At 69.3% G+C, this 57671-nt stretch carries 49 protein-coding genes (2 of these 49 only partly in view); 25 read left to right on the top strand and 24 right to left on the bottom strand.

Translation table 11 applies throughout. The annotated features are described in order from the left end of the window. The 4 genes from JYJ93_RS35000 to JYJ93_RS35015 all read right to left on the bottom strand — a co-directional run. Positions 1-423, bottom strand: the 5' end (the start) of a protein-coding gene (locus JYJ93_RS35000) for a zinc-dependent alcohol dehydrogenase (protein ID WP_206798852.1). The gene continues 729 nt to the left of window position 1, outside the view; the window shows 423 of its 1152 coding nt (coding positions 1-423); its start codon is at positions 421-423; its stop codon lies beyond the left edge, outside the window. A gap of 82 nt (positions 424-505) precedes the next feature. Beyond that, positions 506-1201 carry a DNA-3-methyladenine glycosylase gene (locus JYJ93_RS35005; protein ID WP_206798853.1) on the bottom strand — a complete coding sequence of 232 codons (696 nt, stop codon included), beginning with the start codon at positions 1199-1201 and terminating at the stop codon, positions 506-508. A 54-nt stretch (positions 1202-1255) separates the two neighbouring features. After that, positions 1256-1744: a hemerythrin domain-containing protein gene (locus JYJ93_RS35010; protein ID WP_206798854.1), complete on the bottom strand. Its 489-nt coding sequence runs from the start codon at positions 1742-1744 to the stop codon at positions 1256-1258. 83 nt (positions 1745-1827) lie between these two features. Beyond that, positions 1828-3342 (bottom strand): FAD-dependent oxidoreductase, encoded by a 1515-nt coding sequence (locus JYJ93_RS35015; RefSeq protein ID WP_206798855.1) that lies wholly within the window; start codon positions 3340-3342, stop codon positions 1828-1830. 451 nt (positions 3343-3793) lie between these two features. On the opposite strand from JYJ93_RS35015, the gene JYJ93_RS35020 reads away from it, so the two are divergent. Genes JYJ93_RS35020 through JYJ93_RS35030 form a run of 3 tightly spaced genes read left to right on the top strand, consistent with a single transcriptional unit; the run spans position 3794 to position 7102 of the window. Then, on the top strand, positions 3794-5908 hold the full coding sequence (locus JYJ93_RS35020) for an ATP-binding protein (protein ID WP_206798856.1): 2115 nt from the start codon (positions 3794-3796) through the stop codon (positions 5906-5908). Then, on the top strand, positions 5905-6315 hold the full coding sequence (locus JYJ93_RS35025) for a response regulator (RefSeq protein WP_206798857.1): 411 nt from the start codon (positions 5905-5907) through the stop codon (positions 6313-6315). The genes JYJ93_RS35020 and JYJ93_RS35025 overlap by 4 nt, the downstream gene beginning before the upstream one ends. Before the next feature lie 28 nt (positions 6316-6343). After that, complete coding sequence (locus JYJ93_RS35030) at positions 6344-7102, top strand: GvpL/GvpF family gas vesicle protein (RefSeq protein ID WP_206798858.1); 759 nt, start codon at positions 6344-6346, stop codon at positions 7100-7102. A 4-nt stretch (positions 7103-7106) separates the two neighbouring features. Here the strand turns inward: JYJ93_RS35030 and JYJ93_RS35035 are convergent, their stop codons facing one another. The 5 genes from JYJ93_RS35035 to JYJ93_RS35055 form a co-directional block, all read right to left on the bottom strand. Then, positions 7107-8165 carry a hypothetical protein gene (locus tag JYJ93_RS35035; RefSeq protein WP_206798859.1) on the bottom strand — a complete coding sequence of 353 codons (1059 nt, stop codon included), beginning with the start codon at positions 8163-8165 and terminating at the stop codon, positions 7107-7109. After that, entirely contained in the window at positions 8162-10033 is a 1872-nt protein-coding gene (locus tag JYJ93_RS35040; protein ID WP_206798860.1) for a Gldg family protein, read from the bottom strand. Before JYJ93_RS35040 ends, JYJ93_RS35035 begins: the two co-directional genes overlap by 4 nt. Then, positions 10030-10752 (bottom strand): ABC transporter permease, encoded by a 723-nt coding sequence (locus tag JYJ93_RS35045; protein ID WP_206798861.1) that lies wholly within the window; start codon positions 10750-10752, stop codon positions 10030-10032. The genes JYJ93_RS35040 and JYJ93_RS35045 overlap by 4 nt, the downstream gene beginning before the upstream one ends. Next, positions 10749-11675: an ABC transporter ATP-binding protein gene (locus JYJ93_RS35050; protein WP_171424444.1), complete on the bottom strand. Its 927-nt coding sequence runs from the start codon at positions 11673-11675 to the stop codon at positions 10749-10751. Before JYJ93_RS35050 ends, JYJ93_RS35045 begins: the two co-directional genes overlap by 4 nt. 70 nt (positions 11676-11745) lie before the next feature. Then, entirely contained in the window at positions 11746-13161 is a 1416-nt protein-coding gene (locus JYJ93_RS35055) for a TIGR01777 family oxidoreductase (protein WP_206798862.1), read from the bottom strand. Positions 13162-13193: 32 nt separating this feature from the next. On the opposite strand from JYJ93_RS35055, the gene JYJ93_RS35060 reads away from it, so the two are divergent. The 3 genes from JYJ93_RS35060 to JYJ93_RS35070 all read left to right on the top strand — a co-directional run bounded on the left by JYJ93_RS35060 (position 13194) and on the right by JYJ93_RS35070 (position 16153). Then, a complete protein-coding gene (locus JYJ93_RS35060) occupies positions 13194-14153 on the top strand; it encodes an L-threonylcarbamoyladenylate synthase (protein WP_206798863.1) in 960 nt (319 codons plus the stop codon). A 159-nt stretch (positions 14154-14312) separates the two neighbouring features. Beyond that, entirely contained in the window at positions 14313-15071 is a 759-nt protein-coding gene (locus tag JYJ93_RS35065) for an FRG domain-containing protein (protein ID WP_206798864.1), read from the top strand. A gap of 20 nt (positions 15072-15091) precedes the next feature. Next, entirely contained in the window at positions 15092-16153 is a 1062-nt protein-coding gene (locus JYJ93_RS35070) for a DUF262 domain-containing protein (RefSeq protein ID WP_206798865.1), read from the top strand. A gap of 756 nt (positions 16154-16909) precedes the next feature. Here the strand turns inward: JYJ93_RS35070 and JYJ93_RS35085 are convergent. Next, positions 16910-17617, bottom strand: a complete 708-nt coding sequence (locus JYJ93_RS35085) for a hypothetical protein (RefSeq protein ID WP_206798868.1) — start codon at positions 17615-17617, stop codon at positions 16910-16912. Positions 17618-17846: 229 nt separating this feature from the next. Here JYJ93_RS35085 and JYJ93_RS35090 point away from each other — a divergent pair, with 229 nt between their 5' ends. Beyond that, positions 17847-19880 (top strand): hypothetical protein, encoded by a 2034-nt coding sequence (locus JYJ93_RS35090; protein ID WP_206798869.1) that lies wholly within the window; start codon positions 17847-17849, stop codon positions 19878-19880. Between the two features lie 94 nt (positions 19881-19974). After that, positions 19975-21048: a hypothetical protein gene (locus JYJ93_RS35095; RefSeq protein WP_206798870.1), complete on the top strand. Its 1074-nt coding sequence runs from the start codon at positions 19975-19977 to the stop codon at positions 21046-21048. Here JYJ93_RS35095 and hemH read toward each other — a convergent pair. The 6 genes from hemH to JYJ93_RS35125 all read right to left on the bottom strand — a co-directional run bounded on the left by hemH (position 21023) and on the right by JYJ93_RS35125 (position 29321). Next, entirely contained in the window at positions 21023-22090 is a 1068-nt protein-coding gene (hemH, locus tag JYJ93_RS35100) for a ferrochelatase (RefSeq protein ID WP_206798871.1), read from the bottom strand. The two genes, JYJ93_RS35095 and hemH, sit on opposite strands and share 26 nt — an antisense overlap. A 10-nt stretch (positions 22091-22100) precedes the next feature. Then, a complete protein-coding gene (apaG, locus tag JYJ93_RS35105; protein WP_014394392.1) occupies positions 22101-22484 on the bottom strand; it encodes a Co2+/Mg2+ efflux protein ApaG in 384 nt (127 codons plus the stop codon). A 66-nt stretch (positions 22485-22550) separates the two neighbouring features. Further along, positions 22551-23516: a TerC family protein gene (locus JYJ93_RS35110; protein WP_206798872.1), complete on the bottom strand. Its 966-nt coding sequence runs from the start codon at positions 23514-23516 to the stop codon at positions 22551-22553. A gap of 36 nt (positions 23517-23552) precedes the next feature. After that, positions 23553-25697, bottom strand: a complete 2145-nt coding sequence (gene glgX, locus JYJ93_RS35115) for a glycogen debranching protein GlgX (protein WP_206798873.1) — start codon at positions 25695-25697, stop codon at positions 23553-23555. Continuing rightward, positions 25694-28801 carry a malto-oligosyltrehalose synthase gene (gene treY / locus JYJ93_RS35120; protein WP_206798874.1) on the bottom strand — a complete coding sequence of 1036 codons (3108 nt, stop codon included), beginning with the start codon at positions 28799-28801 and terminating at the stop codon, positions 25694-25696. Before treY ends, glgX begins: the two co-directional genes overlap by 4 nt. A 187-nt stretch (positions 28802-28988) precedes the next feature. After that, positions 28989-29321 (bottom strand): SWIB/MDM2 domain-containing protein, encoded by a 333-nt coding sequence (locus JYJ93_RS35125; RefSeq protein ID WP_014394388.1) that lies wholly within the window; start codon positions 29319-29321, stop codon positions 28989-28991. A 380-nt stretch (positions 29322-29701) separates the two neighbouring features. Here JYJ93_RS35125 and JYJ93_RS35130 point away from each other — a divergent pair, with 380 nt between their 5' ends. The 5 genes from JYJ93_RS35130 to JYJ93_RS35150 all read left to right on the top strand — a co-directional run bounded on the left by JYJ93_RS35130 (position 29702) and on the right by JYJ93_RS35150 (position 38557). Next, entirely contained in the window at positions 29702-30694 is a 993-nt protein-coding gene (locus tag JYJ93_RS35130) for an NAD-dependent epimerase/dehydratase family protein (protein ID WP_206798875.1), read from the top strand. Between the two features lie 103 nt (positions 30695-30797). Next, entirely contained in the window at positions 30798-31463 is a 666-nt protein-coding gene (locus JYJ93_RS35135) for an HAD family hydrolase (protein WP_120527701.1), read from the top strand. Positions 31464-31494: 31 nt separating this feature from the next. After that, the gene (locus JYJ93_RS35140) at positions 31495-33105 is read left to right on the top strand and encodes a lactate racemase domain-containing protein (protein ID WP_120527700.1); all 1611 of its coding nucleotides are present in this window, start codon (positions 31495-31497) and stop codon (positions 33103-33105) included. 17 nt (positions 33106-33122) lie between these two features. Next, positions 33123-37532 (top strand): AMP-binding protein, encoded by a 4410-nt coding sequence (locus tag JYJ93_RS35145; protein ID WP_206798876.1) that lies wholly within the window; start codon positions 33123-33125, stop codon positions 37530-37532. Beyond that, positions 37529-38557, top strand: a complete 1029-nt coding sequence (locus JYJ93_RS35150; protein WP_206798877.1) for an NAD-dependent epimerase/dehydratase family protein — start codon at positions 37529-37531, stop codon at positions 38555-38557. The genes JYJ93_RS35145 and JYJ93_RS35150 overlap by 4 nt, the downstream gene beginning before the upstream one ends. Before the next feature lie 25 nt (positions 38558-38582). Here the strand turns inward: JYJ93_RS35150 and JYJ93_RS35155 are convergent, their stop codons facing one another. Continuing rightward, a complete protein-coding gene (locus JYJ93_RS35155; protein ID WP_242544045.1) occupies positions 38583-38756 on the bottom strand; it encodes a hypothetical protein in 174 nt (57 codons plus the stop codon). 5 nt (positions 38757-38761) lie between these two features. Then, positions 38762-39643, bottom strand: a complete 882-nt coding sequence (locus JYJ93_RS35160; protein ID WP_206798878.1) for a GGDEF domain-containing protein — start codon at positions 39641-39643, stop codon at positions 38762-38764. Between the two features lie 207 nt (positions 39644-39850). On the opposite strand from JYJ93_RS35160, the gene glgC reads away from it, so the two are divergent. Then, a complete protein-coding gene (gene glgC / locus JYJ93_RS35165) occupies positions 39851-41080 on the top strand; it encodes a glucose-1-phosphate adenylyltransferase (protein WP_206798883.1) in 1230 nt (409 codons plus the stop codon). Positions 41081-41152: 72 nt separating this feature from the next. Here glgC and JYJ93_RS35170 read toward each other — a convergent pair whose 3' ends face one another. Further along, a complete protein-coding gene (locus tag JYJ93_RS35170) occupies positions 41153-41608 on the bottom strand; it encodes a hypothetical protein (RefSeq protein ID WP_206798885.1) in 456 nt (151 codons plus the stop codon). Between the two features lie 10 nt (positions 41609-41618). Next, the gene (gene add / locus JYJ93_RS35175) at positions 41619-42782 is read right to left on the bottom strand and encodes an adenosine deaminase (protein ID WP_206798887.1); all 1164 of its coding nucleotides are present in this window, start codon (positions 42780-42782) and stop codon (positions 41619-41621) included. An 86-nt stretch (positions 42783-42868) separates the two neighbouring features. On the opposite strand from add, the gene JYJ93_RS35180 reads away from it, so the two are divergent. Next, positions 42869-43930, top strand: coding sequence for a PQQ-binding-like beta-propeller repeat protein (locus tag JYJ93_RS35180; protein WP_242544046.1), 1062 nt, complete (start codon positions 42869-42871; stop codon positions 43928-43930). Between the two features lie 4 nt (positions 43931-43934). On the opposite strand, the gene JYJ93_RS35185 is transcribed toward JYJ93_RS35180, so the two are convergent. Both JYJ93_RS35185 and JYJ93_RS35190 read right to left on the bottom strand, forming a co-directional pair. Continuing rightward, positions 43935-45197, bottom strand: a complete 1263-nt coding sequence (locus JYJ93_RS35185) for an MFS transporter (protein WP_206798891.1) — start codon at positions 45195-45197, stop codon at positions 43935-43937. Positions 45198-45282: 85 nt separating this feature from the next. Then, positions 45283-45504: a ubiquitin-like protein gene (locus JYJ93_RS35190; RefSeq protein WP_206798893.1), complete on the bottom strand. Its 222-nt coding sequence runs from the start codon at positions 45502-45504 to the stop codon at positions 45283-45285. Positions 45505-45743: 239 nt separating this feature from the next. Between JYJ93_RS35190 and JYJ93_RS35195 the strand changes: the two genes are divergently transcribed. Genes JYJ93_RS35195 through JYJ93_RS35210 form a run of 4 tightly spaced genes read left to right on the top strand, consistent with a single transcriptional unit; the run spans position 45744 to position 49442 of the window. After that, the gene (locus JYJ93_RS35195; RefSeq protein WP_242544047.1) at positions 45744-46826 is read left to right on the top strand and encodes a hypothetical protein; all 1083 of its coding nucleotides are present in this window, start codon (positions 45744-45746) and stop codon (positions 46824-46826) included. Positions 46827-46870: 44 nt separating this feature from the next. Beyond that, on the top strand, positions 46871-47461 hold the full coding sequence (locus JYJ93_RS35200) for an RNA polymerase sigma factor (RefSeq protein WP_242544870.1): 591 nt from the start codon (positions 46871-46873) through the stop codon (positions 47459-47461). After that, positions 47458-48258, top strand: a complete 801-nt coding sequence (locus tag JYJ93_RS35205) for a tetratricopeptide repeat protein (protein WP_206798895.1) — start codon at positions 47458-47460, stop codon at positions 48256-48258. The genes JYJ93_RS35200 and JYJ93_RS35205 overlap by 4 nt, the downstream gene beginning before the upstream one ends. Next, positions 48255-49442 carry a hypothetical protein gene (locus JYJ93_RS35210; protein ID WP_206798897.1) on the top strand — a complete coding sequence of 396 codons (1188 nt, stop codon included), beginning with the start codon at positions 48255-48257 and terminating at the stop codon, positions 49440-49442. The genes JYJ93_RS35205 and JYJ93_RS35210 overlap by 4 nt, the downstream gene beginning before the upstream one ends. A gap of 9 nt (positions 49443-49451) precedes the next feature. Here JYJ93_RS35210 and JYJ93_RS35215 read toward each other — a convergent pair whose 3' ends face one another. Then, positions 49452-49997 (bottom strand): dihydrofolate reductase family protein, encoded by a 546-nt coding sequence (locus JYJ93_RS35215; RefSeq protein WP_206798898.1) that lies wholly within the window; start codon positions 49995-49997, stop codon positions 49452-49454. 47 nt (positions 49998-50044) lie between these two features. After that, complete coding sequence (purU, locus tag JYJ93_RS35220) at positions 50045-50908, bottom strand: formyltetrahydrofolate deformylase (RefSeq protein ID WP_206798902.1); 864 nt, start codon at positions 50906-50908, stop codon at positions 50045-50047. A gap of 92 nt (positions 50909-51000) precedes the next feature. Here purU and JYJ93_RS35225 point away from each other — a divergent pair, with 92 nt between their 5' ends. The 6 genes from JYJ93_RS35225 to JYJ93_RS35250 form a co-directional block, all read left to right on the top strand. Beyond that, positions 51001-52149: a lycopene cyclase family protein gene (locus tag JYJ93_RS35225; protein WP_206798904.1), complete on the top strand. Its 1149-nt coding sequence runs from the start codon at positions 51001-51003 to the stop codon at positions 52147-52149. After that, positions 52146-53057, top strand: a complete 912-nt coding sequence (locus tag JYJ93_RS35230) for a Brp/Blh family beta-carotene 15,15'-dioxygenase (RefSeq protein ID WP_206798905.1) — start codon at positions 52146-52148, stop codon at positions 53055-53057. Before JYJ93_RS35225 ends, JYJ93_RS35230 begins: the two co-directional genes overlap by 4 nt. A 124-nt stretch (positions 53058-53181) precedes the next feature. Beyond that, positions 53182-54009, top strand: a complete 828-nt coding sequence (locus JYJ93_RS35235) for a TIGR02587 family membrane protein (RefSeq protein WP_269013036.1) — start codon at positions 53182-53184, stop codon at positions 54007-54009. After that, entirely contained in the window at positions 54006-54392 is a 387-nt protein-coding gene (locus JYJ93_RS35240; RefSeq protein ID WP_206798909.1) for a hypothetical protein, read from the top strand. Before JYJ93_RS35235 ends, JYJ93_RS35240 begins: the two co-directional genes overlap by 4 nt. 58 nt (positions 54393-54450) lie before the next feature. Then, a complete protein-coding gene (locus tag JYJ93_RS35245) occupies positions 54451-57114 on the top strand; it encodes a carboxypeptidase-like regulatory domain-containing protein (RefSeq protein WP_269013035.1) in 2664 nt (887 codons plus the stop codon). Between the two features lie 49 nt (positions 57115-57163). Beyond that, positions 57164-57671, top strand: the beginning of a protein-coding gene (locus tag JYJ93_RS35250; protein WP_206798912.1) for a carboxypeptidase-like regulatory domain-containing protein. Its footprint extends 2732 nt past the window's final position; only the first 508 of its 3240 coding nucleotides appear in the window; it begins with the start codon at positions 57164-57166; the stop codon falls past the right edge of the window.

Here is a 57671-nt window from a genome sequence, read left to right on the forward strand (position 1 = left end):
GTCCGCGAAGGGCACGCGCACGTACTCCGCCTGCCCGCCGTCGAAGCCGCCCGTGGTGTGCGAGTAGCCGTAGACTCCGGAGGCCACGTCGCTGCCGGGGTTGCTGTTCTCGCAGTTCCCGGTGAGGCCGCGCTGGCAGTAGAAGCAGGTGCCGCAGGAGATGTTGAAGGGCACCACCACGCGGTCGCCCTTCTTCAGCTGCGACACCTCCTGGCCCACCTCCTCCACCACGCCGGTGAACTCGTGGCCGAAGGTGCAGCCCACGCGCGTGTCCGGCACCAGGCCGTGCAAGAGGTGCAGGTCCGAACCGCAGATGGCGGCGCGGGTGACCTTGAGGACCACGTCCTGCGGATGCTCGATGCGGGGGTCGGGCTTCTGCTCCACCTGGACGCGGTAGGGGCCCTGGTACGTGAGTGCGCGCATGCGGGGTGATTCCTCCGTCCCTTACGGGTGAGGACGCCCGCGCGCCAAGGCAAGGGACGGTGCGCTCCCGGCCCTCGCTCGGCTAGCTGTCCTCCGGCGGGGCGAAGGTGCCCACGGGCTTGTCCGCCGCCCGCCACAGGTACCAGCTCACCACGCTGCGATAGGGCCGCCAGCGCTCGCCATACGCGAGCAGCGCCTTGGGCTTGGGCTGTTCCTTCAGGTTGTGCAGCACCATGAAGCCCTTGCGCACGCCGTAGTCGTCCACGGGGAGGATGTCCGGCCGGCCCAGGCGGAAGATGAGCAGCATCTCCACGGTCCACTGGCCAATGCCGCGCACCTGCGTGAGGTGCTCGATGAGGTCCGCGTCGGACATGCGGCGCACGCGCGCGAGCGGCGGCACCGTGCCGTCCACCGTCTTGCGCGCCAGGTCCTGGATGGCCAGCAGCTTGTTCGCGGACAGCCCGGCCTCGCGCAGCGTGGCGTCCGGCAGCGCGAGCAGCTTCTGGGGCGTGAAGCCCTTGCCCTGCCCCACCCGCTCGCAGACGCGGCCGAAGATGGTCGCCGCCGCGCGGCCGTGGAGCTGCTGGTAGACGATGGAGTGCGCCAGCGCTTCGAACGGGCTGTGCAGCGGGGACCGCTCGAAGCGGAACGGCCCTATCTTCTTGAAGAGCGTGCCCAGCGTGGGGTCCGCGCGCACGAGGGCGCGGCGCGCGGCGGGCGTGAAGGCGTCCGGCAGCAACACGGGGGCGGAAACAGGAGCGCGCGGCATGGACCGCATGCTGCCCGGCCCCACGCCACGCGCAACCCCTGTCTTGCGTTCGGACGCGGCGCGCTAGACGGGCGCGGCGTGCTCCGTCTCCTCGGGCACGTCGTTGCGCGGCTCACCCTCCATCAGGGAGTCGTATTCCTCCTCCAGCTGGATGCCCAGGTCGTCGAGCTGATCCTTGCTGAGGATCTTCCGCGCCTCCTTGAAGAGGTCCTTCTCCTCCTCCTCGACGTGGTGCTCCACCTGCTCCTGGAGGACCTTCATCTTCGCGTCGAACTCCTCATCCGACGGATCCATGTCCAGGAGGTCCGCGATGAGGCGCTTGACGGACAGGTGCTCCTCCACGGCCTCGCGCAGGTCGTCCTCCGTCTCGTCCTTCTTCATCGCCGGATAGAAGTACAGCTCTTCAATCTTGGCGTGCGCGCCCAGCCGGTCGGCGATCTGCTCGAACAGCTCCTGGCGCTCCTCGTCCGCGTGGTCCGCCAGCTTCTCGTACTTCTTGAACAGCTTGGAGACCTCTTCATGCTGCTGCTTGAGCAACTCCAGCGCGTTCATTTCCGTGCCCCCAATCAATGAAGTGGATGTGCAGATAGATGGGGGTGGGCCTGCCCGAAGGGAAGCCCACCCACACACACTTCTCACTTCACCGGCAGCTTGCGGGACGGCAGATCCTTCACCGCGGGGCCGTTGAGCACGCGTCCGGTGGGGCTGAAGCGGCCGCCGTGACAGGGGCAGTCCCAGGAGCGCTCCGCGTTGTTCCAGTGCACGTGGCAGCCCAGGTGCGTGCACACCGGGGACACGGCGTGCGGCGTGCCGTCCTCCTCGCGGTACACGGCCACCTTGCGGCCCTCCACCTCCAGGATCTTCCCCTCGCCCGGCGCCACGTCCGCCAGGTGGTGTCCATCCGGCTTGGACAGCCGGTCCGCGACGAAGCGGAAGGCCACCTCCGCGTTCTCCTGGATGAAGTCCTTGGCGCCGGCCTTGGGCTTCACGCGGCCCGCGTCGTACAGCGCGGCGTAGGGGTTCTCATTGCCGAGGATGAGGTCCGACACCACCATGCCCGCGAGCGTGCCGAACGTCATGCCCGTGCCGGAGAAGCCCGTGGCCACGTACACGTGGCGGCTGCCCACGTTGCGGCCGATATAGGGCAGGCCGTCCGCGGGCTCGATGACCTGACCGGACCAGCGGTGGGTGATGCGCTTCACGGGGAAGCGGTCGCGCGTGTACGCCTCCAGCGCGGTGAAGCAGGAGGTGGTGTCCTCTTCACTGCCGACCTTGTGGTCCTCGCCGCCCACGATGACGTAGGGCACCCCATCCACCTGCTGCGTGCGGATGTAGTGATAGGGGTCGCGGCTGTCGTAGTACTGGCCCGGCTCCAGCGGCCCGTCCAGCGGCGCCGCCACCGCGTAGGTGCGGTACGGGTAGAGCTTGGTGTGCATGGCCACGCGGTTGAGCGGCGTGGTGGTGGCCTCCACCACCGCCTTCGCCGTCACGGTGCCCCTCTCCGTGACGACGCGGCAGGGCGCGCCGTCGTGGATGTCCACGACCTTGGTGTTCTCGAAGAGGTGACAGCCGTCACCCGGGATGCGGTCCGCGAGCGCGAGCAGGTACTGGCGCGGGTGGAACACCGCCTGGTCCTCCACGCGCAGCGCGCCCTTCACCGGGAAGGGCAGCGGCACCTCCTTGGTGAAGGTCGCGAGCAGGCCCACTTGTTTCGCCGCGGACACCTCGTGCAGGAGCTCGCGCAGCTCGGCGTCCGTCTCCGCGTAGCGGTAGCCGGGCACGCGGGTGAAGCCGCAGTCGATGGCGAGCGTCTCCACCAGGGACGCGATCTGTTCAATGGCGGCCCGACTGGACGACGCGGCCAGGTGCGCGCCCTTCTCACCGAAGTCCTTCAGGAGCGTGGCGTAGGGCGTGTCCAGGAGCTCCGTGAGGTGAGCGGTCGTCTGGCCCGTCTGGCCGGACAGGACGCGGTGCATCTCCAGCACGGCCACCCTCTTCCCGGCGCGCTTGAGCAGCCAGGCAGCCGTCAGACCCGCGATGCCCCCGCCGATGATGGCCACGTCCACGTCCAGGTCGCCCGGCAGGGAGGGGAAGTCGCGGGGAGGCGTCGTCACCGTCCACAGGGATTTGTGCTGGCGCTCGTCGTTCATGACGAAAGGCTAGGAATGCGCTCCCCCGGGCATAAGCCACGCCTGCCGAGCCCCGCCCGGCCGGCTGCCCAGCGTCGGGTGTACGCGACCCAACAGAGCTTCGCCCCGGGTGTTGGTCAGTCAGGGGCCGGGCGTGGACGGGGCTGGGGTGTGACGGCGCCAGCGCGTTAGAACGGCCCTTGGACCCGAAGGTCCGCGCCGGGCGGACTGGAAGGAGCATGCGCGAAAATGCCAGTGGAACGCGTGGCCGGTGGGGCCAGCCTGGTGGACGTGCTGGACCGCCTGCTGGACAGGGGGTTGCGCTTCGAGGCGCCGGCCCTGGACGTCCTGGGCCGCCCCTCTTCTTTGGGGGGCCAAACGCGCATCGTGGTGGCATTCTCGGAGGTCCGCACCGCAGACTCGCCGGAACGCGGCGGTTCCCCGCGTCCCTCTTCACCCGGAGCGTAAGGTCGTGGCGTCCCCAGCCCCGCTGCCCCCCGCCGAAACCGATCCCGGGGCGCGCCTCGTGCTCGCCGAGCACCTGCTCGCCTGCGAGTCCGCCGTCGCCTGTGCGCGAGCGGTCGTGGAGTGGCTCGCGCGCAGACATGGCGCGCCCACCGCCTGCATCGGTCCGGGGGATGGCGCGGTTGGCTCCGTGTGCCTGGCCAGTGAGGAGCTGACGGGAGCGCAGCAGGCCGCGCTGGCCCGGGCATGGGACGCGCCGGGGTCACCGCTCGCGGGCTCCCGGAACCGTCCCGGGGCGCGGTGGCTGGCGGCGGACGCGGTGGAGGGCGCGGCGCTGCCGGGCGGGTTCCTCGCGGTGCCGCTGGGCCGCGCCGGAGCGTCCGCGGCAGCGCTCCTGGTGGTGGGGCTGCCCGGCCCGGCCGTGCCAGAGGACGTGGCGTGGGTGGCGTCGTGCGCGGGGCCGGCCCTGGCCCGGCAGCTGGCCTCGGATGCGCGGGCGCCGCGCCGTCTGGAGCCGGACCGGCTCTTGCGCCGGGTCATCAACGCGGTGTCGGACCCGGTGCTGCTCACGGACACAGAGGGCACGCTGCTCTTCGCCAACGCCCGCGCGGAAGGCTTGCTGGTGGCGGGCCCGGACGCGAGCCCCGGACGCACGCGCGCCGTGGAGCTCAACCAGCGCCTGTTCCGGGAGACGCTCGCGCAGGGCGGCACGTCCATGCACCGGCGCGAGGTGTCGCTGGTGGACCCGCTGGAGGGCATGGACCTGCTCTTCGAGCTGGCCACCACGCCGGTGCTGGCGCCGGACGGACCGTCCGTGGTGGTGAGCGTGCTGCGCAACCTGACGGACCTGGGCCGCGCCACACAGGCGCTGGGAGAGAGCTACCGGCAGCTGCGCGCCACGGAGCGCGAGGCCCGGAGCGAGCGCCACCGCCTGGACCGGGTGCTGGACTCGGTGGCGGACCCCATCATCCTGACCGACCCCACGGGCGGCATGGTGATGATGAACGACCCGGCCGAGCGCCTCTTCGCGTGGCCCCAGGAGCAGGGCGCGGCGGGCGAGGCCACCCTGCGCCGGGTGCGCGCCAACGACGCCCTCTTCGCGTCCTTCCTGGCGAACCTGTTGGGGCCGGTGAACGCGGGCGTGTCGCGCTGGAAGAGCCAGCTGACGCTGGACGACCCGGCCACCGGCGCGCCCGTGCCCATGGAGGCCATGGCCAACAAGGTGCTGGGCGACGGGGGCGAACTGACGGGCATCGTCACCGTGTTCCACGACCGCACGGAGGTGCTGGAGCGGGCGCGGCTCCTGGAGCGCGTGAAGGAGGTCTCCAGCGAGCTGGAGGCGCGCGTGCAGTCCGCCACCGCGGAGCTGGCGGAGCAGAACGAGAAGCTGCGCCGGCAGGCCATCCAGCTGGAGCAGGCGAGCGCGGCCAAATCGCAGTTCCTGGCCAACATGTCTCATGAGTTCCGCACGCCGCTCAACGCCATCCTCGGCTACACGAACATGCTCTTGCAGGGCGTGTCCGGGGAGATGACGCCGCCGCAGCGCAGGAACCTCACGCGCATCGACTCCAACGGGCGGCACCTGTTGGAGGTCATCAACGAGATATTGGACATCACCCGCATCGAGGCGGGGCGGATGCCGCTGCACCTGTCGGACTTCGGCATCCCGGAGCTGCTCCAGGAGGTGATGGCGGAGATGGACCCCATCATCGCGCGCAGCAAGCTGACGGTGGACACGCACCTGGATGAAGGGATCCCCGGGGTGTGGAGCGACCGACAGAAGGTGAAACAGATCGTCCTCAACCTGTTGTCCAACGCGCTGAAGTTCACGCACGAGGGCGGCGTGCACGTGGCGGCGGAGTATCAAAACGCGACGGGCACCGTGGCCATCTCGGTCAAGGACACAGGCATCGGAATCGACGTGTCGAACCAGGAGAAGATCTTCGAGGACTTCCAGCAGGTGGACAGCTCGCCCACGCGTGCCTATGGGGGAACGGGCCTGGGCCTGTCCATCTGCCGTCGCCTGGCGGCGATGCTGGGGGGACGCGTCTCCCTCCAGAGCGCGCCGGGCCAGGGTTCGACCTTCACCCTGCACTTTCCAAGACGTGCGAGACGGACATGACGAACACCCCGGAAAAGACGAAGCCGCTCGTGCTGGTGGTGGACGACTATCAGGACGCCCGGGAGATGTACGCGGAGTACCTGGAGTTCTCCGGCTTCCGCGTGGCGGAGGCGAAGAACGGCCAGGAGGCGTTGGACAAGGCCTTCGAGCTGTCGCCGGACGTCATCCTGATGGACCTGTCACTGCCGGTGATGGACGGCTGGGAGGCGACGCGCCGGCTGAAGGGTGACGCGCGCACGAAGAGCATCCCGGTGGTGGCGCTCACGGGGCATGCGCTGAAGGGCCACTCGGAGGACGCGAACGAGGCCGGGTGTGACGCGTACGTCACCAAGCCGTGCCTGCCGGACGCGCTGGTGGACCAGGTGAAGAAGATGATTGCCCGGCGCGAGGCGGCATCCACGCGCTGAGAGCCGCATCCGGACGAAGGGGCACGTCATGACGGCGAAGACCCAGGCGGAGTCCTCGCGAGAGGGGCGGGCGCATTACCTCTACGGCATCGTGCGCGAGGACGGCGGAGCGATGCCGGAGCTCGCGGGGTTGGGGGATGCCCCGGTGCACCTGGTGCGTGAGGGAGGCCTCGCGGCGCTGGTGTCCGGCGTGGCGGGCCCGAGGGTGGTGCCCACGCGGGCGAACCTCCTGATGCACCAGCGGGTCACGGAGGCCGTGGTGCGCGAGCACACGCTGGTGCCGGTGGCCTTCGGGACGGTGTTGCCGTCGGAGGAGCGCGTGCGGGAGGTGCTGCGCGTGGCGCGCGCGGCGCTGAGCCGGGCGCTGTCCGAATTGGAGGGCCGGGTGGAGCTGGGGCTGAAGGTGTACTGCCACGGCGACGCGTTGACGCGCAGGTTGCAGGAGGCGCGGCCGGAGCTGGCGCGCGGCCCCTCCGAGTTGGAGGAGGACCACGAGGCTCGGCTGGAGGCGGCGCTGCAAGACCGCACCCGGAAGGACCTGGACGGGCTGAGGGCGGGCCTGCGTCCGTTGGCGGAAGCGACGCACGAAGCGCCGCCGCTGGGTGAGCGGATGATGCTCAACGCGGCCTGGCTGGTGGACCGCACGCGGGTGGCCGCGTTCGAGGCGCGGGTGCAGTCGCTGGTGGCGCGGCTGGACGCGTACACGTTCCGGTTCACGGGGCCGTGGCCGGCCTACAGCTTCGTGGACGTGCGGCTGGACGTGGAGCCGGCGCCCGGCGCGCCGTGAGCCTCTAGCGCGGCGCGGTGAGCTTCGCGGCGTCCTCGGCCAGGAGCTCCAGGCCGCCGCCCATGCGCACCCAGCCGGGGGTGAACTCCGTGCGCGCGTACCACGAGCCGTCCGGCGTCTTCGCCATGGAGAGCTCGCCCACGGCCTTGCCGCCGCGCTGGTACTCCACGCGGAAGGCGGGCGTGGGGGCCGGGCCCGGAGGGGCTTCGCCCCGGCCCAGCAACTCCACGGGCGTGAGGCGCCACAGGCGGTCATGCCAGTTGCGGGCGAAGTCGTCCGGGGTGCCGGGGGCGTCCACGGGCGACAACTGCACGGCGCCTGGAGGTTTGCCGCTGGCGACGAAGGTGCGGGACGCGGTGCCGGTGGAGATGACGAGGTGGTCGAAGCCGTCCACGTCGAAGGTGTGCAGGCGCCGGTCCACGAGCCGGCTGGCCGCGGCCTCCAGGTCGGGCAGCAGCCCGGGGCCGAGGAGGAAGACGTGCCCGTCGGACGTGCGCTGGAGGTAGGGGGAGCCCCAGCCCGAAGCGGGCGTGGCGAGGCGGAACGTCTTCGGTGTCCCGTCGAGCGTGAGCGTCAGGCCGCGCTCCGTCTTCGCGAGGCCGATTTCGTCGAGCTTCTTTTCGTCCAGGACGCCCAGGTCCCGCTGCGCCCGCAGCGGAGCGAAGCGGGAGAACAGCTTCAACGCCACGTCGTTGCCGCGCAGCTCGCGGGGCGGAGGCACGGGGGCGGGGCTCGCGGATGTCCCCGCGTCCGAGCCCACTGTCGCGATGGAACCCGCATCCGTTCCAGCATCTCCCTCATCCGCCGTTCCAGGTTGGGCCCCTGGCTTCGCGGGCTTGTTGCCCAGGCGGACCCAGATGGTGTCCCGGTCCTGCGGGTCGCGGAACAACTCCACGAAGCGCGTCTCCTCGTCGTACCGGATGCGGTCGAGCGCGCTCGCCTGCGCGTCCTCCACCGTCACCTCGCCCGGCGCACGCGAAGGCTCGCGCTGCCACACGATGAACGCGGCCACGAGCGCCACGCCCGCCAGCACGCCCTGCACCGCCACGTCGCGCGCCTTCATCGCGCACCTCCCGCCACCGCGGTGCTCCGGGGCGCACGCCGTCCTCGCCGCCGCGTCACGAAGAAGCCCACCGCCAGCACCGCCAGCGGCATCCCGAAGACGGTCGCGTAGAACCACATGACGTCCTGCGAGCGCGTGTGCTGCAACGGCACGTCCTCCTCGCTCGTCGTCACGCCGGAGAGCGCCTCCTCGCCGGAGAGCCAGCGCAGCGTGTCCACCGCGAGATACGCATTGCCCACGTTGCCCAGGATGCCGTCTCCCAGCGCGTCCGCGTCCGCCATCACCACCGCGCGCGGCGCGGGCTTGCCCTCCGGGGCGGGCCGCTCCACCGCCACCACCAGCGGCCACGCCTTCGTGACCTCGCCGGGCTCCGGTTCGAAGTCGCCATTGCGGTCCGCGAACGTCTCTCCGTGCGCGCGCACGCTCGTGTCCAGCAGCACGCCGGGCACGGGCGGCGTCAGCGTCTCCAACGCTGTCGCCCCCAGGAACGCCACCGCGCCCTGCGAGCCCAGCGCGGACAGCGACGTCACCGACGGGTGCGAGGAGAAGCTCGCCGTGCCCAGATTGCCCCGGTCGCTCTGCTGCCGCGTGGTGCGGAAGTACACCCGGTCATTCGCCAGCGGCACGCGCAGCGACTTGAGCCCCATCGGCTGGAGCAACGGCTCCAGCGCCGCGCCATCCGGCTCCAGCGCGATCCACAACCGCCCTCCCCGCTCCCAATACTCGCGCAGCGCGGTGGCCTCCTCCGGAAGCAGCTCACGCATGGGCCCAATCACCGCCACCATCGCCGCGTCACCCGGCACCGCCGAACCCAACCCCTCCGCCACCGTGAGCGTGCGCACGTCCACGTTCTGCGCGCGCAGCAGCTCCTTGAACTGCGCAATCGACGGCCGGGCCGCCTCCCCCTGCACGGGCCGCGTGTCGGCGCGCTCCCCATGGCCTCCCGTGAGGTAGACGACGCGCCGGGGCTTCGCCACCGCCAGGAGCCGCCGCTGCACCTCCGCGTCCAGCCGCTGGAGCTGCCCGCGCGCACGCTCCGGATCCAACCCCAGCGTGAGGATCTCCTTGCGGTCCCCGCGCGCCAGCACCACGGAGCCGTTGTTGCTGACGCCCAGGGCCTTGCCACGCGCCGGCTCCACCGCCTGATCCAACGACTCCACGCCCAACTGCGGACTCTCCGGCTCCAGGTCGCGGAAGTACTGCCGCACCGCCTCGCCCACCTCGTTCGCGGGCGGAAAGAAGAGCGTCACCTGCAAGGGCTCGTTGAGGCCGCGCACCAGCTTGCGCGTCGCCTCGCCCGGCTTCGCGGTCCGGAAGTACGACAGGTCCCAGGTCGCGTCCGCTTGCGTTGCCACGTACGTCGCCGCGAACGCGAACACGATGACGAACGCCATGCCCAGACCGGAGAACAGCGCGCTCTTCACCCGGCCCGTCTCTGGCACCGGCGCCCGGGCCATCGCCACGAGCGCGGCCTCCACCATCGCCAGCGGCACGAGCGCGCACGACAGCAGCGCCGGGAACAGCACCGCCAGCACCACCGACAACTTCGGCGCGGAGCGGGACAACGGCTCACCGAGGAGCGCCGTCCCCACGTCCCCCTTCACGAAGTAGAGCACCAGCGCGGCCAGACCCACGACGTACAGCGTGAGCACCCACCGCTCCAGCGCGCGCCGGTCCGCGGATGCGGAGATCATCCGCACCGCGCGCCACGCCGTCGCGGCCACGACCACCGCGGTGCCCAGCGCCGCCAGCGCCACGCGGCCAGAGCCCACGCCCAGCACGCGCTCCGCGAGGAACACGGCCACGAGCCCCGCGACGAACGCCCCCGTCGCCGCGAGCCCCGTCCCGAAAGAAGCCGGCGAGCTCATCGCCACCTCCGCGCTTCCAGCACCCGCGTGGCCGCGAACAGCGCCACGTAGGTGACCACCAGGTAGTAGACGACGTCCCGCACGTGGATGAGCCCCGTCTGAAACGGGGGGAAGTGCTGGTTCCACAGCGACATGGCGCTGAAGACGTCGGACAGCGGCTGCTCGGTGATGCGCGCCAGGAGCCAGCACAGGATGAGCGCCACCAGCATCACCGCGGAGAAGATGGCCGCGAGCAGTTGATTCTTCGCGAGCGACGACCCGAACGTGCCCACCGCCAGCGACGCGCTGCCCAGCAAGAGCAACCCCAGGTAGCCCGCCGCCACGTGCCCGAAGGACACCTTGCCGTTCACCAGCACCAGCAGCGGCATGTAGAGCGTGAGCAGCAGATACAGCGCCAGGAACGCGAGCCCCGCCAGGAACTTGCCCAGCACGATGTCCCGGTCCCGCACGGGCGACGCGTACAACAGCGGCAGCGTGCCCGTCTGACGCTCCTCCGCGAGCAGCCGCATGGACACCAGGATGGCCGCCACGATGGTGAAGCCGCTGGAGTAGTAGAAGAAGCCGGACAGCACCTCCGCGGAGCGCTTGCTCGCGCCGCCCAGGGCGTACGCGTTGAAGAACAGCCCGTTCACCGCGAGGATGATGGCCAGGATGACGTAGCCGCTGAGCGTGCGCAGGTAGCCGGCCAGCTCGCGGCGCGCAATCAGGAGCGCCTTCACGCCTTCACCTCCTGCCCGTGCGTCAGGCGCAGGAACAGCGCCTCCAGTTGTCCCTCGTTCGCGTCCAATCGCAGCAACTCCAGGTCCGCGCCCACCACCGCCCGCGCCACCTGGGGCCGCAAGTCCGGCGCCGCCGCGACCTTCAGGGCCAGCACGCCGCCCGCCCCTTCCCGCACCTCCACCGCGCCGAAACCCTGGAGCGCTTCGAGCGCCCGGGCCCGGTCGCCCCGCACCTCCAGCACGATGGACGGACCGCCCAGACTTCGCGACAACTCCTCTTCACTGCCCTGCGCCAGCAGCGTGCCCTTGTGGATGATGAGCAGCCGGTCACACGTCTGCGAAATCTCCGGGAGGATGTGGCTGGACACGAGCACCGTGTGCGCGCCCTTGAGGCCGCGGATGACGTCGCGCATCTCCACGATTTGGAGCGGATCCAGACCGCTGGTCGGCTCATCGAGGATGAGCAGCGCGGGCTTGTGCACCAGCGCCTGCGCCAGCCCCACGCGCTGGCGGTAGCCGTGGCTGAGCGTGGAGATGACCTCGCCGTGCACGTCGCGGAGGCCGGTCTTCTCCTCGGCTTCACCCACGTGGGACGCGGTGGCCTTCGCGGGCACGTCGCGCAGCCGGGCGACGTAGGCGAGGTATTCGCCCACCGTCATCTCCTCGTAGACGGGGGGCACGTCCGGCAGATAGCCGATGCGCTGGCGCACCTCGTGGGACTGGCTCACCACGTCGTGCCCGTCGATGACGACGCGGCCCGAGGTGGGCAGCAGCACGCACCCGAGAATCTTGAGCGTGGTCGACTTGCCGGCGCCATTGAGGCCCAGGAAGCCGATGACCTCGCCCTGGCCGATGGTGAAGGCCAGGTCCCGGATGGCCGCGTGCTCGCCGTAGAACTTCGTCAGCCCTTCGACCTGGATCATCAGGACTCCTCGACGCGAGGGGAAACGGCGCACTTCTGTCGCCCCTCCCGAGGAGTGTCAAGCGCGGGGCTCACCCGTGGCGGTATTCCGCGCCGTCGGTGGTCCGGCCCAGCGTGAAGCGCAGCGCCTCCTCCAGCCCGGGCAGGAGGAAGGAGAAGCCGTGGGCCTGCGCCACGGTGGGCAGGGCATGGGTGCTGGACAGGAGGGTCTCCTCGCCCATCTGCCCGAACACGGTCTTCACCACGGCGGCGGGCAGCGGGAACACCGCCGGACGATGGAGCACCTTGCCCAGCACCTTCGCCAGCTCACCCTGTCGCACCGCGTTCGGGGACACGGCGTTGAGAGCCCCCCGGATGGAAGGCGTGAAGATGGCGAACTGGATGAGGCCCAGCACGTCCTCCAGGGAAACCCAACTGAGCCACTGGCGTCCGGTGCCCACGGGCCCGCCGCCGCCCGCCTGGGTCGCGAGCGCCAGCTTCGCGAGCGCCCCGCCGCGCGCGTCCATCACCACGCCGATGCGCAGGTTCACCACGCGGATGCCCGCGTCCTGGGCAGGCTTCGTGGAGGCCTCCCACTGGCGCGTGACGTCCGCGAGGAAGCCGTCGCCGGAGGAGGACGCTTCAGTGAGCTCTTCGTCGCCCCGGCTGCCGTAGTAGCCGGTGGCGGACGCGCAGATGAGCACGCGAGGCTTACGGGTGGCGCGGGCCAGCGTTTCACACAGCAGGCGGGTGCTCTCGGTGCGGCTCTTGAGGATCTCCTGCTTGCGCTCGTCGGTCCACCGGCCTTCGCCCACGTTGGCGCCGGACAGGTGCACCACGGCGTCCACGTCCTCCAGGCCCGCGGCGTCGATGGTGCCCTTGTCGGGAGCCCAGGAGATGTCCCCGCGCGCCGCGTTCGCCCGGCCGCGCACCAGCCGCTTCACGCGGTGGCCACCGGTGGTGAGGAACGACGCCAGCGCGGAGCCCAGCATGCCGGACGCGCCGCCAATGGCCACGGTGAGCGGACCCTGGGATGCGAACTGCGCATGGCGGCGCAGGTCCGCACGGGTGAGCGAGTGGCGGTACGCGAACATGCGCTCCAGGCGCTTGCGCGCGTAGCCACCGCCGAAGGTGTCCCCGAGCGCGCCCACGGGCAGCTCGTACTGGATGTGGTCATCCAGGATGGAGGTCTGGGGGCCCGAGGGGTTCATGCGGTGGTCATGGATCCACTTCGCGAACGGGCCTTCACGCTGGGTGTCCTGGAAGGAGGAGCCCTCCACGTAGGCGGTGTGCTCGGCGACCATGCGCTGGGGGATGGGGCCCAGGTGGAGCTTCACGACGACGCGGGCGCCGGGGCGGATGCCGTCACCCGAGCGGTCCACGACCTCCGCGGTCTCCCAGGGAGGCGACAGGCGTTCGAAAGCCCCCTCGCGGGTGTGCCAGGAGAAGAGGTCGGCGGCGGGGACCGGCATCTGGCTGTGCGCTTCGAAAACGTGCGGCTTGCCCATGGTTTCTCCAGGGGAGACAGTGCGAACCGAGCATGCTTACTCCCGACCTCCTCGACCGTGCAGTCGAATTGCTGCGACGCGGCGGTGTCATCGCCCTGCCAACAGAGACGGTCTACGGCCTCGCGGCCAACGCCGAGGACGAGCTGGCCGTGCGCCGCGTCTTCGCCATCAAGGGCCGCCCGGCGAACCACCCGCTCATCGTCCACATCCCGGATGAGGAGTACCTGCCGGAGTGGGCCCGTGAGGTACCCGACGAAGCAAGGGCGCTAGCGAGGGCGTTCTGGCCGGGTCCGCTGACGCTGGTGCTGAAGCGCACGTCGAAGGCCACGGACGCGGTGACCGGAGGCCAGGACACGGTCGCGCTGCGAGTCCCCGGCCACTCCGTGGCGATGGAGGTGCTCGAGCGGCTGGGAGGAGGCGTGGCGGCACCGAGCGCCAACCGCTTCGGACGGGTGAGCCCGACGACCGCGGAGCACGTGCAGCGGGACCTGGGCAGCGACGTGGACCTGGTGCTGGACGGAGGTCCGTCCACGGTGGGCGTGGAGTCAACCATCGTGGATCTGTCCTCCGGAGCCCCCGCGATTCTCAGGCCCGGAGGTCTGGCGACAGAGGACATCGAGCGGGTACTGGGGCGCACGGTGCCGGTGCGCACATCGACCACGGTGCGCGTGTCCGGTTCACTGGAGTCGCACTACGCGCCCCGGGCGGGCGTGGTGCTCGCGGAGCCGAATGAAGTGGTGCAGCGGGTGGAAGCCCTGCGCGCCCGGGGATTGCGTGTTGGAGTGCTGGGGCCTGCGTCGCTGTCACTGCCGGGCGATGTGCAGCGCTTCGACGTGCCGGCAGAACCCGCGCAGGCCGCGCGCGTCCTCTACGCGAGACTGCGTGAAGCCGACGAACAGGGCCACGACGTGCTCGTGGCCTGTCTGCCCGCCGCGAGCGGCCTGGGCATCGCCGTGCGCGACCGGCTGTCCCGCGCAGCGGCGCCCCGCTAGGCCAAGCATCTGGCAAACCAACTCGCATCGAGCGCATGATCCCACCGAGTTCGCAACGCATAGGCGCTGACACCAGCATCAAGCCCAAAGCACAGCTAAAAAACGAGTTTGCCGTAAAAGACACGCCCCACCCACACCAGATACGCCCACGAGCAAGCAATGATTCATGAAGCAACAATAAACAGCATCTCCGACCTAATCTCGGCACTAGCCGAGCTAGCCAACAAGATCGAAACCGGGGAAATCGTTTGGTTTCGAGGTCACGCCAACAAAGACTTTAAGCTTCTCCCATCAATTGCACGCTATCCCAAGGGACTAGAACGGGAAGCCCTCCTAATAAAACGATTCAAACAAAACGCCTACTCCTTTCGCACGCTGCCACCTCAAACCGAGTGGGAGTGGCTATTCCTGATGCAGCACTTTGGAGTCCCAACTCGCCTGCTAGATTGGACCGAGAGCCCACTCGTTGGGCTTTATTTTGCGGTGCATGACAGGTCCGAGCACGACAGCGCCGATGGCCATCTCTGGGCAGTACTGCCGGCGAAATTCAATTACGACCTCCCGCGAATCAGACCAACTGTCCCCATTGACATACCCAGCTTTGGTGTTGAAAAAACGCTGGATGATTACCGCCCAGACACAATGAGCATGGACACAGCCAGCAGCAAGTATCCAGTCGCTGCCATTGCCCACAGACAGAACGAGCGAATCATGGCTCAGCTCGGAGTCTTCACAATCATGCATCGCGACACCACCCCCCTCGAGGCATTAGCAGACAAGCATCTCGCCAGATTCACCATTCCTGCCGCATCAAAACCAAGACTAAGACTGGAGCTACTCAACCTTCGCATTACGCGAATGACCATGTTTCCTGAACTAGCAAGCGTCGCGGCTGTCGCCAACGAGGTCCTGACATGACTGGATTCCGAATCAGCTCCATGCAGAACAGCGCCATACTATACATCTATTCAATGAAAGACGCGATTTGGATGGACCCCCCCTATCAAAGACAGGGAGATATCTGGCCCATCCCCAAGAGACAGCTACTGATCGACTCAATAATAAACGGATACGACCTCCCCAAGCTTTATTTCCACGAATACAGAAAATCCAAAACCGTTGGCGCAGACAGGTTTGATTTCGCAGTAATCGACGGCAAGCAGCGACTGCAGAGCATTTTCCAATTTATCGCAGGCGGCTTCTCCCTACATGAAGATACCGAGTATCTCCACGACAAAAGCATCAATCTTGGAGGTCTCACGTATCAAGAACTGGCTCGAGAATATCCAAACATCAAGATAAAATTCGACAGCTACACCCTGCCGATATTTTCCGTCCAAACAGAGGACTTGACCCACATCGAGGAGATGTTTTCACGGCTCAATGAAGCGGTGCCACTTAACGCCGCCGAAAAGCGCAACGCACGGCCTGGACCAATCCCTCCAATAACACGCGAACACTCTTCAATGGCTTTCTTTAAGAAGAAATTACCATTCGACAACACCCGCTATCGCCACTTTGAACTGTCGACGAAATTCCTATACATCGAACACAGACAGGGCTTGTTCGACACAAAGAAAGCATACCTCGATGAATTCGTAAATGAATTCACCGATGCCGAGCAAAAAGACGCAGATGCCCTTGGACGAAAGGCCGCAAAGATTCTTCGCGCCATGGCATCCATCTTCACTGATGAAGACAGCCTCCTAAAATCCACGGGGATGGTTGTATTGTATTACTATCTATTTCACGCAGCTTCCAACGAGGGATGGCTTGATACCCTGAGCAGAAAGGCACTTTCCGAATTCGAATCTCTGCGCAAACAGAATCGTGAGATTGGCGAGAAAAATGAAACGAAGGCAGATTACCGCCTACTTGAGTTTGACCGATTTTCCCAAAGCCCAAACGATGCGGTTGCCCTGCAATACAGATATGCCGTTCTTCGCCAATATGTTGGCCCAGCAAAGGGCCGTCCTTCCATTCCAGGCACTGAGCCTTAGCACCTCTCTCAAGAGAGAATGAAGACACTAACCCAGGGCTCGTTTGACGCGATTGCCGAGGCTCGATCTTCTCTGGGGATGAGCGATGGACATCGCCCCCCGGAGAAGCTGCGACGTGCTATCGTTCAGGCCTTCTACGACAAGGGCCTGTCGTATGCGCAGATTGTCTGCCTGCTGGGCATTGGCGAGGCGACAGTCAGTCGCCTCCTTCGGCTGTACCGAGAGGCTGGAAATGTGATGTTGGGGCCCAGTCGAAGCCGTTCGAGTCTACGTGGTGTCCCTGTCCACCTATAGCCCAGACCTCAATCCCATCGAGCTGTGGTGGGCAGACCTCAAGCGGCTGCTTCGTCGGCTTGCGCCTCGGTCCATTGAGGACCTAGCAAGGACGGTGAGGCAGTTACGTGCGGCCACTCTGCTCGCAAAGCTCGCGGCTTGGTTCCGCAACTGCCTCTCCTTCCTTCAATTCAACTGATCCCGGCGTATTTATCATCTATGCAGTGGCTCAATGGACAGAGGGACCACCCATTTCCCGTTGTTCCCTCACATAAGCATCCCTGCGGCGAGGCATTTTTTCGCAGCAACACAGTTTAGCGAAGAACCACAGGACTGCGTAACGCATTCATTGGTTCGGAGAATCAGCATACAAGCATTTCAAGCATCCTGAACCAGAGCGCAAGTCGGTAATGTGTCAATCACAGGTTGGGCATCGCCGTGCGAGACCGGCTGTCCCGCGCGGCGGCGCCCCGCGACAGCTGATCAGAGGTCCTTCACCAGCTCCTGGCGCGCCTTCGCGGTGTAGCGGCCGATGAGCCCCGCGCGCTTGGGCGCGTATTTCGCGCTCTCATACTGGATGGCCATGAGGCCCCGGGCAGGCAGCGTCCACTGCGTCAGGTTCACGTGGCTCTCCAGCGTGGTCCACCGGTTGAGCACCTTGAACTGCCCCTGCCCCGCGAGCGCGCTCTCCAGGGTCGCCGCGGAGGCCGTCTCGTCCGCCTCCTGCAACGGCGCCAGGTCCGCGGCGAAGCGCACGGGCACGTCTCCCCACTTCACCTGCCGCTTCACCTCACGGGCCGTCTTCGGCTCCCCGTACTTGCGCGTGAGCAGGTCCCGCATCAGCGCCTGGAAGGTGCGCGGATCCGCCACGTCCTGGAAGAAGACGTCCACCGCCGCCAGCCGGTTGTCCAGGAACCCCAGGGCCACCTCCGCCGGCAGCTCCGCGATGGTGGTCTTCAGCCGCAGCGTTCCATCCGGGGCCACGCTCGCCTCGGGCAGCGCGGCGCGGACCTCGTCCGGCGACATGCCCCAATGCGCCGTCTGGAACCCCTCCGTGCTCCGGTAGGTCTTGTCCGCCGCATCGCGAATCGCCTGCCGCCGCTCCAGCGCGGAAGGCTTGTCAGGATTCGACGACGCACAGCCCGCCGCCAGGCCCAGCACCCCCAACAACCCCAAAGCCCCAAGCTTCATCTCATCGCTCCAATTGCAATCACGGGCCTCTCCCCATGGAGGCATCCATCGCAGGCATCCCCCGCGCTTCGCGGGTGCGGACATAGAGGAATACGGAGGGTTCCCGGAAGCTGGGTCACCAGACGCCCGGGGGCTTGCGGCAAGCAGCCCGGGTCGCCCAGGCTCTATGTCCGGAGAGGGGAACAGCCGCATGGGCATCGCCACGGGGTGGTTATGGGTCGTCCTGGCCATGGCATCCGCCACACGTCCCGACCCTTCCGCCGAAGCCGTGTGCGGACTCTCCGCGCTCCACACCGCCGAGCAGGCCTTCTTCGGAGAGAAGGACCGCCACGACATCCCCGCGGTCGTCGGCTTCCTTCCCCTGCCCTGCACCGACGGCACCCGGCCTGCCGCGCCGGACTCCCACTCTGTCGGCGGCTGCCAGTTCGTCTTCACCGTCCTCGAAGCAGGCCGCGCTCCAGACACCACCCTGAAACTCGAAGCGCGCGGCGTCACGCTCGCCACGCGCAACCTGCGCTTCCTGCTGGATGGCCGCGACGGCTTCATCACCCGCGCGGACTCCAACGCCCACGTGGCGCCCGTGGACTGTGAAGCCTGGAGGCGGGCGGCGGATCCACTCCTGCGCTACCACGAGCTCGTCGGGGAGTACGACTGCGTCACCGGGCCCTACGCCCCGACGCATCCGTGCACCGAGGCCCTCACCCAGCTCGTGAACCTCGCGAGCCAGGGCGTGGGCGTCGCCAGGAAGGAGTACGACGCGCACCCCACCGCGCGCGAGCTGTATCCCTTGAGCCCGCCAACGCCCGCCATGCTCCTCTGCGGCGTCACCGCCTCAGCCCAGCAGCGCGCCCAGCACGCGGACCTCCTCTCAAGCCAGGGCCGCCTCCTGGACGCGGTGCTCCAGCCCGGCTGCCGGGACGCCGGGCTTCGCGTGGGCATCCCCCTCCTGTTCCGGGATGGGGCCTGCCCGGGCCCCCGCTGTCTGGAGTTGATGACGCTGGCCCAACGCCTCGGTCTGCCTGAGCGGTTCAGCGTCCTCGAAGACCGCGCCTCGCTGCTGGTCCAGTGGCTCTGGGACCAGCCCACCACGTTCCAGCGTGACTTCCTGCGAACCACCACGGAACGAGGCTCCGACCGGATCGACGCGCTCATGCTCCTGCGCAAGGGAACCCGGCCCAGCGTCCTGGCGCTGACCGCGCCTCCGCTCACGTCCCTGGAAATGGAGTGGCTCGAGCGCGCCCACCGTGAGCACCCGGCCCTGTCCCCCATCGTCGAGTTGCTGCGTGAACAGCAACGCGGCCGCCCCGCCAGCGAGGCGGCGTTCCAGGACTGGGCCCGGACCGTCCCCTGCGCCCAGCTCCACGACGCCCACGACCTGGCCCCAACGCCTGCGCGGCTGCGCGTCATCGCCCAGGCCCAGTCACGCTGCCCACAAGACGCCATCGCGGTCCTGTCCCGCCACGTCGCGACGCTGTCTCCCGCGCAGGTCATCGACGTGCTCGGGCCGCTGACGGTGGAGCCATTGCGACTGCTGCGCGTGAACCTGGGCCTCGGGAGTCCTGAACGCGCCGAAGCCCTGTTCGATTGGGTCATGGCACGCGACCCCAGCCTGCTCGAAGGGCTCGCCACCACGCCCGCCATCGCGGCGAAGCTGCTCACCCCCGCGTACGCGGAGCGGATGGGTGGCCGCGAGGCGGTCCTCGACCTGCTGCTGGACCCGCAGCGGAGCCCGCACGTTGCTCCGACCTACGACGCCCTCGTCTTCGTGATGGCCGAGGCGCTGAAGGGCACGCCTTCCGCCGCCCGCGTCAGGAACGTCGCGGAGCGGAACCTGCGCCCCGAGGACCGGCAGCGCCTGCTGTCCGGCATCCTGCGAGCCGGGGACCCGCGCCTCCAGGCCGCCGCCGCGGCGGGCGCCGCTGACTGGAATGACGCCTCCGGCATCAGCCCCTCCGCGGCACGGGCCTGCCTGGCGGAGGTCCGCGTCACCCTGGAATGCATGGCCACCCAATCAAGGCCCCTGGGCCCACCCCCGCCAGGCACCCGGCAATTCTTCTTCGGGTGCGGCATGGGCCCCCAGCCGCCCCCCGCGCCCATCGAGGCCTGGTGCACGCGCTTCGACGAGCGGGTGGCGTCCTGTCCCACCACCTGCGGAGGCGCGCTGCCCGGCCCGAGCGAGCTCGCGCTCCTCGCGTCCATCGCCGGTGAGCCGCCGCCCACCGCGCCGGAAGGCCTGCGCGCCTGCACGCCGGCCCATCCATGAGCCCCCAACTTCGCCGGGCCGCGTCAAAGCCCGTTCTCCCTTTTACAACCGCCGTCCGCTCCGCTATCCCGCGACGGTCACCAGGAGTGTCCCCGTGAAGCGAAGTCTGTCCGGTCTGCTCGTCGCCCTCGCGTTCACCGCCTGCAAGCAGGAGGCTCCGGGCAAGCTGGAGCCCATCCCGCGCCCGCCGGGGGCCACCGCGCCCGAGCCCGAGGAGGCCGCTCCCGCTCCCAAGGCGCCCGCCGTCCCCAAGGACGCCGTCGTCCTGCGCTGGAAGCTCGTCCAGGACGCTCCCGTCTCCTTCCGCGTCAACCTGGCGCTGGACCGCAACGCGGCCGTCCCCGAGTCCGCCCCGGCGCCGAAGGCCGCCAAGGCCGACAAGAAGAAGGGCGCCAAGGCCGCCCCCGCCAACGAGTCGCCCAAGGCCGCCAAGGCCCCCGTCCCCACCGACTACACGTACGTGCTCGTGCTGGACAAATCCGGTGAGCGCCAGCTGCGCGTGACGCCCAACGCGGGCGCGCCCGAGGACGCCACCTTCAGCGACCGCGGCTTCATCATCGACGGGCTCCAGGGCCCCGCGCGCAACCTGGCCACGCTGGTGCTGGAGCTGCCGCGCGACCCCGTGCGCCCCGGTGAGACGTGGGCCCTGGGCACCGAGCTCACCACGCCGGACGCCCTGGGCACCCTCTTCCGCCGCGCCCCCGGTGGCGAGCGCCACAACCGCGTGAAGCTCGTCTCCGTCACCCCGGGCGACAACGGCGAGCAGGTGGCCACGCTCGAGTACGACATCGTGGAGCAGTTCGGCGGCACCCTCAGCCCCCCGCGCCCCACCCTCCCCAAGAAGGACAAGGGCGCGAAGCAGGCGGGCTTGGAGAACGCCGCCATCGAGGTCCCCAACGAGTTGGACGACGCCCCCGCCGCCCCCGCCGCGCAGCCGGAAGGCACCGAGCTGGGCGCCACCGTGAAGGTCACCGGCAAGGGCGAGTTCCTGGTGAAGGCCGGCCAGTGGCGCTCCTGGGAGGGCACCCTGTCCACCTCCCTCAACGGCCCCGCGCAGCCCGCCGTGAACCTGCCCGTGGGCACCTACCAGGCCCGCGTCACGCCCGTCAGCGCGCCCCAGGCCGCGGAAGCAGCGCCCGCGCCTACCGCGACTCCGCCCGCGCCGTAGCGGCCGGGCCGTCCGAAGCGCGCACCATCCGCACCACGGCGTCCACCCACTCCGGGTGGGCGTTGAGGGACGGCACCAGCGTCAGCGACTCGCCGCCCGCCTCCACGAACTGCTCCTTCGCGCGCAGGCCAATCTCCTCCAGCGTCTCCAGGCAGTCCGCCACGAAGGCCGGGCACATCACCGCCAGCCGCTTCACGCCCTTCGCCGCCAGCTCCGGCAGCACCAGGTCCGTGTAGGGCTTCACCCACGGCGTGCGCCCCAGCCGCGACTGGAAGGACACCGTGTAGCCGCCCTCCGGCAGCGCCAGCCGCTGCGCCAGCATCCGCGCCGTCGCGAAGCACTGCGCGCGGTAGCAGTGCCGGTTCGCTGGCGTGATGGCGTCACAGCACCCCGCGGACGACAGGCAGTGCTGTCCCGTCGGGTCGCTCTTGCGCATGTGGCGCTCCGGCAGCCCGTGGAAGCTGAACAGCACGTGGTCCGCGCGCGTGTCGGCAATCACCGGCCGGGCCACCGCCGCGAACGCGTCCAGGAAGCCCGCGTCGTCCCAGAACGCCGGCACCGCGCGCACGTTCGGGACGTCCCAGCCCTCCGCCAGCACCTCGTAGGTGCGCGCCAGCGAAGACGCGGAGGACGACGCCGCTTCGTGCGGATACAGCGGCAGCACCGTGAACTCCGACACGCCCTTCGCCTTCAGCCGCGCGATGGCGTCCGGCAGCGACGGGTTGCCGTAGCGCATGGCCAGCTCCACCTCGTAGTCGCCCCCCAGTTGCTCCCGCACCCGCGCCTCCAGCGCGCGGCTGTACACGAGCAGTGGCGAGCCCTCCTTCGTCCACACCTTGCGGTACGCCTCCGCGCTCTTGGCGGGGCGGAACGGGAGGATGAAGAGGTTCAGGAGGAACCAGCGCCCCACCGGGTGGATGTCGATGACGCGCGGGTCGTTGAGGAACTCGCGCAGGTAGCGGCGCACCGGCCCGGACTCGGGCGCGTCCGGCGTCCCCAGGTTGACGAGCAGCAGCCCCCGCTTCGTGGTCGGCACAGGCATGCGCGAGGCCTCAGTGCAGCGCGTGCGGCAGCGTGAGCGCGAACTCGGCGATGCGCGCCTCGAAGCGCGTGCCGTCCGGACGCTCCATCTCGTAGCCGCCCCGCATGGTGCCGAAGGGCGTCTTCAGCATCGCCCAGCTCGTGTACTCGAACCGCTCGCCCGGCTTGAGGTGCGGCTGACGGCCGACCACGCCCTCGCCCTTCACCTCGTCGATGTGGCCCTGGGCGTCGGTGATGATCCAATGCCGCGACCGCAGCTGCGCCGGGACGGTGCCTTCGTTGAAAAGCACCACCTTGTACATGAAGGCGAACTGCCCGGACTCAGGGGTGCTGCGCTCCGGCCAGAAGGTCGGCTCCACGGTGACGCGGATGCCGTCGGTGGTGGCGGTGGACATGGCGGAAGACTTGGCAGCGACTCCCGCCCGATGCAAGCGAAACGCAGGGGCTCCTGGGCCCTTGCCTCAGCCGCGCTCCTGCTCCCGGGCGGGCGTCTCCGGCGCCTTCTCCTCTTCCGGGGGCTTGGGGAACACCAGCGACGCCAGGATGGCCACCAGCAGGCACCCGCCAATCACCGCCAGCGAGATGCCGATGGGGATCTTGTACCAGTGCTCGATGAGCATCTTCACGCCCACGAAGGCCAGGATGACGCCCAGCGCGGCCTTCAGCAGGTGGAACTTCTCCATCAGGCTGGAGACGACGAAGAAGAGCGAGCGCAGGCCCAGGATGGCGCAGACGTTGGACGTGTAGATGATGAACGGGTCCTTGCTGATGCCCAGCACCGCCGGGATGGAGTCCATGGCGAAGAGCAGGTCCGTGGCCTCCACCACCAGCAACACGATGAACAGCGGCGTCACCTTGCGCCGGCCGTCCTCGTGCACGAAGAAGCGGCTGCCCTCGCCCTGGCGCGACACCGGCAGGAGGCGCCGGGCCATCTTGACGATGAAGCCCGCCTCCGGGTCCACGTCGTCGTCATCCTTGGCCCAGAGCATCTTGGAGGCCGTGTAGACGAGGAACGCGCCGAACAGGAAGATGAGCCACTCGAAGCGGGCCACCAGCGCCGTGCCCGCGACGATGAGCACCGCGCGCATCACGAACGCGCCCAGGATGCCCCAGAAGAGCACCCGGTGCTGGTGCTGCGGCGGCACCCGGAAGTAGCCGAACACCATCAGGAAGACGAAGAGGTTGTCGACCGACAGCGCGTACTCCACGACGTACGCCGTCAGCCACTCCAGCGCCGGCCCCTTGCCGCCGTAGTGCCAGACGCCTCCGCAGAACGCGAGGCTGATGCTCACCCACACCAGCGTCCACAGCGTCGCCTCTTTCGACGACACCGCGTGCTCCTTGCGGTGGAACAGCCCCAGGTCCATGGCGAGCATCGCCAGGACGAAGACGTTGAAGGCCACCCAGGGCCAGAGCGTGTGGGTCATCACGCCCCGCTGCCTACTCCGGGACGGCCCCGGCGGCTACTCCCATTCCGTCGCGGGCCTGCGCAAGACGACCAGGGAACGTCCCACCGCCTGCACCTTCCCGCCCGCCGGGGTGTGCGTGCGCAGGGACTCCCCGGTGGCGGCGGTGTCCACCACCAGCTCCCAGTCCGCGCCCCACTCCAGGGCGGGCAGCATGAAGGTGATGGGCTCATGGTGCGCGTTGAGCAGCACCAGCAAGGTGTCCCCCACGATGCGGTGGCCCTCGTCGTCCGGCGTGGCGATGGCGTCCCCGCCCAGCAGGAAGGCCAGGGAGCGCACATAGGGCTTCTCCCAGTCCTCGCGCTTCATCTCCTTGCCGTCCGGCCGGAACCACGCCAGGTCCTTCAGCTCGCTGTCCCAGATGTGGGCCCCGCGGAAGAAGCGGCGCTTGGACAGCACCGGCTGCTCGCGGCGCAGCTTGATGATGCGGGAGGTGAAGTCCAACAGCTGGCGCTGCTTCTCGTTGAGCTCCCAGTTCACCCACGACAGCTCGTTGTCCTGGCAGTAGGCGTTGTTGTTGCCCTTCTGCGTGCGGCCCATCTCGTCCCCCGCGACGAGCATGGGCACGCCCTGCGACAGGAAGAGGGACGCCAGGAAGTTGCGCTTCTGCTGCTCGCGCAGCGCGTTCACCTTGGGGTCGTTCGTCTCCCCCTCCACGCCGCAGTTCCAGGCGTGGTTGTCATTGGCGCCGTCGCGGTTCTCCTCGCCGTTGGCCTCGTTGTGCTTCTGGCTGTACGTCACCAGGTCGTGCAGCGTGAAGCCGTCATGCGCGGTGACGAAGTTCACGCTCGCCGTGGGCTTGCGGCCGGACAGCGCAAACAGGTCCGAGCTGCCGGTGAGGCGCGAGCCGATCTCCGCCGCCTGCCGGTCGTCGCCCTTCCAGTAGCGGCGCATGGTGTCGCGGTACTTGCCGTTCCACTCGCTCCACAGCACCGGGAAGTTGCCCACCTGGTAGCCGTAGTCCCCCACGTCCCACGGCTCCGCGATGAGCTTCACGCGGCTCAGGACCGGGTCCTGGTGGAGGATCTGGAAGAAGGCCGCGCGGGTGTCGTAGCCGTGCCTGTCTCTTCCCAGCGTCGTCGCCAGGTCGAAGCGGAAGCCGTCCACGTGCATCACTTCGACCCAGTAGCGCAGGCTGTCCGCGATGAGCTTCAGCGCGTACGGGTGCGTGGCGTTCCACGAGTTGCCGCACCCGGTGAAGTCCATGAAGTAGCGCGGGTCCTTCTCACTGAGCCGGTAGTACGCGCCGGCGTCCAGCCCCTTGAAGGACAGCGTGGGCCCCAGGTGGTTGCCCTCGCAGGTGTGGTTGTAGACCACGTCGAGGATGACCTCGATGCCCGCGCGGTGCAGCAGCTTCACCATCCCCTTGAACTCCGCCACCTGCTCGCCCAGCGAGCCCGACGCGCAGTAGCGCGCGTCCGGAGCGAAGAAGCCCAGCGTGTTGTAGCCCCAGTAGTTGGAGCGCCCCTTCTGGGTGAGGAACGGCTCGTCCATGAAGGCGTGGATGGGGAGCAATTCCACGCTCGTCACGCCCACCTTCTTCAGGTGTTCGATGGAGGCCGGGTGCGCCAGGCCCGCGTACGTGCCGCGCAGGTGCTCCGGCATGCGCGGGTTCAGCTTGGAGAAGCCCTTGACGTGCAGCTCGTAGAGGACCGTCTTGTGCCAGGGAATCTCCGGGCGCTTGTCGCCCTCCCAGTCGAACCCGTCCGACAGGATGACCGCCTTGGGCACGCCCCAGGCGTCGTCCTGCGTGTCCATGACGAGGTCCTCCTCCTTGCCCCCGTGCACGTACCCGTGGATGGGCGCCTTGGGGTCCACCTGCCCGTGCAGCGCGCGGGCGTAGGGGTCCACCAGGAGCTTGTGCGGGTTGAAGCGCAGGCCCTTCTTCGGTTCATACGGACCGTGAACCCGCAGGCCGTACAGACAGCCGGCGTGCACGCCCGGCATGTAGCCATGCCAGACGTGGTTCGTGGTCTCCAGCAACGGGAAGCGGCGCGTCTCCTTCTTGGGGTCGGCGGGGTCGAAGAGACAGACCTCCACCTTCTTCGCGTGCTCACTGAAGACGGCGAAGTTGACGCCCTTCCCGTCATACGTGGCGCCCAGGGGAAACGGCTTCCCTGGAAGCACCTCGGCCCTTCTCATCCAGTGCTCCTCTCCAGCAGCACCACCGGGAACTCCGCGAGGAGCGGCCCCAGGGCCAGCCCCACGCCTCCCGGCCCCTGCTGGGGACGGACGGTGTTCCCGGTGAAGACATTGCGGAACATCATGCCCGCATATGCCTCCGGAAGGTTCAGGAACGTACCGTCATACGCCTGCGCCAGCCCCCCGGACTCCAGCGCCTCCAGGGTGTAACGCGGCGCGCAGGCGATGAGCACGCTGTCACCGTGCGTGCGCGCGAAGCCGACCGCCGCGGGCGAGCGCGGCCCGGACAGCTCCAGCGCCTCGTAGCCGCCCCCGCGGAAGAGGTCCGCGTACTTCTGGCGCAGCCGCAGCGACTCCGCCAGGACGAAGAGCTTCACCTGCCCGTCGTCCATGTCCCGGGTCAGCCGGGCGCACAGGGTGGGCCGGTCCTTCGCCGCCGCGTCGTCCAGCGCCGTGAGCAGCCGCTCGCGCAGGGCGTAGTCCACCGGCCGGCGGTTGTCCGGGTCCACCAGCGACAGGTCCCACAGCTCGCAGCCCTGGTACGTGTCCACCACGCCGGGCGAGGCCAGCTTCAAGAGCAGCTGCCCCAGCGCGTTGTGCTGGCCCGCGCGCTCGATGCGGCGCTTGAAGGCCTTCACGTCATCCAGGAAGGCCTGGCCCCTGGCGGGGTCGAAGCAGGCGTCCACGAACTGCGCCACCGCGTCGTCGTAGGCGCCGTCCGGGTTGGTCCACGACGTGCGGACCTTGGCCTCCTTGATGGCCTTGCCCATGTACTCGCGCACGCGGCGGTGGAACTCCCGGAGCTCGGCCTGGGGCACCGCTTCGCCCATGGGCCACGCGCCCACCACCGTCTGGAAGAAGAGGTAGACGTCGTTGGACGACGGCGCGGGCCCCGAGGACAGGTGGCTGACGAAGGGCCGGGTGAGGTCCGCCCAGGCGCGCACCTTCTCCCGCCAGACCTCCGGCAGCTCCGTGAGCACGTTGATGCGCGCGCGCACGTCCTCGCTGCGCTTGGTGTCGTGGGTGCTGGAGGTGAGCATGCTCGCCGGCCAGCGCTCCGCGCGCTCCTGGTTGCGAAGGTGGAAGGTGGTGGCGCGCATGCCGAAGTGCTCCGGCTCGCCGCCCACCTCGTTGAGGCTCACCAGCCGGTTGTAGATGTAGAAGACGGTGTCCTCCAGGCCCTTGGCCATCACGGGGCCCGTCACCTGCTGCAGCTTCATCGCGAAGCGCAGCATGACGGCCTTCTCGTCGTCCCCCACGTGCTCCGGGTAGCGGCCCAGGAGGATGTCGCGCAGGAAGTCGAAGATGGAGGCGTTGGTCGTGGTGTTGCGCTCCTTGGCGCGCTGGAGGGTCCACTCGATGTACTGCACGTCGCGCACGTCCAGCTCCGCGCGCCAGCCGTCCACGTAGGTGCGGTACACGGGGAACAGCGCGATGAACTCCACCAGCGCGCGCCTCAGGCTGTTGAGCGTGAAGTCGCGCGTGCGGCGGTTCATCTCCGAGATGCGGTTGAGCTCGTGCGCCAGCACGTTGATTTCGCTGGCCATGCTCACGCGCATGATGAGCAGCTTCTTCTGGTACACCAGCTCCGCGAAGTCCTGCGTGCCGCCCGCGAAGCGCTCGTACGTCTCCGTCAGGTGCGCCTCCGCGGCCGGGTGCACGAACAGGCCGCTCACCGCGTTGGCGAAGCGGTAGCCGGTGGTGCCGTGCACCGCCCACGCGTCCGGGATGCGCTCGCGGCCGCCCTGAATCTTCTCCACCGCCACGAAGAGCGCCTTGCGCAGCGGGCTGTCCGGCGTGTCCATCACCTCGCGCCGCCACTTCGCGCGCAACAGCGCCTCCACCTCCGGCCACCGCGCGTCCTCCCCCTCCTTCTTCCCGGCGTCGAAGCGCGCCCGCGCCCGCTCCACGAAGAAGCGCTCCTGCAGGTCCAGGAAGTAGGCGGTGGGGTCGAAGAGGCCGTCCGGGTGGTCGATGCGCAGGCCCGTGACGCGCCCCTCGCGCAGCCACTCGAAGATGCGCTGGTGCGCTTCCAGGAAGACGTCCGGGTCCTCCACGCGGATGGCGGCCAGGCCGTTGATGTCGAAGAAGCGGCGGTAGTTGATCTCCTCGCCCGCCACGCGCCAGTGCGCCAGCCGGTAGCTGCAGTTCTGCAACAGCGTGTCCAAGAGGTCGAAGGAGCGCACGTTGCCGGGCGTGCCGTTGAACACCCGGAGGTTCTCCTCCACGTACGCCGCCAGCTCCGCGCTGTCCGCCACCACCGCGCCCAGCCGCCGCTTGATGACCTCCTTCTCCCGGTGCCGCTCAATCACCTTCGCCGTGCTCACCTCCGTGCGCGGCGGCAGGTGGTCCAGGGCCGTCAGGATGGAGAGCAGTTCCACCAGGTGCGGCGACTCCGCGCCCAGCTGCTTCTCCAACCGCTCGAGGCCGTGCTTGAGGATGGTGGCGTACTGGCGCGGCGCCACCGGCAGCCGGTGGTCGTAGTAGTGCAGGTAGAAGGCGCCGGAGTCGTAGGACAGCTTCAGCTCGCCGCGCTCCAGCACGATGCCGTACTGGTCCCCCAGGATGGGCAGCAGCACCTTGTCCGCCAGTTCGTCCTTCACCGGCTGCCAGTCCACGTCGAAGAACTTCGCGTAGACGGACGACGGGCCGTTCTCCAGCACGTCCAGCCACAGGCGGTTGTCCCGCTCGATGCCCATGTGGTTGGGCACCACGTCCAGCACCTGCCCCAGGCCGTGCTCGCGCAGGGCGTCACAGAGGGCCGCGTGGTCCTCGGGCGTGCCCACCTCCGGGTTGAGCCGTTGGTGGTCCACGCAGTCATAGCCGTGGGTGCTGCCGGGCGTGGCCTTGAGGTAGGGCGACGCGTAGAAGTCGCTCACGCCCAGCTTCGCCAGGTACGGCACCAGCGCCTTCGCCTGCTGGAAGGTGAAGCCCTGGTGCAGCTGCATCCGGTAGGTGGACAGCGGCGTGACGCGGCGCGATTGCAGCTCGCGTTGGACCTGGCTGAACAGGTCGTCCGCCTGGGCCTCCACCGTCGTGTGCGTGCCATCCGCGTCCGCCAGCCGCGCGGAACGCTCCCCTGCCTCAAGACCGTCGTGGAACATGGGCCCCAGAGGTAGGCCCGACGCGGCGCGTCCGCCAGCGGGCAGATGCGCCTTAGCCCCCTTTTCAACGCTCCGGACGAGCGGCTGTCAGAGGGGGAAAAAGCGGAGGGCCCGTCGCGCGCGATGCGTGACGAGCCCCCAGGGTCCTTCGGGCGACCGGCGACGGCCCCGACGGGCCCTGCACCGTTCAGCTCAGGTGCTTGTTCACCAGCGCGGTCATCTCGAACATGGTGACGTTCTTCTTGCCGCCGAAGATGGGCTTCAGCTTGTCGTCGGCGTTGATCTGGCGCTTGTTCTTCGCGTCCTGGAGGTTGTTCTTCTTGATGTAGTCCCAGATCTTGCTGACCACCGCGGTGCGGGGCAGCGCCTTGGAACCGACGATCGCCGCCAGCTCAGCGGAGGGCGTCATCTCCTTCATGAACGCAGCGTTGGGCTTACGGCCCGCGGCCTTCTTGGCGGCAGGGGCCTTCTTCGCGGCAGCAGGGGCAGACTTCTTCGCAGCGGCTTTCTTGGCGGCCATTCGTCTTGTGTCTCCTCCCCTCCGAAGGGGACGTTGCACGGCGTGCTTGCATCTTCAAGCTAGAGCCGATGGCGCGTAGTAGCACGGCCTAGAGCGAAAAACAGCGTCCATCGCGCGCTTTTTCCCTCTGGGCCCCCTCGGAGCAATGGATTCGGAGGCTAGAACTCGGCCCCGCAGCGCATTCTTCTCTCGGGAATGGAAGCCTCGCGACGCGTCCGGAGCGCCAGAAACCGGCTCCGGAGGCCGTTTTCCCTCGGGGATTGTGCCTCGGAACGCGTCCGGAGGCGGAAAGTCGGCATCCGGAGCCTCCCGCCCCTCTAGGACGACCCTGCCCGTTTCGACGGTGGACGGGATGTGGCTTTTCGGATGAAACAGCACCCATGAATGCCCTCATCACTGGCGCCGGTGGCTTCCTGGGGACCTGGCTCGCTCGCGCACTGGTTGCGCGCGGCGACCGGGTTTCATGCCTGTTGCGCCCCACCACGGACACCCGCGAGCTGGAAAAGGCCCTGGAAGGCCACCCCTGGACGCGGGTGGTGGGCGACGTGACGGACCCCGCCTCCCTGGCCAGCGCGGTGAAGGGCGTGGACGTCGTCTTCCACCTGGCCGGCATCCGCCGCGCCGCGCTGCGCGACGAGTTCATGCGCGTCAACGCGGAAGGCACCCGCTTCATCTGCGAGGCCATGGCCGCCCTGCCCCAGCCCCGTCCCCGCCTGGTGATGTGCGGCTCCCTGGCCTCCCACGGCCCCTCCACCCCGGAGCGCCCCCACGTGGAGGAGGACGCCTTCCATCCCCATGAGTGGTACGGCGAGAGCAAGGCGGAGGGTGAGCGCATCGCGTTCTCCTTCCAGGACCGGCTGCCGGTGACGGTGATCCGCCCGCCCCGCATCCTGGGGCCCGGGGACCGGGAAAACCTGACCTTCTTCAAGCTGGGGAAGAAGGGCATCCGGCTGGAGCTGTCCGGAGGCCCCCGCCCCCTGTCCCTGGTGGACGTGGAGGACGTGGTGGACCTGCTGCTCGTCCTGGCCCAGAAGCCGGAGGCCCTGGGCGAGGCGTTCTTCTGCGCGGGCCCGGAGCGGCTGACCCTGGAGGAGATGCAGGACCTGGGCGCCAGGGCCCTGGGCTTCCAGACGCGCACCTGGCGGCTGTCCCCGGCGGTGCTGACCGCCCTGGCCACGGCGGCGGACGGGGTGACCCGGCTGACGGGCCGGAAACTCCCCCTCAACCGGAAATTGGCGAGGCAGCTCCTGGCCCCGGCCTGGACCTGCTCCGGGGCCAAGGCCGAGCGCCTGCTGGGCTTCCGGCCGCGCCGAGGGCTGGCGGAGTCCATCACTCGCAGTGGTGAATGGTATCGCGCGCAGGGCTGGTTATAGCCCCATGCGCCCAAAGGGCCGGCCCCCCACCCCGGCCCTTCCGCTTTCGTTGACCACACCCCCTCCAGGATGGGAGGAAGCCCGACCGCCCATGCCCCCCAAAGTGCCCGCCAAAGCAGCCTTCTTCGACGTCGACGGGACGCTGGTCCGGACGAACATCGTCCACGTCTATGCCTATTACGCGACGAACCGGGGCTCGCTCCGGGGCATCGCGGGCCGCACCCTGGGCACCGCCCTGGGTCTGCCGGTGTTCGGCATCCTGGATGCCGTCAACCGCAAGGCCTTCAACGAGTTCTTCTACCGGTACTACTCCGGCCTCAGCGAGGACCGGCTCGTCACCATCGCGGAGGACATGTTCGAGGACGTCCTCAAGCCCGCCCTGTACGAGCAGACGCAGGACCTCATCGACGAGGCGCGTCGTGCCGGCTGCCGCATCGTGCTCGTCACGGGTGCGCTGGACTTCACCATGCGCCCGCTGGCCCGGCACCTGGGCTGCGACGACGTCATCGCCAACAAGATGCAGTTCGTGGGCGGCAAGGCCACCGGCAAGGTGATTCCGCCCATCATCGAAGGCGCCAACAAGGCCAACGCCATCCGCGCCTACTGCGAGCGCGAGGGCCTGGCCCTCAACCAGTGCCACGGCTACTCGGACAGCGCCTCCGACTACGCCATGCTCGCCGTGGTGGGACGGCCCACCGCGGTGAACCCGGACCTGCGGCTGCGCTCGCTCGCGCGCGCGTACAACTGGCCCATCCTGGACCTGAAGTAGTCCCCCACCCCTTTCGCCGCCCCCTTCATCCATGCGCCCGCTCAAGACGCTCCAGAAGCTGTACGACGAGGAAAGCCAGGTGGTCATCACGGAGAAGGGCAGCCCCCCGCGGGCGCTCTTCTACGGTGAGGGCTTCCTCCAGGAAGACCTGCCCGTGGGCACCCGGGTCATCTTCCCCCGCCCCCCGCTGGAGGGCGTGCCCAACGTGAAGGCCGCCATCCGCTGGGCCATCAACCACCCGGAGGGCATGGACCCGCTGCACGCGCTACTCAAGCCCGGCATGCGGCTGACGTGCGTCATCGACGACATCAGCGTCCCGCTGCCGCCCATGGTCACCCCGGACGTGCGCCAGTCCATCCTGGAGGTGGTGCTGGAGCTGTGCGCGGACTCCGGCGTGGATGACGTGCACCTGGTCATCGCCAACGCGCTGCACCGCCGGATGACCGAAGGCGAGATGAAGCGCATGGTGGGCGAGAAGATCTTCGACGCCTACTACCCGGACCGCTACTACAACCACGACGCGGAAGACCCGGACGGGATGACGGAGCTGGAGCGCACCAGCCACAACGAAGTGGTGGCGGTGAACCGGCGCGTCGCGGAGAGCGACCTCATCGTCTACGTGAACATCAACTTCGTGCCCATGAACGGCGGGCACAAGTCCATGGGCACGGGCGTGACGAACTACGCGTCGCTGCGCCACCACCACAACCCGAAGACCATCCGCGAGTCGGACTCCTACATGGAGCCGAAGGCGAGCGCGCTCTACACGAAGAACTCGCGCATCGGCACGGTCATCGACAACACGCTGAAGGTCTTCCACATCGAGACCACGCTGAACAACCGCATGTTCGGCGCGCCCACGGACTTCCTGGCGAAGAAGGAAGAGGACTACACGGAAGCCGACCGGCTGAAGTTCCAGGCCCTGCGCTTCACGCTGTCCAAGCTGCCCCGCGCGGCGGCGCGCAAGGTGCTCAACGCCATCCCCGCGCCCTATGACGTGACGGGCGTGTTCGCGGGGGCCACGGAGCCCACGCACGCCAAGACGCTGGAGCAGAGCTGGAAGCAGTACGTGGTGCCGGTGGAGGGGCAGAGCGACATCGTCATCTTCCCCATCCCGTTCGTCAGCCCCTACAGCGTCAACTCCATCCTCAACCCGCTGCTCGTGCAGGTGATGGGGCTTGGGTACTTCTACAACCTCAACCGGGGCGTGCCGCTGGTGAAGAAGGGGGGCGTGCTCATCCTCCTGCACCCGGCCTACGACGAGTTCGACCCCGTGCAGCACCCCAGCTACATCGAGTTCTTCCACCGGCTGCTGCCGGAGACGCGGGACTCCATGAAGCTGGAGCACAAGTACGAGAAGGAGTTCGCGGAGAACCCCAGCTACGTGCACCTGTACCGCAAGGGCAACGCCTACCACGGCGTGCACCCCTTCTACATGTGGTACTGGGGCGAGAATGGCCGCCAGCACGTAGGCAAGGTCATCGTCGCGGGCGCGGAGAACAACCACGTCCCGGCCCTGCTCGGCTGGGACCGCACCGACACCCTCTCCGAGGCGATTGAAGAGGCGCGCGGCTTCATGGGGCGCTCGGCGTCCATCAGCCTGCTGCGCATCGCGCCCACGGTGATGGTGGACGTGAAGTGAAAGGGTCGCACACGGACATGGCCACGCTCCCCCCGCTGGACGTCACCCAGGTCTTCACTGGCAAGCGCATCGTCTTCGTCGGCACCACCGGCTTCGTGGGCAAGGTGACGCTGTCGATGCTGCTCTCCCACTACGGCGACGTGCTGGACCGGGTCTACGTCATCGTGCGCAAGGGCAGCGCCGCGTCCGCGGAGCGCCGCTTCTTCGACAAGGTGGCGCCCAGCGAGCCCTTCCAGCCGCTGCGCGACCGCCTGGGCGACGAAGGCGCCATGGCGTTCATCCAGGCGAAGTGCACCATCCTGGATGGCGACATCACCGACCCCCTGGTGGGCCTGGAGGAGGCGCAGGTCGCTTCGCTCACCGGGCAGGTGCACGCCATCGTCAACTGCGCGGGCCTGGTCTCCTTCAACCCGTCGCTGGAGGTGGGCCTCAACGTCAACACCCACGGCGTGAAGAACGCGGTGGAGCTGGCGCTGCGCTGGTCCGTGCCGCTCATCCACATGTCCACCGCGTTCGTGGTGGGCAACCGCAGCGGGCTCGTCTTCGAGGACGAGCCGGTGCTGGGCTACTTCCCCAAGCACGAGGAGATGGACGGGCGCGACTTCAGCCTGGAGCAGGAGCTGGCGGACGCGGAGAAGATCGTCGCCCGCCTGCGCGAACAGGCGGATGACAAGGCGCTCACCTCCCTCTTCCGGCAGAAGGCGCTGGACCGCCTGGAGGAGGAGGGCCGCGACGCCACGGATGAGAAGACGCTGCGACTGGCCGTGGGCCGCGAGCGCAAGCTGTGGCTGTCCGGCGAGCTGGTCCGCGCGGGCATGGAGCGCGCGCAGCACTGGGGCTGGCCCAACACGTACACGTACGCCAAGCACCTGGGCGAACAGGTGATGGCCGGGACGCCGGGGCTTCGCTACTCCATCGTGCGGCCCTCCATCGTGGAGAGCGCGGCGCACTTCCCCTTCCCCGGCTGGAACGAGGGCTTCACCACGTCCGCGCCGCTGGCGTACGCGGGCATCAAGGGCCAGCGCGGCATCCCCGCGGGCGACCACGCCATCCTGGACATCATCCCGGTGGACCAGGTGGCGGGCGCCACGCTGGGCATCACCGCGCACGCGATGCAGGTGGAGGAGCGCCGCGTCTACAACCTGGCGTCCGGGGACGTGAACCCGTTCCTCGCCAGCCGCTCCGTGGAGCTGGTGGGCCTGTACCGCCGCCGCTACTACCGCAACCGCGAGACGGGCAACTCGCTGGTCAACTCGCTGCGCTCGCGCATCGAGCCGCAGCCGGTGAGCAAGCAGGAGTTCCAACTGCTCAGCGCGCCCATGCTGGCGAAGGGCGCGAAGTTCCTGAAGAAGGCCATGGAAGAGGTCCGGCCCGCGTGGGGCGCGCCCCGCGTGCAGGCGATGATGGACAAGGCCCGCGTCGCGCTGGACGAGGTGGAGTCCCAGGCGGGCAGCCTGGGCGGCCTCATCGAGCTGTTCCTCCCCTTCCTCTGGGAGAACCGCTACGTCTTCCGCTGCGACAACACGCGCTCCGTCTACGAGCGCATGGTGCCGGCGGACCGCGCGAAGATCGACTGGGCACCGGACCGCATCGACTGGCGCGAGTACTTCCTGGGCACGCACCTGCCCGGCCTGGAGAAGTGGGTGTTCCCGGGCCTGGACGAGGAGCGCGAGAAGCGCACCGCCATCCCCGCGCACCGCGACCTCTTGGAGCTGTTCGAGGCCACCGTGCACGCGTACCGCCACCGGGTGGCGTTCCGCATGGCCGCGGGGGAGAAGGAGGAGCGCTTCACCTTCGGCGAGGTGCACCGCTACGCGGCCCGCGTGGGCAGCTACCTCATGGCCCAGGGCATCAAGCGCGGCGACCGCGTCCTGCTGGTGTCGGAGAACCGGCCGGAGTGGGCCATCAGCTACTTCGGCATCCTGCGCGCCGGCGGCACCGCCGTGCCGGTGGACCCCTCGCTCACCGAAGCGGAGGTGGTCAACATCGCGAAGCGCGCGGCGGCCAAGCAGTGCCTGGTGTCCGAGCAGGCCGCGGAGGACTTCCCCGGCCTCTTCGCCGCGCTGGGTGAAGGCGTGGGCGTGGCGAGCCTCGCGGAGGCCATGACGGGTGACCCGGCGTATCCGGACCGCATTGGCCCCGTGAAGAAGTCCGCCGCCGCGGACGACGTGGCGAGCGTCATCTTCACCTCCGGCACCACCGGCACGCCCAAGGGCGTGATGCTCACCCACCGCAACTTCGCGGCGCTGGTGGCGAAGCTGGCGGGCGCGTTCGACGTGGGCGTGGGCGACGGCGTGCTGTCCGTGCTGCCCCTGCACCACACCTTTGAATTCTCCGCCGGCTTCCTCACGCCGTTCATGCGCGGCGCGGAAATCACGTACATCGACGAGCTCACGTCGGACCGGCTGGGCGACGTCTTCGAGACGGGCCGCGTGACGGCGATGATTGGCGTGCCCGCGCTCTGGCAGCTGTTGCACCGCAAGATTACCCAGGAGATGGCCGCGCAGCCGCCGCTGGTGGAGCAGGCGCTCAAGGCGCTGATGGCGGCCAACGGGGAGCTGCGCAACCGCAGCTCGCTCAACCTGGGCAAGCTGTTGTTCTGGCCGGTGCACCGCAAGTTCGGCGGCCGGGTGAAGGTGCTGGTGTCCGGCGGCTCCGCGCTGTCGGAGGAAGTGCACCAGGCCTTCCACGAGCTGGGCTTCACCATGCGCGAGGGCTACGGCCTCACGGAGGCCGCGCCGGTGCTGGCGGTGTCCGAGGCCACCAACAAGCGCGTGAAGGGCACGGTGGGCAAGGCGCTGCCGGGCATCGAGTTCAAGATCCAGAACCCGGACAACGACGGCATTGGCGAGGTGCTGGCCAAGGGCCCGAACGTGATGGCGGGCTACTTCGGGGACCGCGAGGCCACCGAGGCCGTGGTGAAGGACGGCTGGCTGCACACCGGCGACCTGGGCCGCATGGACGACGAGGGCCGCCTGTACCTCATGGGCCGCGCCAAGGACGTCATCGTCGACGCCAACGGCAAGAATGTTTACCCGGACGAGCTGGAGGAGCTGTACCAGGAGCACGCGCACATCAAGGAGCTGTCCATCGTCGGCCTGCCGGACGAGGCCGGCGGCGAAAAGGTGGCGTGCCTGTGCGTGCCGGACTTCAAGGACCGCCCGCGTGAAGAGGTCCGCCACGAGCTGGAGGAGCACTTCCGCAAGGTGAGCGCGGGCATGCCCTTCTACCGGCGCGTGAAGGTGCTGCGCTTCTGGGACGGCGAGCTGCCGCGCACCTCCACCCGCAAGGTGAAGCGCAAGCGCGTGGTGGAGGAGCTCCAGCGGCTGGACCGCGTGGCGGCCAGCGCGGGCCGCGTGAAGGAGAAGGCGCAGGCGGCGCCCACCACGGGCGGCGTGTCGGACTGGCTCTATCCGCTCATCGCGGAGGTCTGCCACCGCCCGGCGTCGGACGTGCGGGCGGACGCGCAGCTCATTGGCGATTTGGGCTTCGACTCGCTGATGCTCACGGAGATGTCCGTGGCGCTGGAGGGCGCGGGCGTGCCGCTGCCCGCCATCGAAGACCTGACGCAGGTGCAGACGGTGGAGGACCTGCGCAAGCTGGTGGTGGCCTCCGGACGCCGGCCGTCGCAGGAGACGCGCGCGCGCGACATCAAGAAGGAAGCAGAGCGCGCGGAAGAGGCGGAGATTCCGGTGCCGGAGTCGGTGTCCGCGCTGGGCCGGCAGCTCCTGTCCTTCGGGCAGAAGGTGCTCTACGGCGGCGTCTTCGACGTGAAGGTGACGGGCAAGACGTTCATCCCGCAGAACCGCAACTTCCTCGTCATCGCCAACCACGCCAGCCACCTGGACGCGGGCCTGGTGCGCGTGGTGCTGGGTGACCAGGGCGAGCGGCTGGTGTCGCTGGCCGCGCGCGACTACTTCTTCGACACGCCGCTCAAGCGCGCGTGGTTCGAGAACTTCACCAACCTCATCCCCATCGACCGGCAGGGCAGCCTGCGCGAGTCGCTGCGGGTGGCGGGCGAGGCGCTCCGGCAGGGCTTCAACGTCCTCATCTTCCCGGAGGGCACGCGCTCCACGACGGGTGAGCTGATGGAGTTCAAGCCGACGCTGGGCTACCTGTCGCTCACCTACGGGGTGGACGTGCTGCCGCTGTACATCCACGGCGCGTACGAAGCGCTGCCCAAGGGCTCCATGTTCCCGAAGACGAAGGAGCTGGAGGTGCACGTGGGCCCGGCGCTGGAGTACGCGTCGCTGAAGGCCCGGGTGCAGGGCATGGCGCGCTCGGAGGGCTACCGCTACGTGACGCACATCGCGGAGGAGGCGGTGCGCGCGCTGAGGGCGGGCAAGGTGATGGACCTGGAGCAGGTGGGCGCGGACCGGGAATTCACCCCGCCCGCCCGGGCCCTGCCGGAAGGGAAGGACGCGTGAAGCTGCTTGTCACCGGAGGCACGGGATTCCTGGGCACGCACCTGGTGCCCAAGCTGGTCGCCGCGGGCCACGACGTGCGCCTCATCGCGCGCTCGAAGCCGTCAGGCCCCGCGTTCGCGAAGACGGAAGTGCAACAGGGCGACCTCAAGGACCGGGACGCCGTGCGCCGCGCGCTGGAGGGCGTGGACGCCGTCTACCACCTGGCGGGGCTCGTCTCCTTCCAGAACAAGGACGCGCGGCGGATGTACGAGCTGCACGTGGACTGCACGCGCGAGCTTCTGCGCGACGTGCGCGAAGCGGGCGTGAAGCGCGTCATCCTGGGCTCCACCTCCGGCACCATCGCGGTGTCGAAGGACGACCGCGTGGGCACGGAGGACGACGACTACCCCATCACCACCGTGGCCCACTGGCCCTACTACCTGTCCAAGATCTACGAGGAGAAGCTGGCGCTGGAGTACTGCCGCAAGCACTCCATCCCGCTGGTGGTGCTCAACCCCAGCCTGCTGATGGGCCCCGGGGATGACCGCCTGTCCTCCACGTGGACGGTGGTGAAGTTCCTCAACCGGGAGATTCCGTCCATGCCCGGGGGCGGCATCTCCTTCGTGGACGCGCGCGACGCGGCGGAGGCCTTCCTCCAGGCGCTCACCCGGGGCGAGGTGTACGGCCGCCACCTGATGGGCGTGAACATGGCCATGCCGGACTTCTTCGACCGGCTCCAGCGCCTCACCGGCGTGCCCGCCCCGCGCATGAAGCTGCCGCGCGAGGTGAACATCTGGGGCGGCAAGCTGCTGGAGCAGCTCGCGAAGCTGCGCGGTGTCACGTCCAAGCTCGACCCGCAGGAGGTGGAGATTGGCGAGCACTTCTTCTACCTGGAGCCCGCCAAGGCCGAGCGCGAGCTGGGCTTCAAGGCGCGCGACGTCCACGAGACGCTGCTCGACACCGTGCAGTACATCTATTCGAAGATGCCGCCCGGGAACCTGCCCGGCACCCGCGGCCGGCTGGCCGAGACGCGCGAAGGCACCTGATGTGGGAGTGAGGCGCGGGCGGGTCCTACGGATTCGCCGCGCCGTGCACCCGGCCGCCGCTCACGCGCTCCACGAGCCGGGCGGCTTTCGGGTCGGTGTCCTTCTGGTGCCACACCCAGGCGGCGCCCAGGAAGGCCACGCCCAACAGGACGAGGATGAGCCGGGCCAGGAAGGACGGGCCTGAGCCTTCGTCCGCCATGGCCTTCAGCCCACCACGCGGTTGCGGCCGGACTTCTTGGCCTTGTAGAGGTTCGCGTCCGCCACCTTGATGAACTGGGACGGCTCCGACATCTCCGAGGCCACCTCCGCCACGCCGATGGAGATGGTGACAGGGATCTCCTTGTCCTCGAAGGCGAAGCGCTTGTCCTCCACCAGCTTGCGGATCTTCTCCGCGAACACGCGCGCCTTGTCCGGCCCGTCCTCCGGCATGACGATGGCGAACTCCTCGCCGCCGTAGCGCGCGAAGCACTGTTCGCGCCGGACGAGCTTCTTGATGGACTGGGCCATTTCGCGCAGCACGTAGTCGCCGGCCAGGTGGCCGTGGACGTCGTTGATCTGCTTGAAGTGGTCGATGTCGAACATCATCAACGACAGCGTGCGCTGGTACCGGTGCGAGCGGCCCATCTCCCGCTCCAGGTACTCCACGAAGTAGCGCTTGTTGTTGATGCCGGTGAGACCGTCCGCGATGGTCAGCGTGTAGATGGTCTCGTGGTACTGGGTCTCGATGTTGTCGCCATCGAGGAACTTGAAGATGGAGCCTCCCACCTTCACCAGGTCCCCGCTGCGCAGGGGCTGCGCCTGGAGCACCTCCCGGTCGTTCAGGTAGGTGCCGTTGGTGGACTGGAGGTCCTCCACGTACGTCTTGCCCTGACGGGTCCAGATGCGCGCGTGGCGGCGCGACACGTTGTCCAGGTCCACCACGATGTGGTTGTGCTGATCCCGGCCAATGGTGAACTCGGACTCCTCCAGCACGTACTTCTTGCCCAGCTCCGGTCCGTGGATCTGCACGAGGCAGCACTCGGTGCCACGCTCGGGACCGGGGGTGAGGCTGGAGATCTTGGTGACTCGCGTTTGGTCGCCAGACATCGCCCGGCCACGCTAGCACGCAAGGTCCGGGGAAGCCACGCAAGCCAAGAGGACGCACGGGGTTGCGCCCCTCCTCCTACATGGCGCGAAACTGAAAGGTCGCTTTCCGCCCATCCACCCCGCCCGGTTGGGCACTCAACGGAAGGGCTTGCGGGGGCCGCACGGCCATTGTGGGCCACCGGCCGGGGGCTAACGTGGCCGGCACCTATGTCAAAGCTGCTGGCCATGATTCTGGCGGGAGGCGCGGGCACGCGCCTGGAGCCCCTGACCCGTGAGCGCGCGAAGCCCGCGGTGCCGTTCGGTGGGCGCTACCGCATCATCGACTTCGTCCTCTCCAACTTCGCCAACTCCGGCGTGTACCGGATGAAGGTGCTGACCCAGTACAAGAGCGACTCGCTCAACAACCACCTGTCTCGCGCGTGGCGCATGACGGCGTTCCTGGGCCACTACGTGGAGGCGGTGCCCGCGCAGATGCGCACCGGCGTGGACTGGTACAAGGGCAGCGCGGACGCCATCTACCAGAACCTCAACATCATCACGGACGAGGAGCCGGACCACATCTTCGTCTTCGGCGCGGACCACGTGTACCGGATGGACACGCGCAAGATGCTGGACTTCCACATCGAGCGGAAGGCCGCGTGCACGGTGGCCGCCATCCCCGTCCCCATCGAGCAGGGGCGCGAGTTCGGCATCATCGACGTGGGGCCGGACGGGCGGATGCTCCAGTTCCTGGAGAAGCCCAAGGACCCGCCGCCCATGCCGGGCAACCCGAAGATGTGCCTGGCCTCCATGGGCAACTACCTCTTCACCACGGACACGCTGGTGAAGGAGGTGGTGCGCGACGCGGCGGACGAGAAGAGCGCGCACGACTTCGGCAAGTCCATCATCAGCGAGCTGTACAAGCACGAGCCCGTGTACGTGTACGACTTCGCCCAGAACACGGTGGCCGGCCAGGAGGAGAAGGAGCGCGGCTACTGGCGGGACGTGGGGAACATCGACGTGTACTACCAGTCCAACATGGACCTGGTGGAGGTGGACCCGACGTTCAACCTCTACAACGACCGCTGGCCCATCCACACGCAGCCCAACAACTTCCCGCCGGCGAAGTTCGTCTTCGCGGACCGGGAGAGCAAGCGCGTGGGCACCGCCACGGATTCGCTCATCGCGGAGGGCTGCATCATCTCCGGCGGCCACGTGCACCGCTCCGTGCTGTCGCCGAAGGTGCGGGTGAACTCCTATTCGGAGGTGGAGGACTCCATCCTCTTCGAGAACGTCACCATCGGCCGCCGCTGCCGCATCAAGCGGGCCATCATCGACAAGAACGTGGAGATTCCGCCCGGGATGACCATTGGCTACGACCCGGTGGAGGACAAGCGCCGCTTCCACGTCACGTCCGGCGGCGTCGTCGTCATCCCCAAGGGGATGAAGGTCACCTGACCGTTTTCGCCAGGTGCCTTCAAGCCGCGGGCGCTCCCGGAATCCTCCGGGGCGCCCGCTTTCTTTTTCGCTTCAGCGGAACGCGGCCTTCACGTCCGGCCGGTTGAGCACGATGAGCGACCAGATGCCCGGCACGAGCGACAGGCAGGAGCACGGGCCGCAGCACGGGATGCAGCAGAGGATGGCCGCCGCCATGGACCAGCCGTAGCTCTGGAGGTTCTTCATCTTCCAGGCGCCGAAGGCCACCAGCGCGTTGAACACCAGCCCGGGCACGGTCGTCACCACGCGTCCCATGGGGGACAAAATCCACGTGACGGCGTCCTTCCACTGCTGGGGGATGTCCGGGTTGCTGAAGAAGTTCGCCATCTGGGGAGCGCTCGTCGGCGTCACCATGCTCACCAGCGAGTACAGGAAGGTGAGGCCCGCCATCACCAGCATCAGGATGGCGGGGATGGACAGGTCCTGGGCGGCCTTCGCGCGCGAGGGGTTGAAGTCCGGCGCGGGGGGAATGTCGTGGGTCTCGTCCATGGCGTGAGGGTCAGGCCGGCTGGCGCATGGCCGCGACGGGGCGCTTCTCGAAGGCGGCGAGCGTGGTGGCGATCTCCTGGTTCACCTGCCGCAGCATGTCCTGCTTCTCCCGGAACGGGAGGAAGGCGCTCTTGAAGCCGGACACGATGACGGTGGTGAGGTCCTCCAGCGACAGGCCCAGGTTGCGGTGGGCCAGCCACAGCTCCTTCGTCACGGTGGTGTCGGTGATGAGGCGGTTGTCCGTGTTGATGGTCACCCGCAGGCCGTAGTCGAAGTAGAACTTGAGCGGGTGGGACTCCAGCGAGGACACCGCGCCCGTCTGGACGTTGGAGGACGGGCAGACCTCCATGGGGATGCGGTGGTCGTTGACGTAGTTGAGCAGGTCCCCGTCCTCGCGCAGCCGGGTGCCATGGCCGATGCGGTGCGCGCCCAGCGAGTGGATGGCCTGGGAGATGGACTCCGGGCCGTAGGCCTCACCGGCGTGGGCGGTGCAGTTGACGTTGTTCTTGAGGATGAGGCGGAAGGCGTCCAGGTGGTCCTTGGCGGGGAAGCTGGCCTCCGCGCCCGCCAGGTCGAAGCCCACGACGCCGCGGTTCTTGTACGCCACGGACAGCTCCGCCAGGCGCATGGACGTCTGCGGGTTGATGTGGCGGATGCCGCAGACGATGACGGCGCACTTGATGCCCGTCTCCTTCTTGGCGGCGCGCAGGCCCTCCAGCACGGAGTCGATGACGGTGGTCATCTTCAGGCCCTTCTGCAGGTGCAGCGCGGGCGAGTAGCGCACCTCCAGCCAGCGCACGTTCTCCGCGGCGGCGTCCACCGCCAGCTCGTAGGCGGCGCGGTAGAGGGACTCCGCGGTCTGGAGGACGGAGAGCGTCACGTCGAACGCGACGAGGTACTCCTCCAGGCTCTTGCACACCTGGCCCATGTGGATGGCCTTGGCCAGGCCGTCCTCGGTGTCGGCCATGAGCTTGATCTTCTGCTGCTCGGCCAGCTCCAGGATGGTCTTCAGCCGCATGGACCCGTCCAGGTGGCAGTGCAGGTCCGTCTTGGGGAGCGCGTGGAGCAGCTCCTCCGTCACCGCCAGCGTGGGGGGCGGGGTGATGTCCGTGCGCCGGGCGGATGAAGGGATGCCGGTGGCGTTGGGGGTTTCGTCTTCACGAATCGTGGGCATGGTCGAAGTTCCTCGCTTGCGTCATCCTCCCCCAAACCATGCCGTCCGCCGCCTGTCCACGCCTGCCCCTGGTGACCTGCCTGACGTTGACGCTGGCGGTCATGGCGTGCCAGCGCTCGCCGGTGGAAGCGGCCTTCCGGTACTCCAGTGATGCGTCCTCCCGGACGGGGCTCACGGCCCTCCAGGACGGGGTGCTGCTGGGCAACGAGGCGGGCAAGGTGGTGCGCCTGGACCGGGAGGGCCGGCCGGTGTGGACCGCCCGACTGGACCGGGAGGTGGCGGTGGCCCCCGCCCTGGCCGCGGAGAGCGTCGTCGTGGGGACGGTGGTGGGCGAGGTGGCCTGTCTGTCGCTGACGGACGGCAAGGAGCGCTGGCGCCTGGGAGGCGAGCCGCCCGTGCTGACACCGCCCGTGGTGGACGACGCGGGACACTCCGTCTTCCTGGTGGCGCCGGACGGCGCGGTGCGCGCCCTGGCGGTGGACTCCGGGCAGGAGCGCTGGAAGCGGCCGGCGCCCAGGGCGTCCACGGCGGCGGAATCCTTGGAGCCACTGCCTTCCGTGGCCCCCGGGGTCCGGCCAGCGCCGGTGCTGGTGGGGGACGTGCTGGTGGTGCCGCTCGGCTCCGGGCTGTGGGCGCTGGACGCCCGGAGCGGGGAGCCCCGCTGGTCGCGGCCGGTGACGGACGTGGTGGGGCTGGATTCGGAGCGCGACACGGTGTTCGTGGCCACGCGGCCGGGCCAGGTGCTGGCGCTGTCGGTGAAGGACGGGAGCACGCGCTGGGAGCAGCGCTTCGCGGACGGGGTGACGGGGCCGCCCGCGCGGGCGCTGGGCGCGCTGTGGGTGGGCGCGGGCCCGTCCTCGCTGGTGGGGCTGTCCACCTCGGAGGGCCGGGAGGTGGCGCGGGTGGCGCTGCCCTCGCCGCTGGTGGGCCGGGTGCAGGTAGGGCTGGAGGACCTGCTGCTGGTGCCCACGTCCGGCCACGAGGGCCAACTGGTCGCGCTCAAGGCGCCGGGCTGGACGCCCGCGTTCACGGTGCGGGCGGACACGCCGCTGCGCACGCGGCCGGTGGTGCGCGGGCCGCTGGTGTTCGTGCTGGGGTTGGACGGCCGGGTGCTGGCGTGGCGCCTGCGGGTGCCGCCGCCCCGCTGAGCGCTCAGGCGCCGGAGCCGGTGGGCGCGTCCGCGCTCGCGGGGTTCGTGGACTCCACGTAGTCCAGGTCGCGGTGGAAGGTCTCCGCCAGCCGCGCCAGGGCGACGAGCGCCAGGAGGAAGCACACCGCGCCCACGGCCAGCGCCGCGTGCGCCACGCCCAGGGAGCCCTTGAGCTGGCCGAAGGCGGTGGCGGCGATGACCGCGGAGCCGCGCACGAAGTTGGGCACGGACGTGGCCACGGTGGCGCGGATGTTGGTGCCGAACTGCTCGGCGGCCATGGTGATGAGCACCGCCCAGTAGCCCACGCTCAGGCCAATGAGGAAGGTCAGCGCGTAGATGAGCGCCGGGGTGAGACCCGGCATGAGCCCGTACACGAGCACCAGCGCGAACCAGACGCACAGGCTGAAGCCCACGGCGCGCTTGCGGCTCTGGAGCCACTGGCTCAGCAGGCCGGAGGACAGGTCCCCCAGCGTCAGGCCCACGCTGCCGAAGAGGATGGCGTCGCCGGCGGTCACCGTGCCCTGCACGTGGAGGCCCGCCGTCAATTCCGGGGCGAAGACGAAGAGGATGCCGGTGGTGAAGTAGATGGGCACGCCCACGAGGATGCAGCCCAGATACTTGGAGAAGCGTCCGCCCGTGAGGAGCAGGAGCGGGTTCCCCTTCGCGGGGCCGGCCTTGTGGGTGAAGAGGGCGGACTCGGACACCTTGAAGCGCGTGAAGAGGAGCAGGAGGCCCAGCACGCCGCCCGTCACGTAGGCCATCTTCCAGGGCAGGTGCTGCCCGACGAGCGCCGCGACGACGATGCCCAGCATGCCCAGCGTGGCGACGACGGTGGTGCCCAGGCCGCGCTTCTCCCTGGGCAGGGACTCCGCGACCAGCGTGATGGCCGCGCCCAGCTCGCCCGCCAGGCCCAGGCCCCCGAGGAAGCGGCACGCGGCGTAGCTGTTCACATCCCAGACGAAGGGGTTGAGCAGGTTGGCCGCCGAGTACAGGAGGATGGAGCCGAACATCACGGACAGCCGCCCCCGCTTGTCCCCGAGCAGGCCCCAGAAGAGGCCGCCCACCATCATCCCCGCCATCTGCGCGTTGTAGATGAACAGGCCCTTCTGGAAGATGTCCGAAGGGTCCGTGAGCCCCAGGTCCTTCAGCGACGCGACCCGCACCACGCCGAAGAGCGTGATGTCGAAGAGGTCCACGAAGTAGCCCAGGCCCGCCACGAGGACGGTGAGGTTCAGGACCGAACGCAGTTCCCGGAGGCGGTTCATGGCGCGTGATTAGGGGGCGTTCCCGCGCCGGGAGCAAGCGTCACATGACGGCCCGCCTGCCCTGGCGCCGCCGGGCTCCGCCGTCCTAGAGGCGCAGCACCAGGTACAGCGTGGACTCCGCCGGGATGTTGTAATCCGACAGCGTCTTGCCGTCCGCCAGCTGTTTCTGGTCGAAGATGAGGCGCTGCTGGTCGGGCGGGACGCCCTCCTTGTCCTGGATCTTCACCTTGACGTTCTCGATGGTGTCGCCCGGCTCCACCTCCAATTCGATGGTCTTCCCGGTCAGGGTCGTCACGAAGATTTGCATGTTTGCCTCCAGGCCAGCGATGTCTGGCGTTGAGACAAGACTCCGCGCTGCGTGAAACACAGACATCCCGCCCCCGGAGACAGTCGTCCCTGCACCGGAGCGCGGGGATGGGATGCGCCGGGTCCGGGGTGACGGGCGAGGGTGGCCTCCGCCCTCCCGCCGTCCCCTCCGGTGCGTGACAGGCAATCCACACCGTGGGGAGCTTCCAGAAGAATTCCCTGGAAGGTAGGTTTTACTGCATGTCCGTGTTGGAGGCCGTGGCGTGGCAGCGCGTGGTGGTGCTGGCCCTGGTGCTGGGCCCGTGGGGCCCCGCGTGGGCGGCCGAGTCATGGCGGGCGGTGGCGCGCGTGGCCACCGCCGAGGACCGCGCACTGCTGGAGCGGGTGCGGGGGCAGAGCAGCGACCTGCCGGTGGTGCTGGAGCCGGAGGCGGGTCCGTCCATGGACTCGGGCTCCGATGGCGCGTGGCGTGAGGCGGAGCGGCTGGCTTCACGGAAGGACGCTCGCGCGGTGTTGTGGTTCACGCGCGCTGGGGTGGAGCTGCGGGTGTCGGTGGCGGCTCCGCGCACGGGACACCTGTTCGTGCGGAGCGCTCGGGTGGAAGGGGCGCCGGAGACGCTGACGTGGTCCGTGGGCGCGGAGGCGCTGGCGTTGGCGGTGCGCTCGGCGCTGCGCGCGGTGGACGCGGGCGAACCGCTGGGGGAAGTGGTCGCGCCCCCTCCCCCGCCTCCCGTGGTGGTGGCGCCGCCTCCCCCCGCTGCTCCGGCGCCGGTGGTCGAGGCGCCGGTGGCTCCGGCGGACGGGGCCTTCATCCAGGTGGGCGTACACGCGGCGCTGGACGGCTATCACCCCTGGGGACAGCAGGGGCTGTCCGTGGGGGCGGGATGGGCGGGCCGGGTGCCGCGCCTTCGCGCGCAGGTGCTGGCGGCGCTGCCGGTGCACCTTCAGGACGCGTACGCGGACATCCGCCTCATGCAGGGCTCCGCGCTGGTGTGGGCGGACGTGCCCTTCGTGAAGGCGGGCGCGTGGGAGGGCACGGTGGGCCTGGGGGCCGGGGTCGCGGGCTTCTGGCGGCGCACGGAGGCCCGGGCCTCGGAGGTGGAGCCCACGCCGTCCCGGATGCTCGCGGCCTTCGTCGTGGGGCCGGCGGTGCGCGTGGCGTGGCGGTGGGGGCCGGCGCTCGCGTTGGAGGCGGCGCTGTCGGGAGAGGTGCTCCTGGGCCGGCCCCGGCTGGGGTACGCGGTGGATGGCGCCTTCATGCTCCGGGAGGACGGTGCGTCCGTGCGCCCCCGACTGGAAGTGGGGATGGTGATTTTTCCGTGAGCACCGATGACCCGATCTGGCGGCGTCCCCTCTCCCTGGTGGGCATGAGGAGCTCGGGCTCACATGTGACCGTCGCGCCCCGTGGCGAGGACGCCCGGCTGATGGCGGCCATGCGGGGACAGCGCGACGCGACCGAATCCCTGCTCCTGGAGTTGCTGCCGCGCGTGCGCAACCTGGTGCGCTACCTGGTGCGGGGAGACTCGGACGTGGAGGACATCGCCCAGGAGTCGCTCATCACGCTGGTGCGGGGCCTGCCCACCTATCGCGGCGACGGGCGTTTCCACGGCTGGGTGGACCGGGTGGTGGTGCGCACCACGTTCGCGTGGCTCAAGCGCTCACGCGGACGCGAGGCCCGCTACAGTGGGGACCCGGTGGAGTTGTTGGCGGTGCCGTCCGACGAAGCGCCGGCGGACGAATATCTGTACCGCCGTCACCTGGTGACGTTACTGGACCAGTTGTCGACGGAGCAGCGGCACGCGCTGGTGCTGCACCACGTCCTGGAATTGAGCGTGCAGGAGATTTCGACAGAGCTGGGCGTCCCCTTCGAGACCGTGCGCAGCCGGCTGCGCCTGGGACGCACCGCCCTGCGCGCGCTGGCCGCGGAGGACGAGGCACCCGAGGGGGAGTCGTCATGAGCCCCCGCCCCCCCGGCGACGGTGACGGTGAGCCGCTGGACGACCTGCTGCGGCCCCTGGACAACGGCAGTGGGCCCGCGCGGCGGCTGTCCCGGCAGCGTTCGGGCGCGCTCGTCCAGGCGGCATTGGACGCGGCGCTCCAGCAGGCGCCGGAGCCTCCGCGAAGACGCAGGCGGCCTCCCGTGTGGTTGATGGCGGGCGCGGCGCTCGTCTTCACCGGGGCCGCGGCCGCCGCCGTGTGGCGCTACGCGAAGCCCGCGCAGCCGCCCCCGCAGGTGCTGACGCCGGCCGTGCCGGAGCCGACGCGGGTGGCCACGCTGGAGCCGGTGCCCCTGCCCCCGCCCGCGCCGCCCGAGCCCTTCGTCATCGAGCATCCAAGGCCGCTGCGTCCGACCCTCACGGTGAAGGAATCATCGAAGCCGGAGGACCTGCTGCGGCAGGCCAACGCGCTCCGTTCGGCGGGCAAGTGGAAGGACGCGGAAGGACTGTACCTGCGCGTCATCCGCGCGGAGCCGTCCTCGCTGGCGGCGTACGTCGCGCGCGTGGCGTCGGGGTCGCTGCGGCTGGAGCACCTGGGTGACGCGCGAGGCGCCCTGCGCCAGTACCAGGACGCGGTGCGGCTGCAACCCGGCGGCGTGTTGGATCCGGAGGCACGCCACGGCGTGGCGGAAGCCCACCGCGCCCTGGGCGACACGTCTGCGGAGGCCCGGGCGCTGGGTGAGTTCCTCTCGCTGCATCCGGACTCACCGCTGAGCGCGGCCTCGCGAGCACGGCTCCGCGAGCTGTCGCCGCCATGAAGCACGGCCTCGCGGGTCTCGTGGCCTGGAGCGCGCTGTTGAGCGCCGCGTGCACGGTGGATGATCCGGTGGCCACGCTGCGTTCGCCCGACGCGGGGACCGGCGTTCCGGATGAATGGGCGGAGCACTGCGCGGACAGCGGCCCTCCGCTCCTGCTGGGGAACCCGGCCTCCGGACCACGGGTGTGCAGCGGCCAGCTGGCGCAGACGCTGTTCCGCCGCGCGGCGTGCTCCTGCGAGGGACTGTCCCTCAGCGCCCCCTTCACCGTGGATGCATTCCGAAGCTCCGCGGGCCCCTATGCTCCCGGCGGCACGGGGGGCGACGTGGGCGTGAACGGAGTCCTGTCCGCGAACGACCGCGTCTCGGTGGGCGGCTCGCTCCAGGTGGGTGGCGTCCAGCTCGGCAGTCCGCTCACGGTGGGCGGCGTCCTGGACAGCAACGGTCCCCTCTCCGGCCCCGGCACCTCCGCCACTGTCACGGGTGATGCTCGGGTGAACGGGGACGTGGGGCTCGCCGCGCTCACCGTGGGCGGCGTGCTCACCGTGCCCCCGGAGTTCTCTCCGGGCCCGGCCCAGGCGTCGGAGCTGCGCCGTGAGCCCGTGCCCCCGGTCATCCCCTGTGACTGCGACGAGGGCTCTCGCTTCGACCCGGCCGCGCTCATCGCCCACCACACCGTGGACAACGACAACGCGGCCATCGGCCTGGACCCGGCGACGCTGACGGACGTCACCGGCGAGCGCGTGCTGGAGCTGCCCTGTGGCCGCTTCCTGCTGACGCGCATCGCGGGGCCGGGCCACGCCACGCTGCGCATCCGGGGCCGCACCGCGCTGTTCATCCCCGGCGGCGTGGACCTGAAGGAAGCGCTCACCGTGGACGTGCAGCCTCCCGGTGAGCTGGACCTCTTCCTCGCGGGGGGCTTCATCGTGTCCGGCGACCTCACGCTGGGCTCCGCCGCCCTGCCCTCGCGGGTGCGCGTCTACGTGGCGGGCTCGCAGGCGCTGGACATCTCCGCGGGCAGCACGCTCGCGGGCAACCTCTACGCGCCCCAGGCCCAGCTCAACCTGAGCGGCAACGCGGAGGTCTTCGGCTCGCTGTTCGTGCGCCACCTGGAGGCGTCCGGCGCGGTGCAGGTGCACCACGACGCGGACGTGCTCGGCGCGGGCGCCGCGTGCCCCGCCGGCTAGGCGTGACGGCTACCTCCTCGGCTCATACCGCATGGCCACTGCCCCCGAGGGGAGCTCCAGCCGGCCCACGAGCTTCAGGTCGAGGGGCTTCGACAGCCCCGCGAACAACGACGGCCCGTGGCCCGCCACCCTGGGATGCACCACGAACTCGTACTCGTCGATCAACCCGAGCTCCGCCAACGCCAGCGGGAGCTTCACGCCTCCCACGAACAGCCCCTTCCCCGGCTGACTCTTGAGCTGTTGGACAGCCGTCGCCAGGTCACCGCGCACGAGCTCCGCGTTCCAATCGACCCGGTCCAGGGTGCTCGACACGACGTACTTCTTCGCCGCGTCAATTGTCCGGGCGAAGGAGCCCATCTGCCCGGGCCCCGTCCCCGTCCGTGCCGGCCGGAACGCGGCCTCCATCATCTCGTAGGTCACCCGGCCAAAGAGGAGGGCATCGGCCTGCTCGAGGTTCTCGACCGCGTGACGATGCAAGGCTTCGTCCGCGATCCCCGCACGATGGTCGCAGCACCCATCCAAGGTGACGTTGATGGAATACCGAAGAGGTCGCATGACGTGAGCATAACGCCGGGCGACCGGTCATCGCCATTCAGGCGGGCTCAGCGGAACACGACGGTCTTGTGGCCGTTGAGCAGGATGCGGTGCTGCACGAACCACGTCACCGCGCGGCCCAGCACCACGCTCTCCACGTCGCGCCCCATCGCCGTCAGCGCCTCGGGCGACAGCGTGTGGTCCACGCGCTCCACGTCCTGTTCGATGATGGGTCCCTCGTCCAGGTCGCCCGTGACGAAGTGGGCCGTCGCGCCAATCAGCTTCACGCCCCGGTCGTAGGCCTGCTGGTAGGGCCGCGCGCCCTTGAAGCTGGGCAGGAACGAGTGGTGGATGTTGATGAGCCGCCCGCGCAGCACATCGCACGTCCCGGCGGAGAGGATCTGCATGTAGCGGGCGAGCACCACCAGGTCCACGCGCTGCTCACGCACCAGCTCCAGCAGGCGCGCCTCCTGCCGTTCCTTGTTCTCCGGCGTCACCGGCAGGTGGTGGAACGGAATGTCGTGGGACGCGGCCAGTTGGTAGAAGTCCCGGTGGTTGGACACGATGGCCGGGATCTCCACCTGCAGGATGCCGCTGCGGTAGCGATACAGCAGGTCGTTCAGGCAGTGGCCAATCTTCGAGACCATCAGCAGCACGCGCGGCTTCTCCGACGCGTCGTGCAGGTGCCACTCCATGGCGAACCGCCCCGCGAGCGCCCCGAAGGCCTCGCGCAGCGCCGCGGGCTGCGCCTTCCCCTCTTCATCCGCGAAGTGCACGCGCATGAAGAACAGCCGCGTCCGCGGGTCGCCGTACTGGGCGCTGTCGAGGATGTTGCAACCGTGCTCGGCGAGCCAGCCGGAGACGGCGTGGACGATGCCGCGCTGATCCGGGCACGACAGCGTGAGGATGTATTGGGCGGGACGCTCGGTCATGGACGGCGGCGACTATAGCCCCGCCGGGTGAAGGCTCGTCCCAGGGCGCGGCGGGGATTGTCCGGTGTCTGGCGGGCGCCCATCTCCCTTCCATGTCCATCGTCTCCGCCACCCGCTGTCATGACATCGCCATCGTGGGAGGTGGCTGCGCCGGCTTCCAGCTCCTCCACGCGCTGTCCCGCGAGCCGGGCGGTGACGCGCTGGACATCCTGCTGCTCGACGAAGCGAAGGAGCTGTCACGCTCGTGGTGCTTCTGGAGCCGCGAGCCGCATCCGCTGGACTTCCTCATCGCGAAGTCCTGGGACGCGCTGGCCTTCCGCGCCCCCGGGACGAACCTGCGCCTGCGCCTTTCGCCCTACCGCTACCACTACATCCCGGGCCACCGCTTCTTCGCCTTCTTCGAGGACGCGTTCCTCCCCGCGCACCGCAACGTCACCCGCGTCCGCACGACCGTGGAGACCATCACCCGCGAGTCGCATGGCTTCACGCTCACGGGTCCGGGTGGAGCGTGGCGCGCGCGGCAGGTCTTCAGCAGCCGCGTCCCGCCCGCGTCCGGCCTGGAGCGGACCCACCTGTGGCAGCACTTCCGGGGCTGGTTCGTCCGCATGAAGCAGCCCGTCTTCGACGACGGCGCCGTGACGTTGATGGACTTCGCCCTGCCAGGGGCGGACCTGCGCTTCGCATACGTGCTGCCGCTCACACCGACGCAGGCGCTGGTGGAGATCACCGCGGTCTCCCGGGACGTCTACGAGACCGCCCGCTACGAAGCCCAGTTGGAGCACTACCTGCGGAAGCGCTTCCCGTCGGTGCCCTTCACCCTCACGGGCGTGGAGGAGGGGCGCATCCCCATGACGGACCGCCGCTTCTCGCGGACGGGGCCCGCGGGCGAGACGCTCATCGGCACGGCCGCGGGCATGGTGAAGGCCTCCACGGGCTATGCCTTCGAGCGCATCCGCCGGGACAGCGAACAGCTCGCGCGGCACGCGGTGGCGGGGACCGCACCGGCGTGGCCCGCCACCACGGGGCGGTTCCGCTTCTATGATCAGCTCCTGCTCGGGCTCCTCGACCGACAGCCCGAGGCGGGTGCGCGGGTCTTCGCGGCGTTGTTCGACAAGGTCCCCCTGCCGCGGCTCCTGCGCTTCCTGGACGAGGACACGTCGCTCTGGGAGGAGCTGGCGCTCATCACCCGCCTGCCCTGCGCGCCGTTCCTGCGGCAGCTCGCGCCAAGCAGGGCGTCATGAAGGCGCGTGGCGACACGCTGGTGCTCGCGGGAGTGCTGGCCACGGGCGCGGGGCTCGTCCTGTGGCGGAGGCTCGCGGGGGAGCTGCCCCCGGGCGTGCAGTGGAGCGTCTTCGCGGCATCGATGCTCGGGGTGGGCATTCCCCACGGCGCCGTGGATCACCTCATCGTCCAGGAGACCGCCCGCCGTGAGGGCCTGACACATTCACGCGCCCGTTTCCTGGCGGGGTACGCGCTGACCATGGCGCTGTATGCGCTCGCGTGGCGCATCGCGCCCCTGTGGAGCCTGGGCTTCTTCCTCTTCGTGTCCGCGTGGCACTTCGGAGATGCCGACCTGGAGGGCACGCCCATGTCTGCGCGCGGGGTGCTCGCGCGTTGGCTCGTGGGGACCTTCGTGCTGGCGCTCCTGCTGCTCACGCACGCGGCGGAGGTGACGCCGCTCCTGGACCGCCTCACCCATCACCACGCGCCCACGCTGGCGGTGTGGAACGAAGCCATCCCGGTGGCCGGGCCGTTGCTCCTGGGTCTGGGGGGCTTGACGCTGATGATCAGCCGGTGGGCCCCGCCCCTGCCCCTGGGTGACCGGTGGCTGGCGGGCTGGGCCGCGGTGCTCGCGGTGGGCTGCCTCCTGCCGCTGCTCGTCGCGTTCGCGCTCTACTTCGGGGGCTGGCATGCGTGGCGTTCGCTCCGGGCCATCCAGCGCTATCTCGGCGGAGCGTCCCGCTTCCGGGTCTGGCTGAAGGCACTGCCGTTCACGGCGCTGGCGCTGGCCGGGCTGGGGCTGCTCGTCCTGATGTGGCGCGTCACGGGACGGCGGGAGGATCCACTTCCCGTGCTGTTCATCTTCCTGGCGGTCCTCACGCTGCCGCACCTGCGCGTCATGCACGGGCTCCACCAGCGGCTCGCGTGAGCAGGACCGTCCACCGGCGGGGCATTCCATCCGGGGAAGGCTTCCCTCTCCGGAAAGCGAACCTAGACTCTGGCCCGAGATGGCAGACAGTCCTTCAGCCGACGCGTCCCGCCGCCGACGGCCCGTGCCGGACTCCCTGCGCGAATACGGCCGGGGCATCGCGGGAGGTCTGCTCTTCAGCCTGCCGCTGCTCTACACGATGGAGGTGTGGTGGGCGGGCTTCACGTCCCATCCGGCCAGCGTGCTGGGCTACCTGGTGGCCACCTACGTGCTGCTCCTCGGCTACAACCGCTACGGCGGCTTCCGCCGGGACGTGTGCTGGTTCGACGTCTTCACGGACTCGCTGGAGGAGCTGGGGCTGGGGCTGCTCGTGTCCACGGCCGTGCTCGTGCTCATCGGCCGCATCGGCCAGGGCACGTCGCTGCAGGAGGCGGTGGGCATGGTGGTGGTGGAGGCCGGCACCGTGGCCATCGGCGTGTCGGTGGGCACCGCGCAGCTGGGCGGCCAGCACCGCGAGGAGGACGAAGAAGAGGACAAGAAGCGGCTGGAGTCCGCGGACCACGTCCCCGGCCAGCTGGTCATCTCGTTCTGCGGCGCGGTGCTGTTCGCGGCCAACGTGGCGCCCACGGAGGAGATCGTGATGATCGCCGTGGAGACGCAGCCCGGGTGTCTGCTGGGGCTCGCCGTGCTGTCGCTGTTGCTGGGCGGGCTCATCCTCTTCCAGAGCGACTTCACCCGCGCGCACCGCTTCACGCGCCGCCGTCTGCGCCGGGACGTGTTCGCGGGCATGTTCGTCACGTACGCCATCGCGCTGCTGTCGAGCGCGCTGGTGCTGTGGTTCTTCGGCCGGTTCAACGGCAATGGCCTGAGCGTCTGCGTGGCCCAGGTGGTGGTGCTGGGGCTGGCGTCGACGCTGGGCGCTTCCGCGGGGAGACTGCTCATCCAATCATGAAGACGAACTGGAACTGGCTGGAGGGCGTCGTCTTCGTGTCGAGCTGCGTGCTCGTGGCGCTGGTCATGGGCTACCTGGCGGTGGACGCGTGGACGACGGGCAGCGGCCCGCCGGACCTGACCGTGCAGGTGGGCACACCGGTGGCCGCCGCGAACGCGAAGGAGTGGCGGGTGCCCGTCACGGTGACGAACCACGGCGACATGGCGGCGGAGGAGGTCCACGTGCGCGTGGCGCTGCGAGCCGGCCGCGAGCCGCAGGAGGAAGTGGAGTTCGTGCTCGCGTACGTGCCGCGCCACTCCCGGCGCGAGGCCTGGGTCGCGTTCCGGCAGGAGCCGTCCCCCGAGGGCGTGGAGGCGCACGCGGTGGGCTTCGCCACGCCCTGACGCGCGGCTGCTATCCTGGCCGTGCATGCGCGCTGGGAAGACGTGGTGGTGGGCCGCCGTGCTCGTCCTCGGACTGGGCGTGGCCGTGGTGTCCTTCCGGGAGCCACGAGGCCCGGACGCCGCCTCGAATCCGCGTGCTCGCGATGCGGAGACACCGCACGCCAGAGCGCGCTTCGCCCCGCTGTTGGCTCCGCATGCGCAAGGCTCGCTGCGCATCACCGGCGTCGTGCGGGATGCGCAAGGTCCCGTCGCGGGCGTGCAGGTGTCCGCGTCCCGCGTGGATGCGGACACGCTGTCGGAGCGCTCCTGTCCGAAGACACCTCCGGGCCATGACCACTCCCCAGGACGGATGCGACCGGGGGACTGCTGCTTCCTGGAGATGGCGTCGGAATACGCGCGCCTGGTGGAGGCACGCGAGGGCGAAGCGCCCGTGCTCGCCCAGACGGTGACGGAGGACGACGGGACGTTCGTGCTCGAGGGCCTGCCCACCGGCGCTGTCACGCTCTGGGCCCTGGGGGACACGGGCGCGGCCGTGCAGCCGGACATCCCAGCCGGCGGGGACAACGTGACGCTGACGCTGGAGGACGGCGTCTCCTTCTCCGGCACGGTGGTGGAGGCGCTCACGAGGGCCCCCCTTCCCGGCGCGCGGGTGACGTTGATTCACGAAGCCGGGTCCCGATTCTTCGATGCGCTCGCGGATGCCCGGGGACGCTTCCGCGTCGGTCCCCTGCCCCCGGGCCGCTACCTGCGGGTCGCGAGCGCGCAGGGATGCCAGACGAAGGCCTTCCGCGAGAACGTCTGGCTCGATGTGGACGTGGACGTGACGCTGGCGCTTCGACGGCAGCACCGGCTCGAAGGCGTGGTGCTGACCCCCGAGGGCCTCCCCGCGAGCGGCCTGGACGTCCACCTGACGCCCTCCGAAGAGGAGGGCGCCACCACCACCATGCGAAGCGATGAGCAGGGCCGGTTCGTCTTCGAGGACGTCCCCGCCATCCCGCACGAGCTCTGGACCCGGGAGGACACCGCCCATGCGCAGGCCTCGGGGACACCTCCCGGGAAGGTGGTCCTCCGGATGATGCGCTTCGGGTTCATGGAGGGGACCGTGCGGGACGAGCAGCACAGGCCACTCGCGGGCGTGCGCGTGCGCGCGCAGGGCCACCCACCGGGTGACCTGCCGGATCCAGAGGTGCTGACGGATGAGGCAGGCCGCTATCGGTTGGGGCCTCTGATGAATCACTCCGTCGATCTTTTTGTGCAGCGGGAGCACTACCTCGACAGGCGAGAGAAGATCCGCCTGGGCGCTGACCACCCGGGCCCGTGGGACTTCACGCTCATGCGGGCCATGCTGCTCGAAGGCCAGGTGGTCGACCCGCGGGGCCTGCCGCTCGCGGGGGCGCAGGTGAGGCTCGACTTGCCCCGCGACATTCCGGGACGCGTCCGGGACCTGGGCGACCTCATGGAGCCGGCCGTCGAGTCGGACGCGACAGGCCACTTCACCGTGGACAGCGCGAATCCGGGGCCCAGCGAGCTCACCGTCGCGGCCCCGGGGTTCCGCGTCGTGCGGATTCCCGTGGAGGTCCCTTCGACAGGGGTCCGGGTGGGGATGAGCCGCGGTGCTTCGGTCTCCGGCACGGTCATGGATGCGGCCGGGCGTCCCCTGTCCAACGTGGACGTGCGGCTCTGGAGCACCGAGCCGCTGAGTGGAGACCCCTACGACACCTCCGTGGACGCACGGGGCGCCTTCTCGCTGGAAGGGCTGGAGGCAGGGCACTACGTCCTGGAGGCCCGGCTGCGGACGCCCGGCATCGAGCACACCGTGTCGCAGCCCGTGGACCTGGAGGAGCGGACGCAGGCCACCGTGACCGTGCGTTTCGAGGAGGGGCGCACGCTGCAGGGGATGACGGTCGCCAGCGATGGACGGCCGATGCCCGGCGTGCGCGTCCAGGCCTGCCTCCCCCTGGAGGACGTCCCCGCGTGGCAGGCCTACGCCCCCGCCTGCACCGTCACGGGAGAGAGCGGCGTCCTCTCCGGACCGGATGGCCGCTTCGTCTTCAAGCACCTGACAGCCCCGGCCTACCAGCTCATCGCCTGGAAGGAAGGCCATGCCTTCGCGCCGTCGCGTTCGCGGGGAGGAACGCCTGACACCTCCGCCCTGCGGGTCACGCCGGAACAGGGAGACGTCCGGTTGGTCCTGGAGCCAAGACCCCGCCTGCGAGGGCAGGTCGTGAGCGATGACGGGGCACCGCTGCCCTGCGAGGTCCGGGAACAGGGTGACTGGGTGCGGGTCCCGGACGGGACGTTCAATCTCCCGCTGCCAGACGATGGAGCCAGGGCGCTCACGGTGAGGGCGAAGGGCTTCTTCAACCTCAAGCGGAAGTTCGTCGTGAAGCCTGAAGGGGATATCGACCTGGGCACGCTGCGGATGATCCGGAGCCGCACGGTGCGCTTCATCGTCTTGGATGAAGCGACACGCGCGCCGCTGGCGGGCATCCGCGTCAGGATCACTCCGGCATGGGATGAGTCGTTCGCCAGCATCTCGGATCTTCTCTTCCACATCGGGCCCCTCGACGCGGAAGGAAGCGTGGAGTTGGAGGGACTGCCCTTCCAGGCCGCCACCTTCTCCGTCACGGTGGAGGGGGCGCCGGAGCAGGAAGAACGAACGGTGTTCGTGGATGCGGTCCAGCAGACCGTCACGGTGATGCTCCCCGAACCGAAACGCTGACCCAGCCGAACCGCTATCCTGTACCCACGCACTTCAGGAGACGCAGCGCATGCGCAGGGGGCATCGGGTCGCCGGATTCACGGTCGTGGTGATTGCCGGCCTGCTCCTCCTGGCCTTGTTCATCCTGCGTGGACAGGCGGGTTCCTCGACGCACGCGTCGCAGGGAGCCCCCAAGGCTTCCGGGGCCTTCGCCGGTTTCCGCGCGGGACCCACCTCCGGCTCCTCCACGGGAAGCCCACGCATCACCGGCGTCGTGCGTGATGCGCAAGGTCCCGTCGCGGGCGTGCGCGTGTTTGCTTCGCGCGTGGAGCCGGAGGTCACGCTGTCGGAGCGCGCGTGTCCTCCTTCCGACGTCACACCTCCACCCCGGCTGATGGAGTGCTGGAACGAAGCCTTCGATGAACTGGTGGATCAGGTCGACAAGCGCGAGGGAGAAGCCCCCACCGTCGCGGAGACCACCAGCGCGGAGGACGGCACCTTCGTCCTGGACGGACTCCCCGATGGCAAGGTCACGATCCAGGCCTTCCACGGCCAGCGCGTGGCGATGGTCCCGGACG

Origin of the sequence: Corallococcus sp. NCSPR001 (genome assembly GCF_017309135.1) — a bacterium.
Lineage (GTDB): Bacteria > Myxococcota > Myxococcia > Myxococcales > Myxococcaceae > Corallococcus.

Coding starts and splice junctions, on each gene's coding strand:
- JYJ93_RS35005 (WP_206798853.1), bottom strand. CDS start 1,201: ATGCGGTCCATGCCGCGCGCTCCTGTTTCCGCCCCCGTGTTGCTGCCG.
- JYJ93_RS35010 (WP_206798854.1), bottom strand. CDS start 1,744: ATGAACGCGCTGGAGTTGCTCAAGCAGCAGCATGAAGAGGTCTCCAAG.
- JYJ93_RS35015 (WP_206798855.1), bottom strand. CDS start 3,342: ATGAACGACGAGCGCCAGCACAAATCCCTGTGGACGGTGACGACGCCT.
- JYJ93_RS35025 (WP_206798857.1), top strand. CDS start 5,905: ATGACGAACACCCCGGAAAAGACGAAGCCGCTCGTGCTGGTGGTGGAC.
- JYJ93_RS35030 (WP_206798858.1), top strand. CDS start 6,344: ATGACGGCGAAGACCCAGGCGGAGTCCTCGCGAGAGGGGCGGGCGCAT.
- JYJ93_RS35035 (WP_206798859.1), bottom strand. CDS start 8,165: ATGAAGGCGCGCGACGTGGCGGTGCAGGGCGTGCTGGCGGGCGTGGCG.
- JYJ93_RS35040 (WP_206798860.1), bottom strand. CDS start 10,033: ATGAGCTCGCCGGCTTCTTTCGGGACGGGGCTCGCGGCGACGGGGGCG.
- JYJ93_RS35050 (WP_171424444.1), bottom strand. CDS start 11,675: ATGATCCAGGTCGAAGGGCTGACGAAGTTCTACGGCGAGCACGCGGCC.
- JYJ93_RS35055 (WP_206798862.1), bottom strand. CDS start 13,161: ATGGGCAAGCCGCACGTTTTCGAAGCGCACAGCCAGATGCCGGTCCCC.
- JYJ93_RS35060 (WP_206798863.1), top strand. CDS start 13,194: ATGCTTACTCCCGACCTCCTCGACCGTGCAGTCGAATTGCTGCGACGC.
- JYJ93_RS35065 (WP_206798864.1), top strand. CDS start 14,313: ATGATTCATGAAGCAACAATAAACAGCATCTCCGACCTAATCTCGGCA.
- JYJ93_RS35070 (WP_206798865.1), top strand. CDS start 15,092: ATGCAGAACAGCGCCATACTATACATCTATTCAATGAAAGACGCGATT.
- JYJ93_RS35085 (WP_206798868.1), bottom strand. CDS start 17,617: ATGAAGCTTGGGGCTTTGGGGTTGTTGGGGGTGCTGGGCCTGGCGGCG.
- JYJ93_RS35090 (WP_206798869.1), top strand. CDS start 17,847: ATGGCATCCGCCACACGTCCCGACCCTTCCGCCGAAGCCGTGTGCGGA.
- hemH (WP_206798871.1), bottom strand. CDS start 22,090: ATGCCTGTGCCGACCACGAAGCGGGGGCTGCTGCTCGTCAACCTGGGG.
- apaG (WP_014394392.1), bottom strand. CDS start 22,484: ATGTCCACCGCCACCACCGACGGCATCCGCGTCACCGTGGAGCCGACC.
- JYJ93_RS35110 (WP_206798872.1), bottom strand. CDS start 23,516: ATGACCCACACGCTCTGGCCCTGGGTGGCCTTCAACGTCTTCGTCCTG.
- glgX (WP_206798873.1), bottom strand. CDS start 25,697: ATGAGAAGGGCCGAGGTGCTTCCAGGGAAGCCGTTTCCCCTGGGCGCC.
- treY (WP_206798874.1), bottom strand. CDS start 28,801: ATGTTCCACGACGGTCTTGAGGCAGGGGAGCGTTCCGCGCGGCTGGCG.
- JYJ93_RS35125 (WP_014394388.1), bottom strand. CDS start 29,321: ATGGCCGCCAAGAAAGCCGCTGCGAAGAAGTCTGCCCCTGCTGCCGCG.
- JYJ93_RS35130 (WP_206798875.1), top strand. CDS start 29,702: ATGAATGCCCTCATCACTGGCGCCGGTGGCTTCCTGGGGACCTGGCTC.
- JYJ93_RS35140 (WP_120527700.1), top strand. CDS start 31,495: ATGCGCCCGCTCAAGACGCTCCAGAAGCTGTACGACGAGGAAAGCCAG.
- JYJ93_RS35145 (WP_206798876.1), top strand. CDS start 33,123: ATGGCCACGCTCCCCCCGCTGGACGTCACCCAGGTCTTCACTGGCAAG.
- JYJ93_RS35155 (WP_242544045.1), bottom strand. CDS start 38,756: ATGGCGGACGAAGGCTCAGGCCCGTCCTTCCTGGCCCGGCTCATCCTC.
- JYJ93_RS35160 (WP_206798878.1), bottom strand. CDS start 39,643: ATGTCTGGCGACCAAACGCGAGTCACCAAGATCTCCAGCCTCACCCCC.
- glgC (WP_206798883.1), top strand. CDS start 39,851: ATGTCAAAGCTGCTGGCCATGATTCTGGCGGGAGGCGCGGGCACGCGC.
- JYJ93_RS35170 (WP_206798885.1), bottom strand. CDS start 41,608: ATGGACGAGACCCACGACATTCCCCCCGCGCCGGACTTCAACCCCTCG.
- add (WP_206798887.1), bottom strand. CDS start 42,782: ATGCCCACGATTCGTGAAGACGAAACCCCCAACGCCACCGGCATCCCT.
- JYJ93_RS35185 (WP_206798891.1), bottom strand. CDS start 45,197: ATGAACCGCCTCCGGGAACTGCGTTCGGTCCTGAACCTCACCGTCCTC.
- JYJ93_RS35190 (WP_206798893.1), bottom strand. CDS start 45,504: ATGCAAATCTTCGTGACGACCCTGACCGGGAAGACCATCGAATTGGAG.
- JYJ93_RS35195 (WP_242544047.1), top strand. CDS start 45,744: ATGTCCGTGTTGGAGGCCGTGGCGTGGCAGCGCGTGGTGGTGCTGGCC.
- JYJ93_RS35200 (WP_242544870.1), top strand. CDS start 46,871: ATGAGGAGCTCGGGCTCACATGTGACCGTCGCGCCCCGTGGCGAGGAC.
- JYJ93_RS35205 (WP_206798895.1), top strand. CDS start 47,458: ATGAGCCCCCGCCCCCCCGGCGACGGTGACGGTGAGCCGCTGGACGAC.
- JYJ93_RS35210 (WP_206798897.1), top strand. CDS start 48,255: ATGAAGCACGGCCTCGCGGGTCTCGTGGCCTGGAGCGCGCTGTTGAGC.
- JYJ93_RS35215 (WP_206798898.1), bottom strand. CDS start 49,997: ATGCGACCTCTTCGGTATTCCATCAACGTCACCTTGGATGGGTGCTGC.
- purU (WP_206798902.1), bottom strand. CDS start 50,908: ATGACCGAGCGTCCCGCCCAATACATCCTCACGCTGTCGTGCCCGGAT.
- JYJ93_RS35225 (WP_206798904.1), top strand. CDS start 51,001: ATGTCCATCGTCTCCGCCACCCGCTGTCATGACATCGCCATCGTGGGA.
- JYJ93_RS35230 (WP_206798905.1), top strand. CDS start 52,146: ATGAAGGCGCGTGGCGACACGCTGGTGCTCGCGGGAGTGCTGGCCACG.
- JYJ93_RS35240 (WP_206798909.1), top strand. CDS start 54,006: ATGAAGACGAACTGGAACTGGCTGGAGGGCGTCGTCTTCGTGTCGAGC.